Genomic DNA, 47,347 nt, shown 5'->3' with positions numbered 1-47,347 from the left:
ATCTTCAAATCTAAATTGAATTTTGACAAAAAAACTGCACCTCCAATTGCTAGATGGTGTCTAACAATTGGGGTGCAGTTCATAGTCGTCAGTCTGCTTTTTTGTAATGCTTACGAATGCAAGTCTTCTATAGAGTTGATATTCATATAGGCTGGTACAACAAATCCCGTCTTCACACCGGTCATATTCGGTCCGAGATCATCGAGCTTATCCTTATACTTCGCCCAGTAATCCGCATGTGTTAATGGCAGCCATGCCGCAGCCGAGACGTCGACATCGCCATTCGCTACACCCGTGAACATGGGTCCAGCTTCGACTTGTAAGGCGTTAACCTTATATCCAAGCTTGGTCTCAAGCACATATTTGAGTAGATTCGTGCTGGCAATCTCTGAATCCCATGCGACATATCCGATTTTGATCGAATCGCCTTTGACCGGCTGAAGCCCTTCAATCCATGGTTTAATGCGTGCTGGATTGGCTTCGGCCCAAGTTTTTGCTGCGTCAGCAGGTGAGACCCCTTCTTGAATGGCAGTCATGATCTGACCCATCTCTTCCGGTGTCCATTCGAATCGATCCAGGAAGGTATACGCGACAGGATGATCCTTCTTTAAGCCTTTACGGGCAATGGTATGGATTTCTTCGGCTTCTCCAAAAGATTTTTTTGGATCCTCCAAATATTTGAGCTCATATTTCGAGAACATCCAATGCGGTGTCCATCCCGTAATAATGATGGGGCTTTGCTGCTTAATGGCTTTATCAAGCGTAGCAGTCATGGCTGCACCTGATCCTTCCACGAGACTCCAATCCGTCAATTGATAATCCTGAAGGGCTTTATGCGCCGCCTTCATAATCCCTGCACCGGGATCAATCCCGATAATCTGATAGTTCGTCTGTGCCCCTACAGACTCATCGGAAGTTATTGATTTATTGCTCTTCGGTATCGTCTCACCTAATGTTCGGCGGTCTGGATTGAGGCAACCCGAGAGCAGTGAGATCATCAGGAGACTAACCAGAATGACTTTGATCGTTTTCAATTTGCGCATGTCTGTTCACTCCTTTCGCGAATAGGAAGAGCGTACTTATCTCTTCTTCGTCTTGAATATATTCTGACTCAGACGGTCGAGCACAATCGCTAGAATAACAACGACAAGACCTGCCTCGAAGCCTTTACCGATCTGGAGCTGCGTAACGGCGCGATAGACTTCTGCTCCGATCCCTTGTGCTCCGATCATGGATGCGATGACGACCATAGATAGCGAGAGCATGATGGTCTGGTTCACACCTGCCATGAGCGTTGGCATCGCCAAAGGCAATTGAACCTTGAATAACTTCTGGAATGCAGTCGATCCAAAGGCGTTCGATGCCTCGACCAGTTCCTCCGGTACCTGCTTGATCCCAAGCTGCGTTAAACGAATGGTAGGGGGGATGGAGAAGATAACCGATGCAATAACCCCAGGCACGACGCCAAGGCTGAAAAAGGTAACCGCAGGCAATAAGTATACAAAGGCCGGCATCGTCTGCATGAAATCCAGAATCGGAATGATAGTGCGAGATGCTGTACGATTGTAGGCTGTCAGAATGCCGATCGGTACCCCAAGTAAAATGGAGACGAGCCCGGACGTAATGACAAGGGCAAGACTATCCATCGTTTGAGTCCAATAGTCCAGGTTATAGATCAATAGGAATCCGATCATGGAGAACAGTGCGAGCGGAATCCGGCCAGCCCAGTACGCAATGACCCCTAGAATGAGAATGAAAATAATCGGATGTGGGAGCAAGAACAGCCACGCAATAAAATCGACGACGGTTGCAATGATGAGCGAGATGGCATCGAATAGAACGGAGAGATGATCGCTCATCCATTCCACAAGACTCTGTACCCACTCCGCTATAGGAATTTTAGGCATGATCGGTCACCTCCTTGAAGTCGATATCGCCGGCTAATGCACCGAGAAGCGCCCCACGGACAATGACGCCGAGCAATCGGTTATCACTGTCTACAACGGCCAGCGGTACTTTCGCAGAGCTGGTAATTTCGAATAACTCGCCAATCAAGCGTTCAGGCGTGACCTTCGGGCCGTCGGTGATCAGAATATCTTGGAGAGTATGATTATGCTTATAAGCGTTCGACGCATCTTCGGCCGTAATAACGCCGAGCAAATGCTTGGAGCGGTCAATGACGAAGAGGTTGGAGATACCGCGTTCACGCATGAGCTGTAGTGCCGTTCTTGGACCCCGATCGAGCGTGATTGTCTCGGGACGTCGCATGACATGGGAGGCGGTTAAGACTTTGGACAAGTCTACGTCTTCCACGAAACGTTCTACGAACCGGTTCGCCGGCTGCATCAGAATTTCCTCGGGCGTACCCACTTGGACGACCGAACCTTCGCGCATAAGCGCAATCCGATCACCGATACGCAAGGCCTCATCGAGGTCATGCGTGATGAAGATAATCGTCTTCTTCATTCGAAGCTGCAGCTCCAACAGCTCATCCTGCATATCCCGGCGGATGAGGGGATCAAGCGCGCTGAAGGCTTCATCCATGAGCAGCACTTCGGGATCGTTGGCGAGCGCCCGTGCGAGACCGACACGCTGCTGCATCCCGCCGCTGAGCTCATCTGGCTTCTTGTCTCCCCAACCTTTAAGACCGACGAGTTCTAGCGACTGTAATGCTTTTTCTCGGCGTGTCTTTTTATCGACCTTCTGGATTTCTAGTCCGTATTCCACATTCTCTATGACGGAGCGATGCGGAAAAAGTGCGAATTTCTGGAACACCATGCTGATCGTCTTGCGGCGAACATGGCGGAGTTGTTCTTTGTTCATCTTCATCAGGTCTTTGCCATGCACGAGGATTTGACCGGATGTCGGCTCGATAAGACGGTTGAACATCCGTACGAGCGTCGATTTACCACTGCCGGAGAGACCCATAATAACGAAGATCTCACCTTGTTGAATATCGAGATTGACGCGATTGACCCCGACCGTAATCTGTTTTTCTTTGGCTAGCTGTTGTTTGGTATAGCCTTGCTTCAGGAGAGCAACGCCTTGCTCTTGGTTAGGTCCGAACAGTTTAATCACATCTTTGATTTCTAATATAGCCATACGATTCACCCCTTTGAGTTGATAGGTAGCTTCGGTGCATGTATAATGTGCTACCCATTGTAACAGAGATAGTCACAATTGATCAACCGTAAATTCTGTATATTTGGTATGTACAGAAAAAACTGTACAAAGTATACTTTCGTGATATTCCCTGATTTTTCTTGATCTAATGCACACTTGCGGTCCTTTACATTTAATTTCCCTTTCCTTAAAATAGACAATGATCTGCCGCTTGGCATAAATCACAAACGGTACGGTATAACTATAATTACCAATATCATTCATAATAATGTAGCGAGATCATTGCAGGACGGCGTGTGGAACCTGTTTTATGATGGATTGAGAATAGGAGGTTACAAGCAATGAGCTTGGACCAGTTAAGTCAAGAGGAACAAAGCGCTGTGCTTCGTGTACGCAAACGTGTCATTGAGGCGATCGGGCGCAATATGGATTTATACGGCGTTACGTTATCTACCGGGCATTTGTACGGCCTTCTTTTTTTCGCGGACAAGCCGATGACCCTCGATGAGATGGGTCGGGAAATGAGTATGAGTAAAACAAGCATGAGTACCAGTATGCGTACGCTGCTTGATTTGAATATGGTGAATAAAGTATGGGAAAAAGGCTCCCGCAAGGACCTCTATGAGGTGGAATATGATTGGTACCAGACGTTTACGGATTATTTTGCCATCGAGTGGCGCAAAGCGGTGGAGACGAACATCCAGATCATTCGGCGTTCGATCGATGAGATTAGCCGGATGATGCAGGAAATTCCCGAGGATTCGGCGATTCGCGGTGTGCTCGAAGTGGACAAGCGGAAGATGGAAGGTGCGGTTCGGTACTATACCTGGTTGAATCGATTGATTGACTGCTTAGAGAATGGGGACATTTATCAGTTGGTGCCGAAGGAGTAGCGGGTGATATGACGGAACGCGGCGCGTATGCGGAAGGACATCGCATAGCGGATAAGGCGAAGAGCGTCTCTGCTGATCAGCAGAGACGTTTTTGTATGTTTCGGGCACGGCTATGTTGGCGCTAACCTGTGGCTGCTGTGCGTAATGCCGAAATAACTGCTAAAAAGCAGTTATTTGGTTCACCGTGCCGCGTCTGGAGCGAAATAACTGTCAAAAAGCAGTTAAATGGCCCGCTATGCTGCGTCAAGGCAGAAATAACTGCTTAAAAACAGTTATTTGGTTCGCTATGCCAAGTCTAGGCCGAAATAACTGCTAAAAAGCAGTTATTTCGCCCACCGCCCGCAGGATTCCAAACCTTGCACTCTGCGTCTTGATATCACACACTGGAGCGGGTATGATGAGAGAAATGGAATATTTCACATGACGAAGAACGTCTCTGCTTATCGTTAGATAAGAACAGGGGCGTTTTTTTGTTGTGTATTGAATGGAGATGATGATAGTTGGAATATGAGAAAGCGCATGAGGTTTGGATCAATTCCCATATGAAAAGGAGATCGGGCGAGCGAAAAGGTCGTTTGGAACGCGGACATCAGCACGGGGAGGAGCTTTTTGTGCGCTATGTATGGTGGCCTGTGGTAGGCAGCTTTGCGCAGCTTCATCCGGAATATGAGGTGGCGGACTGGCGGGGACGGTCATATTTTGCGGACTTTGCATGGATAACGGGAGACCTCAGATTGATCATAGAGATCAAAGGTTATGGCCCCCATGTTCGGGATATGGATCGCAAACGTTATTGTCATGAGCTGAATCGGGAGACATTTCTGCAATCGATGGGATATCGGATCATCTCATTTGCTTACGATGATGTGGCTGATCGCCCGGAGTTATGTATAACACTGCTGAGGATGGTTATGAGTCGATACAACAGCATTGGAGAGTCTTACGGACTTGCTTCGCGCGATGAGCGGGAGGTTATGCGATTGGCTTATCAAATGGCACAGCCTCTCCGCCCAAAGGATATTGAGACGCATTTGTGCCTGGGTCACCGCCCGGCAGTTCGTTTATTGCAAGAGTTGTGCAAAAAAGGTTACCTTACACCGATTCATAGTGGGAATGGTGTCCGAGTAACAAAGTATGTCTTAGGAGGGAAGCCGATAGGCGAGATGATATGGTGATTGAGGAAAAACTGCCTTTTAGCAGTTAATCAGACCGCTGTGCAGCTACCAGACGAAATAACTTCCAAAAAGCAATTAAATCGCCAGCCCTGTGGCGTCCCAGCCGAAATAACCGCTAATAAGCAGTTATTAGGCCCGAGCGGCAGAGGAACGAGCGAAATAACTGCGCAAATGCAGTTAAATAGCCCGACCAGCGACGGAATGAGTGAAATAACTGCATAAACTCAGTTAAATGGCCCTCCATGCTGCGTCCCGTCCGAAATAACTGCTAAAAAGCAGTTATTTCCCTCGTCGCCGCCTCCCCCCCCCTCCCCCTCCCCCGGACAAGCTCAACAAAGAGGTTGTCACGCTTGTCATGCTAGTCTGCATAATTGGCCAAGGTCTCTCATAGACATGTATCAATGAATTAACAATTGTGCAGAGGGGATGATTTCATGCGTCGGATCACATGGATAACGGCCATAGTGATGTGTGTAACATTTTTGCTATCAGGGTGTGGGACAAAAGATGCAGCAGCGATTGTCAAGGATTTGGATCATGTGGTCAGCAAACTATCGAGTTATCAAGGATCAGGTACGATGACACTGCATACGGGACAGCAGCCGCAGGAGTATCAGGTTGAAGTGTGGTATCAGAATCCATCGTACTACCGCATTGCGCTCAAAAATGCCAAGAAAGATATTACTCAAATCGTCTTGCGCAACGATGAAGGCGTGTTCGTCTTGACGCCTAGCTTGAACAAGAGCTTCCGCTTCCAGAGCGATTGGCCGGAGAAACAAGGTCAGGTCTACCTCTACCAAACCTTGGTACACAGCATCCTTCAAGACAATACGCGCCAGTTCGCTTCGGAGAAGGAGTCTTACGTGTTCGATGTGCTAGCGAATTACCAGACGAGTGCGCTGGTTCGCCAGAAGATTTGGTTAAATAAAGAGACGTATGCGCCTAAACAAGTCCAAGTGACCGATGCGAATTCGAATGTCGTCGTCGAGGTGAAATTCGACCAATTCGATTTCAATGCGAAATTCGAGAAGGACTCCTTCGAGATGCAGCGCAACATGACAACAGGCATGAACATCGAGGTCTTGCCTACGACGGGTGAAGTAACCGAGAAGGGTGATCCTGCAGCTTCCACGAAGGAAGGAGAACCATCCACGGAGCCGAGCAAGGAGACAACAGCTGAACCAACACAAGATTTGGGTCCATTCGGTATGATTGAGCCAGGTTATATTCCAGCAAACGTGACGCTGCAGGATGCCAAAGAAATTTCGGATGCGCCAGATTATGCCGTACTTCTCAGATATTCGGGGGATTATAACTTCACCCTTCGCGAATCTAGACCTCAAGATCGTAAAGTGGCGATTATGAACGGCGAGAGCGTTGACCTTGGTTTTACAATCGGTCATCTGACAGGCACAGAACAGCGCACATTAACTTGGATGACGGATGAAGGTATCGAATACCGTCTCTCCAGTGCAGACCTGCCGCAGTCCGAGATGGTCAGCATTGCAACTTCCCTGATCGATCAATCGGGTAAATAAGAACCTAATAGGATGAAGCTGTGCGAAGGGTAGAACAATGCCCGAAAGCGCAGCTTTTTCTTTTTGAACCCATTTAGTTGGAAAAATATATATTATATTCCATGATTAAGTGCATTGCATTGACAGTTCCAGGCCGTTAGGATTAAATAATGTGTATTAGAATCGGACATTGTGACGCTTGAAGAGAAGGTGGAGTTATTGAATTCATATTATCGCCCGACACGGGCTGAGATTTCATTAAACGCATTGCAGCATAACATCGAGGCATTCCGCAGCTTGATTCCAGCAGACACGAAGCTTCTCGCTTGTGTCAAAGCGAATGCGTACGGACATGGAGCGGTTGGCGTTTCACGCGAAGCGGAGCGGCTCGGTATCGATTATTTGAGCGTAGCGTTTTTGGATGAAGCCCTTCAACTGCGTGATGCAGGAATACAGACGCCAATACTCGTCCTAGGATATACTGGCCCTGAAGGGGTGGCTGTTGCAAGACAACATGGTGTTACACTAACCGTGTTCAGTGAAGAGGTTGCAGCGGCGATTGCAGCCTTACCTGAAGACCCGCAGCAGCTTAAGGTTCACATCAAAGTGGACTCAGGAATGGGCAGACTCGGCCTTTTATATGGTAAGGAAGCAGCAGATTTTGTGGAACAGATGCTTGCTTTGCCGCAGGTGGAAGTCGAAGGCATGTACACGCATTTCTCCTGTGCAGACGAGGCAGATAAGGAATATACAATGGGACAGCATCGGCGTTTTCAAGCAACGGTTGATATGTTGCAAGCGCGCGGCATCACGCTTCCCATCATTCATACAGGGAATAGTGCAACAGGGATTGATCTGCCTGAATTGACAGGTAATATGCTGCGTCTAGGAATTAGCTTATACGGACTTTATCCTTCCGAAGAAGTGCTCAAGGAGCGGGTAGAGCTCAAACCGATATTGACGGTGCGGACGAGACTCACACGCGTGAAACGGCTGCCGAAAGATATCGGGATTAGTTATGGCAAACGATATATCACCGAGCAGGAAGATGAGTGCATCGGAACGTTGCCTGTCGGTTATGCCGACGGATTTTCACGCATGATGAGCGGTAAAGTGGAAGTATTGATCCGAGGTCAACGTGTACCTGTCGTAGGTACGATTTGTATGGATCAATGCATGGTGCAGTTAAGCAATCTGGGAGCTGATGTAGAGGAGATTCAGGCTGGGGAAGATGTTGTCCTGATCGGCTCACAAGGCGAAGAACAGATTCGTGTTGAAGAAATTGCAGTACATACAGGTACTATTAATTATGAGATCATCTGTATGCTGGCCAATCGTGTACCGCGTATCTATATGCGTGACGGTATGCCAGTTGAAATTGACAATCGATTGATATAAAAGTGAACTGCAGCAATATTTACCAATAATTTCATTGTCGTATTTAAAGGGTTTTCGCATCCTATTCTCGAATAAGTACATGAGTATAGCAGCCGATAACACCCGATTCGCGGGCATATGCTAATCCAGTGATCATACTTGGTATATATCAAGCATATATATTCTTTTGTATAAATTTCCTCGGTTATCGACATACTGGTATTAATTGTTGTTGAAAGTTTGTGGGGGTGCGAGTAAAAGTGTCCAATGTTCAGAACACGAAAAGGATCATGATCAGTCTGCCGGACAATCTGCTGCAAGAAGTGGATGGGATCGTGGCAAAGGAAAATTCCAACCGAAGTGAATTTATTCGGCAAGCAATGAAGTTGTATTTAATGGATCGGAAGAAACGGTATATCCGGGAATCGATGCAACGTGGCTATATGGAGATGGCCAAAATTAATTTGACCATGGCATCGGAAGCATTTTACGCGGAGGAAGATGCGGAGGGCACTCTTGGTCGTCTAGTGAGCGGGGTGTAACCATTGATAGTGAAGCGTGGCGACGTATTTTTTGCGGATCTCTCGCCTGTCGTCGGTTCGGAGCAAGGTGGGGTAAGACCTGTATTGATTATCCAGAATGACATCGGCAATCGCTTCAGCCCAACCGTCATCGTCGCGGCTATTACAGCGCAAATTCAGAAGGCAAAGCTGCCGACGCATGTGGAAATTGATGCAGAGACCCACGGATTTGACAGGGACTCTGTTATTTTGCTCGAACAGATTCGAACCATCGATAAGCAGCGGCTTACCGATAAGATCACTCATCTGGATGAGGAAACGATGCGTAAGGTAGACGACGGTCTCCAGATCAGCATTGGATTAATCGAATTTTGAAGTACTAGACTTGCGAGGGTTCTTCGAGAGCCCTTGTTTTTTTTTGTCATTTTGAGACAATAGAAGAAGTATGTTAACAAAGTGAGGGATTGTGAATGACGGAACAGAAAGCGGTGGCTGGAACAACAGAAGAAGCAATGAAAGCCGCAGAACTCGAACGTATTATGAAGCAGATGGCGAAGGAGATTGGGCTCGCGCTGAAGCAGGTGCGGACGACTGTCCAATTGCTCGATGAAGGGAATACAATCCCGTTCATAGCACGTTACCGAAAAGAAATGACGGGAGAGCTGGATGAGAATCAGCTTCGCTCCATTGAAGAACGATTGCATTATTTGCGTAACTTAGAAGAGCGGAAGCGTGAAGTGATCCGTATCATTGATGAACAAGGGAAGTTGACGGAAGAGCTGCAGAAGGCGATTGTAAGCGCAGAGAAGCTGCAAGAGGTTGAAGATTTATATCGTCCATACCGTCAAAAGCGGAAGACGAGAGCAAGTGTGGCTAAGGAGAAAGGGCTAGAGCCTTTGTCTGCATGGATTTGGGCACAGCCGAAGCAAGGGGATGCCCTGCAAGAGGCTGCTGCATACGTAGACATCGAAAAAGGGGTAGCAAGCGCAGAGGAAGCATTACAAGGTGCGATGGATATCCTGGCAGAAATCATTGCGGATGATGCAAAAATTCGAGCGTGGGTGCGTCAATACACAGTAGATCAAGGACTTCTTCGTACGGAAGCGAAGGATGCGGAGCAGGAATCGGTCTATGAAATGTATTATGCCTATCAGGAACCGATCAAGAAGCTGCCGCCGCACCGTACACTTGCGATTAACCGTGGAGAGCGGGAGGATATCCTCAAAGTATCGATTGATGTACAGACAGATCGTATACATCAATACATTGGCAAGCAGGTTCTTCGGGGCGCCTCTGTCGTTCAGGATATTTTGACGGCGGTCATCGAGGATGCATACAAACGACTCATTGCACCTTCGATTGAGCGTGAGGTACGTAATGAATTAACGGTGAAGGCGGAGGAGCAAGCGATTCAGATCTTTGCAGGCAACCTTCGGAATTTGCTGTTGCAGCCACCGGTCAAAGGGAAATGCGTTCTTGGCGTCGACCCAGCTTTTCGTACAGGCTGTAAGCTGGCTGTTGTCGATGAGACAGGTAAGCTGCTCGAGGTAGCGGTGACATACCCGACACCGCCGAACAATAAAGTAGCTGAAGCCGAGGCCATCTTCAACCGATTGATTAGCAAATATGACATTGAGCTTATTGTCATCGGGAACGGTACGGCATCGCGGGAGACGGAGCAGTTCGTCGTGGATGTGATGAGCAAGAACAAAGGACGCGGATTGCAATATCTGATCGTTAGTGAAGCGGGGGCCAGCGTGTATTCCGCATCGAAGATTGCCCAGGAAGAGTTCCCGGATCTGGATGTCGCTGAGCGCAGCGCCGTATCGATTGCGCGCCGGATGCAAGATCCGCTCGCGGAATTGGTGAAGATTGATCCGAAGGCCATTGGGGTCGGACAATATCAGCATGATGTAACGCAGAAACGATTAGAAGAAAGCTTAGGCGCAGTCGTCGAGTCGGCCGTGAACCATGTCGGCGTCGATGTGAATACGGCGTCACCTTCCCTCCTGTCGTACGTCGCAGGCGTGAACAGCACGATTGCGAAGAATATCGTGAAGTACCGCGAAGAGAATGGCAAATTCACCTCACGGAAGCAATTGCAGAAGGTACCACGTCTCGGGGCGAAAACGTACGAGCAGTGTATTGGCTTCATGCGAATTAGTGATGGAGACAATCCACTCGATCGGACGCCGATTCACCCGGAATCCTACAATGTCGTGGATCAATTGTTCAAGGAGCTGCGTTATGAACTTGATCAAGTGGGTTCGAAGGAGCTTGCAGCGGCTCTCTCGATCGTTGATCCCTCGGGTGTAGCGGATCAACTTGGGGTTGGTGTTCCGACGCTCCGTGATATTCTAGACAGCTTGCAACGTCCAGGCCGAGATCCGCGTGAGGAGCTGCCGCCGCCGATTTTCCGTACGGATGTGCTCAAGCTCGAGGATCTAACGCCAGGGATGGAGCTGCACGGAACGGTTCGCAATGTAATCGACTTCGGAGCCTTCGTGGATATCGGAATTAAGAATGATGGGCTTGTCCATATTTCACAGCTCAGCGACAAGTTCGTGAAGCATCCGATGGACGTGGTCTCGGTTGGAGATAATGTGACAGTATGGGTACTTAATGTGGATGAGAAGAAGGGGCGTGTTGGGTTAACGATGCGTAAACCATCTTAACCATTACTTATAGCATAAAACAGGGTAGCGGCCCGTGGGACTTCAGTAGATGATGTCCTGGGCGCTACCCTGTTACATTTTCGATGTCTCTTCGTGAGTGGACATAGATCTTCGTGAATAGAAGAACCAACAATCATTTAATAACTTGATTTGCCGACGGTCTTTCTTGTGGAAGGCTTTCATGAGTTGATTGCACAGCCATTGCGGCATTGCCCTTCCTCCTCCCAAACCTGGTGTAATATTACCATATGGGCGGAAAGGCAATCCTGTGCACGTCCAGTTGCAGATGACAAGGAATAAAACTTATATGCCTTTGGGGTCCCCGCAAAGCAACTGAATTGACTTCACAGCCAAGGCCTCACTTTGTGAGTTGTTTTATATGTTCCCGGGGTCCCCGCAAAGTACCTGATTCCGCTTCGAAGCCATTACTCCAATTTGTGGGGTTCTTTCACGCTTCCTCTTCGTACCATTGTTCTAATTGCGCTTGCAAGGCGCGGATTTCCGTAAGCAGCGAGATGAGCGGGTAGCTCTTCTCTTGAATGGATGCGAAGGATTGCTCCAGACGATTCAAATAATCAAGGCCGCCCTCGATTGTTGAAGTCTCTTGCAGCAGCTCCAGCGAATCGCATTCTGCAATCGCTAATGGAAGAACGGGAACCTCTTCGGCGGTAAGTTTGCTTACTTCTTTGTTCAGGCGTAGATTCAATGCACTAAGTTGATAAGCATAATCGCTAGGCATCTCGATAAATTCAAGGCTGCTCTCATGCTGTAGAATGATGTAACGCATCTTCGACATTTGTAGTAAATCTCCCCTCAATTTACGATCCTAATTGACAGTGTAGCCTAAGTAGGTGTTACAATTCAAGCATTAGAGGGAGGGCGTGCGGAAGGGAAAAGGAAGGTAGAATGACTCGGAAATACAGGCATTTGGATTGACGGCGCTGATCGGTATATCCGCCATTCTTAGGTGCTAATTGATCCGGCGTGTGCTGCCCTCACGAATGGGATATATCCAGAGAATTCAAAGCAATCACTACTTGACAGCGCAGCCTAAGTTGGCGTTACAATTTAAGAGTTGGCGGACGAGCATTGGAAGGGGAGATGGACAGTGGATGACGCGGAATTACAAGCTTGGATTGAACGCATTTCATTAGAGTTTTTCGGGATCCCATTCCGGCATCGCGCCAGATTCAACCCCAGGCTGCGTTCGACGGGCGGGCGTTATTTTCTGAAGAGCCACGATATTGAGATCAATCCCCATCAACTGGAAGCCCATGGAGCGGATGAGGTTGAGAAGATTATTAAGCATGAATTATGCCACTATCATCTGCATATTCAGAAGCGTGGTTATCAGCATCGAGATGCAGAGTTTAAGGCTTTACTCGAGCAGGTTGGCGGGAGTCGATTCTGCAGTCATCTGCCGACGACAATGAAACCAAAGCGACGTGTTGAGCCCTATCGATATGAGCTGCGATGTGGACGATGCGGGATGTCGTATAAACGCAAACGGCGTATGGATCCGCGAAAATATGCTTGTGGAAAGTGTAGAGGGAGGCTTGAACTTTTTATACTTGAAGTGACTTGACTTCGCTTACATTTCGTGATAAATTAAATCATGTCACTTTTGAATATTCCCTGATAGCTCAGTTGGTAGAGCACTCGACTGTTAATCGAGTTGTCACAGGTTCGAGTCCTGTTCGGGGAGCCATTCTTATCTGGAGAGATACCCAAGTGGCTATAAGGGGACCCTCTGCTAAGGGGTTAGACTGCGTAAGCGGTGCGAGGGTTCGAATCCCTCTCTCTCCGCCATACATAACAATTAGAAAGAGCCTGTGAAGGCTCTTTTTTTCATTAGAATTGATAAAGTTTCGTGCTTCCCCGCAAAGTCCTGAATCACCTCTAAGCCAATCCATCACTTTGTGGGGTTATTTTGCATACGCTCATTATTGTTCGTCTTGCAGCTCATCAGCCAGTCCACGGATCGCGGCTTTGCGCTTCTCATTTTTATGCTCTAACTGACGGGTTTCCTTGCCAGAAATCTCGTCGGCATGCTCGTCGAGATATTGATTCGTCTCAGCCATGTTTTGTTTCGTGTTCTGAATTGCGTTTTGAATTTTCTCTGCGTTATCAGAACGATCATCTGGTTTAGCCATGTGGTGTGCCTCCTCGTTGTTTATTGAATCCATCCTATAAGATTCCTTCGACGGAGGATTCTCATGCATTGGATAATTATTCTGTACATTTGAAAGGCGGTTCGTGATGAATGGAAAGATTGATCTACGAAATGGAGCCTCGTGCGCCCTATGATTTTGGTAAAATGATTCGTCGTCTGCAAGGTGTGAATCACGAAATGTTCCGTTTCCAAGGTGATCGACTATTGCGAACGATTCGGTTCGATGATCAGGTCTTTGTGCTTGCGGTCGATTCGATTGGAAGTATCGAGAACCCAAAGCTGCAAATTGCGTTGTATGGGGATGGTCTTAGACATATCAACGATGTGGGGGGGTTCAAGCAATACATTCGTGTTATGTTATCGGCGGATTTAGATATCCAGTCTTTTTACGATCAGATGGCAGCGGATGCGCTATATCAACCTTTAGTGGAACGCTTCTACGGCTTACGATTCATTCTTGAAGCAGATTTGTTCGAATGCATGACGAAGACGATTATTGGACAGCAGTTGAATTTGGCGTTCGCATCGACGCTTAATCGGCGACTGATGGAGCTGACAGCGAAACCCGTCATGTGGGAGGGGCTAGAGCTGCCTGTGTTTCCTTCGGCACAAGATGTGGCCCGACTTGATTACGGTCAGCTTTGCGAATTGCAGTATAGCCAGCGTAAAGCAGAGTACGTTATTGATTTTGCACGATTGGTGGCTGAGGGACAGATTGATTTGAATGGACTCTTCACGAAGACAAATGATGAGATTGTTACGGAGCTTAGTCGTCTGCGCGGGATTGGACGTTGGACCGTTGAATGCTTCCTGATGTTCGGAATGGGGCGGACGGATCTGCTGCCTGCAGCCGACATCGGTCTTCGCAATGGGGTGAAGAAGCTCTACGGGATGGAGGACAAACCGACCGAAGCGGAAGTGCGTCGGATCGGAGCCGCTTGGGCTCCGTGGTCCAGTTATGTCACGTTCTATCTGTGGGAGACGCTCAATGATAAGTTGAAGGAACGGGCCGGCAGTTAGAGCCACTTCTTTCTTTTGAAATAAATATAGAGGCTTCCGGCAATGATCGCCATGATGATGAGAATAATCGGGTAGCTGAGCTTGAACTTCAATTCGGGCATATATTCGAAATTCATGCCGTATAAGCTAGACATGAACATGAGGGGCAGGAATATGGCGCTGAAAATCGTCAACGTCTTCATGATCTCATTCATCCGGTCAGATTTCATACTCATCTGCATTTCCACTAGGCTGTTAAGCGATTCACGGTAGATATCAATCGAATCAATTGCCCGGGAGATATGATCGTATATGTCCATATAGTAGGCGTTCGATTCTTCCTTCGTATAAGGGAACTGACGGTGGCTGATCGTGCTGATCAAGGTCTTCTGATCAGCGAGCACTTGGCGAATATGATGGAGCGCGCGTTTTTGTTTGAAGACCTGCTGCGATATACGGACATAGGGGTCCTTGTACACGGCTTCTTCGTAACTCTCCAACTTATTTTCAATGACAGAGATACTATCTACGAATTGGTCTACGCATCGATCGAGAATGAAGTACAGAATCCGACCGGTATGGTCGATTCGTCCTTCAATTTGTTGAAGCTTCTCATACAGCTCGTGCAGCAAGGGCAGTGGTGTCTGACAGATGGTAATAATGTAATTCGCACCGATGACAATATCGAGTTCAATCAGCTTGAGTGGGTGCACTAGCGTATAGAATGTGATGAGTACATTATCGCGATATTGATCGAGCTTGGGACGTTGGTTCTGTTTGATACAGTCTTCGATCAATAGCGGGTGGCAATTGAACATATTTTGGAGCACATGGTGAATCTCTTCACTCGAAGGTTGAATCATATTAATCCATACGATTTCGTGGTCCTCCGGCATGCGGAGGGGGGCTTTTGAGACTTGGTGTGTTGCTTGATTGTAAATTAGCATGATGCTTGTACACCTCCTGGAATTGGAATAATTATACCATATCGATTGTTCATGAAAAAAAGTTAAAAAAACACTTGCCATGTCCAAGAATATCTGATAATATAAATTCTGTTGTCACGGAAGATCGTGATCGAAATTAATAAGCAAGGCCCGTTGGTCAAGGGGTTAAGACACCTCCCTTTCACGGAGGTAACAGGGGTTCGAATCCCCTACGGGTCACCATTTCTTATACTGGGCTCATCATGTTCAGTCAGTAAGAGCCATTAGCTCAGTTGGTAGAGCACCTGACTTTTAATCAGGGTGTCGAAGGTTCGAGTCCTTCATGGCTCACCAGTTTTATATCCCTCGTAACATGCGGTCGTGGTGGAACGGCAGACACACCATCTTGAGGGGGTGGCGCCCATAGGGTGTGCGGGTTCAAATCCCGCCGACCGCATTACATGAAGCAGCCTGGAATTCCTAGAGGATTCCAGGCTTTTTCGTATTAATAGAACGGTTTGATTCGGATTTGAAAGGAAGATGAAGCTTGAGTATAGAGACACGTGTGGTCCATACAAGTACGCAGGTATTAGAAGTCGAATCGGTGTTGTCGGCATTAGAGCAATCCTTGGCTATGATCGAATTTAATGTGCAAGGCGAGGTTCTCTGGGCGAATCAACATTTTGCTCAGGCGATGGGATATCAAGTTTCGGAGTTACAGGGCATTCATCATCGTCAATTTTGTACACCAAGCTTCGCGAAGAGCGCAGAGTACAATATGCTGTGGGAAAATTTACGGCGAGGTAAGAAATTTCAAGAGAAGATCATTCGCGTGACGAAAGACGGGAGGACTCTTTGTCTCGAAGCTACGTATATGCCGATACATAATGAGAATTCAGAGGTCGTGGCGGTTCTTAAGGTTGCTACAGATATTACAGAACGAGAAGCTGCTGCTGCCAGGGTAACGAGTGAGCTGCATCAAATGGCGGAAGAACTATTGGAACGGACGGAAGAAGGAATTCAACGTAGTAGACAAGTGGCATCGGCCATTTCACGCGTCGTTCGTGAGAATGAGAGCAATTTGGATTTTCTACGAGACTTGGAACAGCGGACAGAAGCTGTTGGGGGCATTGTACGAATGATACATGATTTTGCCTCCCGTACGAACCTCCTTGCTCTGAATGCAGCCATCGAAGCTGCGCATGCTGGTGAATATGGACGTGGCTTCAATGTTGTAGCGACAGAAGTACGGAAGCTTGCGCACCAGGTTCAAGAAGCCGCGAAAGAGATACAGGACACGGTTGAAGGCATTTCCAAGCAAGTCGAGCTGATTGACGTCAGTACGAAAAGCTCCCAAGCGGCCATTCAAGATAGCCGGGAACAAATTCAGTACGCTGTGGATGTCTTTGCAGGGATTGGTGAAGCGACAGGTAAGCTTGAAGTGCAGGCAAAAGCGCTCAGCCAATTGGTATAGTTCTGTTGAAAATAGTTTGGTTGTAGAAAACAGTGAAAGCAGTGATTAGGATCGCTGCTTTTTCTTGTTATATAGACAAGTGAAAAAGGTTAAACCGGGTTATTCTTGTTTGTTGTTGGTTATCACGTGGGGATCTACAATGGGGGCATGCACAACATTTCAATTCAACTTAAAGCGAATTTATGGGAGGGTATCAAATGGATGCATTAGAAACAGATCAAAACGTTGTGAACGAATCGGAGGTTGAAGAAGGAGTTCATAACTATAGTGCTGAATCGGAATGGGTGAAGCCGACTGACCCGGTTCTGCTGGAGCGATTGGAATGGTTCAAAGATCAGAAAATTGGCCTGATGATGCACTGGGGTCCTTATTCACAGCTCGGATTAGTCGAATCGTGGGCTTTAAGTGATGCAGATGGTGACTGGTCCCGTGGCGGCGTGGACTGGACTGAAGATATGGAGAACTTCAAAAGAGAATATGTTGATTTGAATAAGACTTTCAATCCGATTCGCGTGCAACCGGAGTTATGGGCCGATCTCGCGGCGGAGGGCGGATTCAAATATTTGACCTTCACGACCAAGCATCATGACGGCTTCTGCATGTGGGATACACGGACAACGGATTATCGTATTACGGGGCCAGAGACGCCATTTCACATGCACCGTTATGCAGATCTATGTAAGCACATCTTTGATGCATTCCGCAGCAGAGGTCTCGCGATATCGGCTTATTTCTCCAAAGCCGACTGGAACACACCATATTATTGGGCGCCGGGGATGGAACGCGGGCAGCATATGTGGCGGGGGCCATCCTATGATCCGACTGAGTATCCGTGGCTATGGGAGAAATTCGTGAAGTTCACGCACGACCAAATTGAAGAATTGCTGACGCGTTACGGCCGCATTGATATGTTGTGGCTCGATGCGGGATGGGTTCGCGGTGGAGAGCGGAAGCAGGACATTCGGTTGGATGAAATTGTGGATCGAATGCGCGAGCATCAGCCATGGTTGTTAGCTGTGGATCGCACTGTCGGCGGGCCGTATGAGAACGTGGTTACGCCAGAACAGACGATTCCAAAGCAGGCGATGCATATCCCATGGGAGAGCTGTATTACGTTGGGCACGTCATTTTCATTCAAATATGAGGATACCTACAAATCCGGTCGTGAGATCGTACATCTACTGCTCGAAATTGTGTCGAAGGGTGGGAATCTAGCATTAAACGTCGGTCCGCAGCCGGATGGCAGACTGCCTGAGGGCGCAATACGGGGAATGAAGGAATTGGGCGCATGGCTGGCACAATACGGTGAAGCCGTATACGGCACGCGGATTGCGGAGCCTTATTTCCGAGATGGATATGCGTTCACACGGAAGGGCAGCGAGGTCTTCTGCTTCAAGCTGTACAAGACAGCAGATGCTGCAATGGAACAAGAAATACATATTCCATATGACGGAGCGGTCTTGGATGTACAATGGTTCGATAATAGCGAGGCGTTAGATTACACACGTACAGATACAGGGTTAAAAGTTGTGCTGCCAGAACAAGCCGTCCAGGGCTCCTGTCCGATTGCCCATGTGATTCGAATTGTGACTGAATAGACGTAATGAATGAATAGATCAAGCCGATGCGCCTTAGGAAGAGGGTGAAATCGGCTTTTTCTTATTGGATAAAAGGTTTAAAATGGAAAATGATACTCCAAATCGTTACTTCATTTCATTGCGGTATAAGGAGGAAATGTAATCATGCAAACAGTACAACCTGCATCGTGGCGACTAGGCACGTATTGGTCGGGCCGAGAGTCCCATTCGCTGACAGCACTCAAAGAAGCGGGATTCGATTGCATTGAACTGAATTTGGATAATTATCAATCGTTATCGGAAACGCTGAAGCAAGAAAATTATGATCGTTACAATCAAGCGGTATTGGCGGCGAAGGAAGTAGGCCTTGAAATTTGGTCGGTCCATTTGCCGTTCGGCGATCTATGGGATATCTCACTCACCAATGAGGTTGCCCGCGCGGCGGTCGTCGAAGCGAATGTGCAAGTTATGGATTGGGCACAGGGCTGGGGAGCGAACTGTGTTGTCATTCATCCCAGCTTTGAGCCGATTGGGGATGAAGAGCGTACAGGCCGTCTAGAGGCTGCCCGTGACTCCATTCGCATCTTGAGTGCGAAGGCGGCAGAACGGGGGTTACGTCTTGCAGTGGAGGATCTTCCGCGCTCCTGCTTAGGGAAGAATGCAGAGGAGATTCTAGCTTTGATCGCAGATGCGTCAGAAGCCGTCGTATGTTGCGACACGAATCATCTACTAAGCGAAACTCCAGAATATTTTATTCGAACGGTCGGGTCTCGTATTCAGACGTTGCATGTATCAGACTATGATGGCATCGATGAGAAGCACTGGATTCCAGGTCGAGGTATTGTCAATTGGGCGGAAGTGCTGCAAGCACTTGTGGATATCGGGTATGAAGGCCCCTTTATGTTCGAAGCCGAATACCAAGATCCGAAGGATGTCGTTGCTAGCTTCCATGCGATTGTAGCGGCCTATGAAGCACGTGTGAAATCATTTTGATGACAGATTATCCCCTTAAGCCCATTTCGATGGGTTTTTTTTCATGTACTCCAATTCGTGGTGTGCTACGACATCATATGTCGTAGGAGCTATTTTATAATGGGGAAAAATAGAAAAGGGGCCTAATAGCCATGTCAAAACCAAAAAGAGGACGCTCCTTGTGGAGACTCCCATCCCGCAGTCGAGGTACTTGTCCGGTCTGCAGCAGCACAAGAATCAAATTGCTCTATCCACGTACGAAGTCGGATGGTACAGCCGTGACCGTCTGTAAGAAATGCTCCAAAGCAGAACAGAGCAGAGTGGATTCCGCCGTGTTAATCTAATGCGTGCAGATAAGTGAGGCCCGTCCCGAAGGGGACGGGCTTTTCGATTGATTCGGGCTTGCCAAGCTAGATATGCGAGTGATGTAATAGAGTTATCGTTGTTTTTGACAACAAAAGGAAGGAAGGGGAAATCTTGAGCCATATGCATCGCATTCACTGGTTCGATCAACGGATTCGTGAGGGGAAGTATCCGAACAGCGGTCATATCGCTGAACAATTCGAGATCTCTCGGCGACAGGCCCAGCGTGATATTGAATATATGGCAGCGTCCCTGCGAGCTCCACTTCTCTATATCGCACGGCATCGAGGTTACAGCTATGAGGATAAGACGTATGTGCTGCCGCACCTCTATATGACGGAAGAAGAGCAGAAGGTGCTGAAATACCTCGCTTACCGCTATCGGCAATATGATTATGATAATGGGGAGACGGTGCAGCGCATTGCCCATGTGCTCGATCGGTTTACGGATAACGAAGCATACGACATGAATAACCGATTGCCGCAGTTTGAGTTGAATCCCAGGATCATTCAGCATTTTGAAAAGTTGTCGCAGGCGATCAAAGATGCTGTGAAGGTGGATGTGACTTATTTAGACGATGCGGGCAGTTCGCAACATGCTCGTATGTACCCGCTGAAATTTATCTCTCGCTTTAACGCGGATTATGTTGTTGTCTATTGTGAAACGGCGCGTTCACAGCGCACAATTCGGCTCGATCAATTGCTGCAAATCCAGGTGCTGAAGGAGCGATTCGAACTTAGCTCGACTTTGGATATGGATGGCGTTGGAGGACATCAAGCTCTGCGTCGCAAACCCTTTGTCGCCCGCGTCATTCTTTCTCGCCCACATCTAGGTGATTCTTGGCACGGTTACCGCATTGTCGCCCAAGATGAGGCAGCGATGGATGTGGAATTCCATGATATTGACGCATTCCTGCAGCATTTATTGACAACACCATGGGAGTCGCTGCGATCTCCGAAATGGCTGCGACAGAAACTGTTAGCCCGATGTCATGATACAGTCGATCGATTAAGACGTGATGAGTGAACCGTGTGCGATGATTTCATGAATAAACGGAAAGGAGATTAACCGGTGTGTCTAACGTCTTTTTACACAATATCTGTCTACAACGTGAATCGAAATCCTATATCGACAGTCTATATGCGATCTTAACTGCGGCGGGGCTGTTTCAGGGTCCCAAATATATGCTCTCTGGACTAACCGGAATGGCTTTCAAAATGTCAGTCCATGAGCATCTTCTTCCTCTCTCGGTATCGGCCTATGGGCAGTGGGGTAATGAGCATAAACCGGCGGTTACAAATCTTGGTCTCTTGTCGGAGATCGATGGAGGAAGGACAAGGCATCCTACCTTTAGATGGTATCAAGAGCAAGCTGTGATCGCCGTCAAACAAAGTCTAGATCGTGGGGTAGGCGCCATCTATTGGATTCCCGAGTTCGGGGTGATTCAGGGGTATGATGATGCGGATCAGGTGTTTTATGTCCAGGATGGATGGAATGCGGAGAGTCAGGTCGTATTGTATGATAATTTTGGGCTGAACTTCACCCCGTTCTGGTACTATGAAACTTTCGGGGATCGTGTAGCGATTGCGCTTCAGGATATGGTTCTTGAATCACTGCGGCTTGCGATCCAGGATTGGCATACGCCTTATAAAACATTGCCGAACACCGACATCGCTTCAGGCAAGCTAGCGCACACCTTCCTTCGGGAAGGGCTGCATGGCGGAGCGTATGATACAGGCGGTGCGGTCTATATTTTGGATGCTTATGCGGTCTCAAGAACGGAAATTCGAGATTATCTGAGAGATGTCCAAGGGATGTGGCCCCAGCTGCTGGGAGCGCTGAACTGTTACGAGGAGATTGTGAAGATGCTTCCGAACATGATGTGTTGTATGCAAGAGAATCAAGGCGTACGTCAGATTGATTCGGATCGAATCGCGGAGCTCGTCGCTGAATTGGGGGTGGCGGAGGTGCTGGAAGATCAGGCGATTCGCCTTTTCCAAGTGATTAGTAAACGGTATCCGGATCGTAAACGAACCACGCTGCCCAGATGGGGAGCCCATTCACCACGTTGAACAGAGAGGGAGGGATGGCGTTGCAGAAGGTGTTACTGGAAAATTTGACGTTGACGCAGCATGCGAACAGCTATATCGATGCGTTGCATGCGATTCTTATGCATCAAGGGTGGATCACCTGTTCGAAATCGATGCTCGCCGGGATGACTGCAACGGCTTTTCGATTTACCGTAGATCGTAGACTCACAGCTGAATCCACATCGGCCTATAACTGGATAGCGGAGAATTTTCTAGCTGCGGACTTCATCGGGGTTACCGCCTCGTCAGCTGCCGGATTCCATTTCGAACCGACGTTTCCGTTATATCAGAAGCAGGCACTGAGCGATATTCGGAAATCTCTAGACCGCGGGATCGGCTGCACCATCTGGCAGGATCGGTTCGTAGTCGTAGCGGGTTATGATGAAGACCAGCAAGTACTCTACATCTCGGACGGGCAGGCCGAAGGTTATCGAGCGCTCCCTTATGCGCAGTTCGGCAAGGGTGATAGTCCTTATTGGTACTGTCAATTTCTTGAAGGTCATATCGCACTGGATGAGATTGCAGTTTATCAAGAATCATTGGTCCAAGCGATTTTCAAATGGGAGACGCATGAACTGATGCTGCCTGAAGCCGAGTATGCCTGTGGCGAAGCGGCTTATGATGCGATGATCGAAGCATTCCGAACGGGGAACTATGATCCGTCAGGTGCGGAAGAAGTACTTCAATATTATGCGATCGCGAAAAAAGACATTGCCACCTATGTCGCTGCCTTAGAACGTTATTGGCCGGAGCTGCGTGACGCATCAGTGAAGTATCGCGACGTGGCGCAAATTTTCGAAGAAGCCGCACGGTTGCTCGTTTCCGTGGAGCGAAGCGATGATCTTGCCCCCATCAACACGATCATTGATCTCTTCGGAGATGCAAAAGCCTTAGAGAAGAAAGCGGTCCAATCGCTCAAGCGCCTGATGCGAGAGACGATTCACAATCGGTTCGATGATATCGGTTTGCGGTAGGGGGAGGACTTCGGTCTTATTTTGGCTATCAGAAGTCGGGGCCATTACTATTTCGAATTAATCGATCTCAGCTTAGCACGTGGGGATTATGGAGAAATGGAAACCTATATTTTCCGGAGAGCAAGAGGTCATCCAACAATTATTTCGATTCCTAGACGGCAAATCGGCGGTCATCGTGACGCATCACGTTGAATTGGCAAGACGAGCTCATCGAATTCTTGTGTTAGATCAGGGTAGGCTGGTTGAAGCGGGTACGCATGAGGAGCTCATGAAGAAGCAGGGACATTATGTTCGACTATTTACGAATAGAGGATGATGACGATGACGACCTATATTGGATTCCTACGCGGCATTAACGTTGGCGGCAAAAACAAGATTAAGATGGCGGAGCTCAAAAAGATGTTAGTGACGATGGGGTTTGTTGGTGCGGAGACGTATTTACAGACGGGGAATATTTTGTTCCATTCGGATGACACGGCGGAGGTGCTGCGCAAGCGGATCGAGCTTAAGATAAGCGAGCAATTCGGCGTCTCGCCGACGGTTGTACTCCGCACGGCAGAGCAAATGGAGAAGATCATAGCAGACTGCCCTTATGCAGCAGAAAGCCTAACCGAAGGGCAGACGATACAAGTCTCGGTATTAACGGAAAAGCCGGATCAGCAGATCGCGGAAATATTATCGCATGGAAAGAGTGAAATCGATGAATTTCAGCTGCAAGGCTACGAGATCTACTTCTTATTCCGCCAGAGTGTTCTGGATTCGAAGCTCGCGACGAATCTACAGAAGCTCGGTGACCGCGTAACGACGCGTAATTGGAACACCATGACGAAGCTGTCGGAGATGGCGAAGGCGATGCCATAGGGATAAAATGAAGGAGGGGGCATGGCGCCCCCTTTTTTTCTTTCATCCACCACCCTAAGCTACATTGGATATTTGCAGTAACTTCAGCTTATAATGCGGCGATTGGACTGCTATAGTGGATTTTTGCAGTAACTTTGGCCGGTTTGGGTGATTGAGAGATGATTTGCGTGTCCTACCCTGCAGGTATCCAGTATAGGTGCGACTCACCACGCAATATGCTGCGCTATGATGGATGGAATCCACGATAGGAGTCAAAAGTGGCGCGATTGGCACGATTGGAGGTCATTTCGTACGGAATAACCCTTAGATTGTTGGCTCAACATGCGGATTGCAGCCTTAGAATTTTGTGCTATACCACACGCTCCAGTAGGGAAGCCTTGTGTAAATCGAGCCAATAGCTCTTCACGAGCGTGTCGCCGTTACGGGTATCCGCTTCATATGCACGCTCAAACCCAAGACGTTCATACAGCTGCACGGCGGAAGCCATCATGTCCGATGTATGCAAATGGAGCGTGGAATAACCCAGCATTACCGATCGGCGTGCGGCTTCTTGAATCAGAAGCGTGGCAATGCCGCGTCCGCGATAGTCAGGCGATACGGCTAGCAATCGTATAATGGGCGAATGAATGCCCAGTTCTGGCTTGCCATAGGCGGCTTCCGAGGAGAGGAACATCTGGACGCTGCCGATGATCACCCCATCGAGTTCAGCGACAATTCGGGCATAAGTTGCATTACCGTAGACGGAGTTCCGAATGGAATCCCGGTATTCCTCCCAACGAGGCTGCGGCAGATCATGTGCATATTGCTGATAGGCTTCAATCATGACTTGCGTGATCGCCTCTTGTTCGAATTCCTCTGCATCACGGATACGAATGTCTTGTGGTGCTGTCATCTCGGTCACTCCCTCTCATCGATTTCATCAAATTTGTAATCCAGTATAACTTTATATTCCGATTAAACATATAGGAAATAACAAATGTCGATAACGTTATTGAAAAATTCAATGATAAAGTGCTGAGCTCACCGTAAATTTGGATTGACAATAAAAATTCAACTCCATAAGATAAAAATAATTTATGTCCCTTACGACTGTCCTAAAACCGTCTATTTTTATCTAAATAATATGAATAATATGGAGGTGGATTCATTGAATATTGAGAATATCGAAGCCTTTGTCTACATCAATCATTACGGGAGCTTCAATAAGGTGGCGGATGTGCTGTTCTTGTCCCAGCCGACAGTTACTGCCCGCATTCAGTCACTGGAGCGAGAGCTGGACTGCCGGTTGTTTGACCGCTTCGGCAAGCAAATTCATTTGACGGACAAAGGCAAGCAATTCCTCCCTTTTGCGCAGCAAATTGTTCAGACGTATCAGAAAGGCAAACATCATCTACACGCCAAAAGTGCAACGCCTAACGAGCTGCGGATCGGATGCACCGTGTCGGTGTCGAATTATTTGATGCCCCATCTGCTGATGCGGCTCCAAGAACGGTTCACGGATATGCGATTTAAAATTACGACCGCGACAACGGATGAGCTGGCTGCTAAGCTGTCTTCCAAAGAGCTGGATCTGGCCATCGTGCGCAAATTGGTGAACCCTGCTTTCCAGTCCTATTCTTTTTTTGAAGATCCGATCCGCTTGTATGTCTATCAGGACCATCCGCTGGCTGCTGCAGGAAGAGCGGATATTCGTGAGATTCGTCATGAGAAGCTGATCTTCTTCGAATGCGGATCGCTCGATTGGCTGCGGATTCACCGGGTTTTCGAGAGCCTGGAGCAGCCCCCTAACATCGTGTTTCAGGTCGATAATTCGGAGACCGCGAAGAAGCTTGTTTTGCGCCAGGCGGGTATTTGCTTCCTCCCCGGGCTATGCGTGCAAGAGGAAGTCGAGGCGGGTCTGCTCGTCCCTGTGAATATTACAGAGACAACGGGCATTGCGCTTCAGACCAACCTGATTACATTACATGATGTCCATACGGAATTCGCGGAGTCACTGCTGAAATGGGGCGCGGATGTGCTCCATTAAGGAATTGCATATACGAATAGAAAAACTCTATTAGACGCGAAGGGCAAATCGCGGTAAAGTTAGTTTCAACAAATTCATACTAAACAGATAGGAATTATCTAATTTAGTGAAAAGGGGATGAGATCATGCGTAAATCATGGCTATTCGTTGCAACGTTACTGCTCACGGGGGTGATTGCTGGTTGCGACACTGGCGAGAAGACAGCGAATCAAGACAAAGAAGGAACCGTTAATGCGTCTGCAGGGGTTAAAAAAATTATGGTCGGCACAGGCACGAACTTTCCTAAGATTTGCTTCATCGATGAAAACGGCAAATTAACGGGCTTTGATGTGGAATTGGTCAGAGAGATCGATAAACGACTTCCGCAATATGAATTCGAGCTGCAAACCCAGGAATTCGCAAATCTCCTTCTGAGCTTGGAAACGAAGAAAATCGATTTCGTGGCGCATGAGATGGAGAAGAATTCGGAACGCGAGCAAAAGTACTTGTTCAATAAAGAGCCTTATGCGCACTGGAGAAATAAGATCATCGTCGCGAAGGACAACAATTCCATTCACTCACTAGACGATTTGAAAGGCAAGAAGGTGCTGACTGGTGCGACAAGCGCCGAGGCTCAGATCTTGGAGAACTATAACAAAGCGAATAACAATGCGATCAACATCGTCTATCAGAGCGGCGCGGCGAAGGATGCGGTGAATCAGATTACAAACGGGCGCGTGGAAGCCACGGTTGGCGCAGACTTCTCGCTGCCGCTTATCGATCCGCAAGGCAAGCTGAAGACAACGGGCGACGACCTCTCGGAAGCCGATATCCTCTTCGTGTTCCGTAAGGATGATCCGGCATCGCAGAAGCTGGCGGATGACATTGACGGCGCGATTAAGGAGCTGAAATCGGATGGTACGCTGGGCGAGCTCAGCAAGCAGTGGCTCGGCTCAGATTTTACCGCGGATAAGAAATAAGGCATTACAGGACCTAGAAGGGGAGGAGGAAGCTCATGGGAGCCCCGTTTGATATTACGTATGTGTTTGGCTACTTACCAAAGCTGCTATCGACACTGGGCATGACTTTGCTGATCGTGGGAGGTTCGCTTCTGGTGGGGATTGTCGTGGGATTTCTCATCGCCCTTCCCCGTCTATACCGGATTCCGGTGCTGAACACGCTAGCTAGAATATACGTCTCTTTTTTCCGCGGGACGCCGATCTTGATCCAGCTGTTCCTGTTCTATTACGGGTTGCCTGAAATCTTAAAGTTGGCGCATCTCGATATTTCAAAAGCCCCGGTGCTGGTGTTCGTCATCATCACATACGGTCTTCATACCGGCGCATTTATGTCGGAGACGATACGGGCATCGGTGACGGCGGTGGATCGCGGACAAGTGGAAGCGGCCTATGCTGTAGGCATGACGAGCTATCAGGCTTTTACCCGAATTGTGCTGCCGCAGGCGATGGCGATCGCAGTGCCGGTGTTCTCGAATCTGGTCATCGCGCTGCTGAAGGATACGTCGCTAGCCTTCTCACTTGGCGTGATGGAGATGACGGGCAAGGCGCAGACGCTTGGATCGCTCACACAGCATTTTATCGAAGCTTATATCTCGCTTGCTTTGATTTACCTCGTCGTTAGCATGACACTCGAGAAACTGCTTCTCATTGCGGAACGACGCTTGTTAAGACATGAAGAAACGGATTCCACGGGACATCGAAGATTCCGGTTTGAGCGGAAAAGTTCGTATCGCCGCATGGTTGCCAGCGTGGATGCCGGAAAAGGAGGAGCAGAAGTATGAAACTGGATCCATCCTTTATCTGGACGGCGCTGATCCAGCTGCTGTCAGCAATTCCTACGACATTGGTGATTACGGCCGTATCGGTCACCATAGGCTTTATTATTGGGTTAATTACCGCGCTGCTGCGAATTTATAAAATCCCAGTGCTGAGCCAGATTGCGGCGGGTTATGTGACTTTCATTCGCGGAACGCCGATGCTAACGCATTTACTGCTGATTTATTTCGGGCTTCCGATGCTGGTGGATGCTTTGTCTACACAGTTCGGATGGAGCTTCAAATCTTTGTCGATTCCGATGATTGGCTTTGCTTTTATCTCGTTCTCGATCACGGCGGGAGCCTATATGGCAGAGGTCATTCGCTCCGGACTGCTCGCGGTCAATCGGGGTCAGCTGGAAGCGGCCTATTCGGTGGGGATGACAACGTCGCAGGCGTTGCGCCGAATTGTCTTCCCTCAAGCCTTGGCAGTCAGCCTGCCGAACCTGTCCAATTCCGTCATTGGGATGCTGCACGGTTCTACGCTTGTTTTTACCGTATCGGTCGTAGATATTAATGCGAAGGCGCAGATCGTGGCGTCGACCAACTGGAAGTTTTTCGAGGCATATCTGGCGGCAGCCTTCATTTTCTGGGGATTGACGCTCCTGATCGAACGGATTACCGCTGTCATCGAGAAACGAATCAATTTGTACAATCGGGGTGGAGTTGCATGATCCAACTAACGAATATTACGAAATCGTTCGGACGCCACCAGGTACTGAATAAGATCGATTTGACCGTACAGAAGGGAGAAGTCGTCGTTATTCTAGGTCCTAGTGGTTCCGGCAAAACGACGCTACTGCGCTGCGTGAACTATTTGGAGAAGCCGAACGATGGCGAGATCGTCATTGGCGATTACCGATTAAACTGCAAGCATGCGAGTAAGAAAGACATTTACCAGCTCCGGCAGAAATCAGCGATGGTGTTCCAGCAATATAATCTGTTCAAACATAAAACAGCGCTTGAGAATGTCATGGAAGGACTTGTGGTCGTGAAGAAGCTGCCGAAGGAGGAGGCGAAGACGCGGAGTATTGCGCTGCTCGAGAAGGTGGGGCTTGGCAGCAAATTGGATGCTTACCCGAGTCAGCTCTCCGGCGGGCAGCAGCAGCGTGTGGGCATTGCCCGGGCGCTCGCGTTAGAACCGGAAGTGATTCTATTCGATGAGCCGACATCGGCGCTCGATCCGGAGCTGGTCGGCGAAGTGTTAGGGGTCATTCGGAAGATCGCGAAGGAAGGCATCACGATGATCGTGGTCACCCATGAGATGGGGTTCGCAAGAGATGTCGCGAATCATGTGGTATTCATGGACGGGGGCGTCATTGTCGAGGAGGGGACTCCTGTGGAGCTGTTCAACAATCCGCAGGAAGAACGGACGAAGCAGTTTTTGAAGCGGATTACCCCGGAACTTAACTATAGCATTTAGGAGGCATAAGGTATGACCATTACAATCAGCGTTCTTGATCAAAGTCCAATCTATCCGGGGGAGTCGGCCTCAGAGGCGCTGGCGCATACGGTTCAGCTGGCGCAAAAGTCAGAGCAGCTTGGATTTCGGCGCTTCTGGGTATCCGAACATCACGATTCGGAGCTGCTGGCAGGATCATCGCCGGAGGTGCTGATCTCCTACCTGCTGGCTAGAACGGAGAAGATCCGTATCGGCTCTGGCGGAGTTATGCTTCAGCATTACAGTCCCTATAAGGTGGCTGAGAACTTTAACGTGCTGGCATCCTTGGCGCCGGGACGCGTCGATCTAGGCATCGGACGCGCTCCGGGTGGGCTGCCCCGCAGCACACAAGCGCTGCAGCGCGGGGGTTCTGATTCGGCATCACTGACGGATAAAATCGTGGAGCTAGATCAGTACGTACATCATCGTCTTCCAGCTGATCATCCGTTGATCGGATTGAAGGCATCGCCTTCGCCGGAGGCTCCACCTGAACTATACGTATTGGGCGCCAGCGTTGGAAGTGCAGAAATAGCGGCTGATTTAGGGCTACCATACGTCTTCTCCTTATTTATCAACGGAGATGAGGCGGTGGCATTGGAAGCCATCCGCAGTTATCGCAATCGCTTCAATGGAGCGCACGGCACACAGCCGCAGGCGATTATCGCGCTAGCGGTGGCCGTCGCCGATACCGAGGAAGAGGCAGCAAGCCTTGTCGGATCTCAAAAGCTGGTGAAGATTCACTTGGCTAGCGGGAAGACGCTCACGCTCGGAACCCGAGAGCAGGCGGAGGAGTTCGGCCGGCAGGCAAATGAAGAGTATACGATCGAAGAGCTGGAACCATTTATCACCAAGGGAACGAAAGCGACGATTCGTGAGAAGTTCGAGGCACTGCACAAAGCATCCGGCGTAGAGGAATTTATTGTGACGAGCAACATTGCTCCGTTCGATAAACGTCTCCGCTCGTTCGAGCTGCTAAGTGAGGCACTTAGCGGCACAGTAGCTGAGGTGTAGGCATTAGCGGTTATCCAATATGCGAAGGAGGGTGATGGGTTGTCTGGTCATCAACTAGAGTCTATATATGGCATTGACGAAGCGAAATTCATTCAAATTCGCCGCCATCTGCATCAATATCCAGAGCTGTCGAACGAGGAATTCGAGACGACGAGATCGATCCGCGGATGGCTTGAGGAAGCGGATATCCGAGTTCTCGACTATCCCTTGGCAACCGGCATCATTGCCGAAGTCGGAGGACTCCGTCCGGGACCTGTGATTGCATTGCGTGCGGATATCGATGCGCTGCCGATTCAGGAAGAGACGGACCTTGATTTTGTTTCGAAGATTCCTGGCAAAATGCATGCCTGTGGGCATGATTTCCATACCGCATCCTTGATCGGGACGGCTTATGCTTTGAAAGCGAGGGAAGGCGAGCTTGAAGGAACGGTTCGGCTCATCTTCCAGCCTGCTGAGGAGCGAGCCAAAGGAGCAAAGCAAGTCATTGACAGCGGTGCGCTTGAAGGCGTGCAGGCGATCTTCGGGATGCATAACAAACCGGATCTTGCTGTCGGAACGGTAGGTATTAAGAGCGGTCCGCTCATGGCGGCGGCAGACGGCTTCCACGTAGAGATCGAGGGCAAAGGCTCGCATGCTGCGGTACCGGAAGCGGGACTAGACCCGATCGTCACCGCGGCCCATGTCATTACGGCGCTGCAGTCGATCGTGAGCCGGAACGTGAGCGCCCTGCAAAGTGCTGTCATCAGTGTAACCCTGCTCCACAGCGGCACGGCATGGAACGTCATTCCCGATAAAGCTGTGCTGGAAGGAACGGTTCGGACCTTTGACAAGCAGGTACGTCAGCAGGTGCTGGAACGGTTTAGCCAAGTGGTGGAAGGCGTCATGACGGCTTTTGGCAACAGCGGTGGTGTGCGTTGGATTGAAGGCCCGCCTCCGGTGAATAATGACGAGTCACTTGCGCAGCTCGGCAATGAAGCGGCGGCTGCCGCTGGACTCAAGGCGGTGGTGCCTGTGCCTTCGCCTGCGGGTGAGGATTTCGCCGTCTATCAACGGGACATTCCGGGATTATTCGTCTTTATGGGCACGGCAGGGACGCAGGAATGGCATCACCCCGCTTTTACGCTGGATGAAGCTGCGATTCCCATCAGCATCCGATTCTTCACGGAGCTTGCGGAGCGTGCCTTGAAGCAGCTTGGGGCTGGCGGAGGTGAACAGCCATAACATCTGCGAAGAGCTACGACGTCATTATTGTCGGGGCGGGCTCCATGGGCATGAGCGCTGGATATCACCTTGCCAAGCGAGGCGTACGCACGCTGCTCATTGACTCCTTTGATCCACCGCATCGGGAAGGCAGCCATCACGGGGAGCCGCGATTAATCCGGCATGCATACGGCGGTCATGCTGTCTACACAGACATGGCGGTACGCGCCCATCAGCTGTGGAACGAACTGGAATTACAGACGGAAAGGCAGTTGCTAATTCAGTCCGGCGTCCTGAACATAACGGACCCGGCGCTCTATTCTTTGAATGAACGTACACCAAAAGCTGCGAAGCGAGGTTTTCTTACGGAATGGCTGAATGCGGACGAAATACAGAAGCGCTGGAAGGGGATTCAGCTTCCCGACCATTTCGAAGCGATGTATGAGCCTGCTGCCGGATACTTACGCAGCGAAGCCTGCATCGAAGCATATAAAGCGTTAGCGTTAAGACACGGTGCAGAACTGTTGACGTATTCCACGGTTAGCAGGATTACGGCCCAGCAAGACAGCGTCGTGGTTCATACACGAGATGCCGATTACTACGGGGCGAAGTTAATTCTGACGGCGGGAGCATGGTTCGGCACGTTGGCGCCGTTCATCACGCTTCCCATCCGAGCCGTCCGCAAAGTCGTCGGATGGTTCGAGACAAGCGGCTCCGATTTTCAGCCCGGACGATTCCCTGGATTTACGTTGCATACGAAGGAGGGCATCTATTACGGCTTTCCGGATATCAGCGGTGCCGGACTCAAGATCGGCCGCCATGATACCGGGACCGAATGGAAGCCGGGCGATCCGGTCTCTCCATTCGGCAGCTTGGCGGAGGATGAAGAGGATCTGCGCAGCGCACTTCTGAGGTATATGCCCGGTGCAGCGGGTAGGTTGGTCCAAGGCGCGGTGTGCAAATACGAGCTGACGCCCGACGAAGACTTCATCATTGACCGGCACCCGCAATATTCACATATCCTTGTGGCCGGAGGGTTCTCGGGCCATGGATTTAAATTTTCGAGCGTTGTAGGGAAAATATGCTCGCAGTTTGCATTGGATGAAGCGCCGCAACTGGATGTTCGCCCATTCGCGCTCTCGCGTTTTACACAGCAGGCCGTGTCTGCACCAAACTTGTCATGAGGAGGAGAAGGAAATGAGCGAGATCAATTTAGAAGCCTTATTAAATACCCATGGTCAGCTGGTGAATGCCGTCCAAGGACTGAGCGAGGAACAGCTGAAATGGAAGCCATCGCCGGAGGCATGGAGCGTGCAGGAGGTGGTATCCCATCTTGTGGATCACAGCTTCGTGATCTCGTTTCGGATTCGGGATATTCTCGCCGGCACATCGGCGCAGCTTCCGGCTTTTGGGCAGGAGGCTTGGGTTAGCGGTCAGCATTCGAACCGGGGTCAATTGTCGGATATTTTGGATGCTTTTCACGCGATCTTGGAATACAACAGCCTGCTCATTGAACGGTTAAGCGATGAGGAGCTGGAGAAGACGGGTGTTAATTTCAAAGGTGAGACGGTTAGTATTAAGACGATCATTCAAGGCTTTATCCGGCATGTCCAAGGTCATCTCGGACAAATTGAACGGACGAAACAGGCTGCCGTCGCAGTATAGATCACAATTGATGTTAATCCGGAGCATTTCAGATAAGGAGGATGGAATCATGGCAAAGAAAAAACAGTTAAAGCTCGGGGCACTTCTACATGGCGTCGGTGGAGGGACCTCCCTATGGAGGCACCCGGATGTGGATCCAGGGGCAAGCGTTAATTTCGAGCTCTACAAGAGCTGGGTTCATAAAGCGGAACAGGGCAAGCTGGACCTCATCTTTATCGCAGACGGATTGTATATTAACGAGAAGTCCATTCCCCACTTTCTGAACCGGTTCGAACCGCTCACGCTATTAAGTGCGCTGGCTTCCGTCAGCAAGCATATCGGTCTGGTCGGCACCTTGTCGACTTCGTACAGCGAGCCGTTTACGGTCGCCCGTCAGTTCGGTTCTTTGGATGTTCTCAGCGGCGGACGTGCCGGCTGGAACGTGGTAACTTCCCCGCTTGAAGGCTCTGCGCTGAATTACGGGAAGAAGGAGCATCCGGAGCATGATAAGCGCTACCGAATCGCAACGGAATATCTTGAAGTGACGCGGGGTCTGTGGGATTCCTGGGAGGATGATGCTTTTATCCGCGACAAGGAGAAGGGGATTTTCTTTGACCCGGAGAAAGTGCATACGCTGAGTCATGAAGGCGAGTTCTTCTCGGTGAAAGGTCCGCTGAATATTGCCCGTTCGAAGCAAGGCGGTCCAGTTATTTTCCAAGCAGGAGCCTCAGAAGTCGGTAAAAATTATGCTGCGAAGGAAGCCGATGCCATCTTCACTGGCGCCGAAAATCTGGAGGAAGCCATTCGGTTCGCGCAGGATGTGAAGGCCCGTGCTGCCAGCTTCGGTCGTAATCCAGACGATGTGTTGATCTTCCCTGGAATCGGACCGATTATCGGCAGCACGGAGGAAGAGGCGGAACGCAAATACCAAGAGGTGGCGAGCCTCGTCACGATCGAGAATGCGCTCAATTATTTGGGACGTTTCTTCGAGCATCATGACTTCTCGCAGTATCCGCTGGATGAACCGTTCCCGGAACTCGGGGATCTGGGCAAGAACAGCTTCCAGAGTGGTACCGACAAGATTAAGAAGGACGCGAAGGAGAAAGGGTTGACGCTAAGACAAGTAGCCCTGCAATCGGCAACGCCGCGCACCAGCTTCATTGGAACGGCTGAGCAGGTCGCGGATCGCGTGCAGGAATGGTTCGAAGCGGGCGCAGCCGACGGGTTCATGTTAGCCGCTGCCGTGCCGCGCGGGCTGGAGGATTTCGTGGAGCAAGTGGTGCCGATCCTGCAGGATCGGGGGATTTTCAGAACGGAATACGAGAGCGACACGCTTCGGGGGAACCTTGGCTTATCGGTACCAAAGAACCGGTATACGAAGGCCAGAGCAGAAGCGGAAGAAGTTCGCTCCTAGCATAGTTATGCAACCCTAAGGAGGATGAAGATGAGCAAAATCGTTTTGATTGCAGGAAGTCCTACGAACGGATCGAGATTATTCGGATTGACGCAATACGCCACGGATCATCTCTCGTTGTCTGGCTTTGACGTCGATGTGATCTCAGCTGCCGAGCTTCCGGCAGAAGATCTGCTCCGCGCGAATTTTAACAGTCTTGTCATCCAGAAGGCGCTTGCGGCAGTGGAGCAGGCGGACGCTGTCATTATCGCCAGCCCTGTCTACAAAGCTTCGTATTCGGGCGCGCTGAAGACCATCCTTGACCTTGTCCCGCAGAAAGGGTTCCAAGGGAAAGTGGTGCTGCCGCTCTTTGTAGGCGGGACGATTGCTCATTTGCTTGCTATTGATTATGCCCTGAAGCCGGTTGTTGCCGCGTTAGGAGGAACGAATATTCTTGGCGGAGTGTATGCTGTCGACCAATGGATTAGCCGCACGGAGCATGGGGGATTTGAACTTACCGAAGAGCTGAAGGAGCGCATTGACGCCTCCATCAGCGAACTGACCCTAGAGCTGGAACGCGAAGTCGTGTTTCAGAATCAAGATAGACAGGAACCGGAAAGCTGATTGATCAGTTTCGTTCGAAAGGGGGCTCAGGATCATGAAGGTTGCATTGTTTAGCTTGATGATGAATCTCCCGAATGCCGTGACAGGAGAATCTTGGACAGCGCAGAAAAAATTCAGGAACGTCATCCGTCAAGCCGTTCTTGCGGAAAAGTTAGGGTTCGATGCTTATGGGGTAGGCGAGAGGCACGGGGCACCATTCCTGTCCTCGTCGCCGCCGGTCGTATTGACCGCGATTGCAGCCCAGACCTCGCGTATTCGTCTGTTAACCACGGTGACGGTGCTGAGCGTGCTCGATCCGGTACGGGTTGCAGAGGATTATGCGACGCTGGATCACCTCTCGGGAGGCCGGCTGGAAATGATCATCTTGAAAGGCAATGATCCGCGGCACTATCCGCTCTTCGGCATTCCGAGGAGGAACAGTGGGAATCCATGGCTGAACGCTATCGGCTGCTGAAAAGGTTGTGGACGGAAGAAGGCGTCACTTGGGAAGGCCGTTACCGTCCGCCGATTGAGCATGTGACGACCTATCCTCGACCTTACCAGAAATCAATCCCCGTATGGCACGGCAGCGCCTCCAGCACGCTCTCGACGGAGCTGGCGGCCCAGTTCGGAGAGCCGATGTTCTCCTCAAATTCGTTCCATCCGCAGGCCAAATACAAAGCATTGATTGATCATTACCGCGAGCGGCTAGCCTTTTATGGGCATGATCCGTCTCAAGCCGTCGTCGGCGCGGGCTCAGGCAGTCTATATCTCGGTACCACTGGTGAGGAAGCCATCCGACGTTATCGACCCTACTACAATGCATTCGGCGTAACGGAATCGTCGAAGCATAATCAATCGCCTTTCATAAATCTGGAAGATATCATCGCGAATGGTCCGGCGCTGATCGGCAGCCCGGAGCAGGTCATTGAGAAAATTATGCATTATCACGAGGCCTTTGGCCATCAGGTGCTGAGCATCAGCGTCGATGGATTGACAGAATCGGAGCAAGAGGAACAGCTGCATCGTTTTGCCGAGGAAGTGCTTCCTGTGCTGAGGCGGGAAATCCCAAGTACCGTGTGGAATAAGTCCTCCGTTATAACCGAAGACAAAACGGCCGTTTCATCATCGTCCTCCATGAACTAACGCTGAACAAGCAAGAAGCCAATCGTCATGAAGATGATTGGCTTCTTCGCATATGCATTATTCTGCGACAACCGCTGTTGTGAAAATACCCTCAGGCACTTTACCGCTCCAAGTCGGACAAGGCTCGATGCCAAGTGCATACGCAACGACATGCGCTGTATCTTTGATCGATACGGCATCTGTAATTTCAACACCTGAAGCTACCGCCTTGCCATAACAGCCCCAGAATATCGTCATGTCCATCGGATGATCACTGCCGTGACTGCGTGGATGATCACCGCCGCCGCCATGATCGCTTGTAATAATAATGAGACTTTCTTCGAGAATGCCGGCGTCACGAATCGCATCAAGCAACACACCGACATACTCATCCACTTCAGTAATTTTCGCCAAATACTCCGGTACGTGATTGCCATAGCCGAACTCATGCCCAGCACTATCGGGGTTATCGATCTGTACATACAGGCACTTCACATCGGGGTTATTACGGATATAATCAGCAGCTGTCGTGATTAATTCTGGGCATCTAATCGAGAGATCCTCGAACTGGCAAGATTGCTCGACGATCCCGTGGTTAATTGGGGACCATTCTGAGAATGCCGCTAATTTCGCATCCGGATATTGCTGCCGAATGAGCTTCATGAAGGAAGAGTAGGCGCTGTCTTCCGGAAATCTCGTATCCGAAGCGATGTCGTTGCTTAGTTGGTGTTGATCGGGCTCTACGCCATGGAACATCGATCCCCAGCATTGCGCACTAATCGAAGGGAATACGGTTTGTGCTTGATAAGTCATAGCCCCTTGCTGCAAAAGTCCATGAATATTTGGCGTTGGTGTATCTTTAATGAAATTTCCTGCGCCATCCAATCCGATGACAAATACATGATTACAAATTGCTCCCATGCGAATCGCCCTCTTTTCCAAGAAAATGAGTAGGTAATGCAAGATATTTTCGTGTGTTTGATTGTGTTAGTGTGTATTTTGTTGTGAAGATTATAAATCGCCTATCTCGAAGTGTCAACATATAATTGAAGCCTTTGAGCCAACAGGTAAAGACGCTTATCTTTGCATCAATCCATTGATCAAATCCAAGCACCAGTGTTAAATTAATCTACAAGTCGAATTCGAATTTCAAGGGAAAGCAGGCTGAGTTAGTCATGAGAATTCAAGCAGCAGGCACGACAAGGTGGTTTGTCTACCAGAAAATTGTAATCGTTTTCATAACCTTCATCATTCCTTTGGTTGCGATGAACATGTGGGTGAATTACAAAGGCATGTCCTTTACGAAGAAAGCAATCTCGGACTCTGCCGTTGCCGGTGCCTCATTTTATGCCAAGCAATTGGACAAGGAATTGTATTTCGTCCGAAACCAGCAGCTGCAATTTTTTAATGATAAGGATCTTCAGAAACTTAGCTTTCAAGGGAGTAGATTGGAAGGGTATGCGCTAATTGAATTGATTAATCAGACGAAAGATCGGTTGTCCGCGATTCAATATTCCAGTGAATTCGTTGTGAATGCGGGCGTCTATATCAAAGAAATCGGCAAGACCATCTCGAGTATGAATGGCGTAACAGACTCGCCGAATTATGAATCTGATTTTATTACCTCGTTAGCGGAGCTCACACCGAAGCCGTCTTTCTATCAGAAAGAGGGGCGCCTCTTTTTCATTGAGAGTGAGAATAATTCAGGCATCATTTCTTATATTGAAATTTCGGTGGTCCGTCTGCAAGAAGCGCTGCATCAGATTACGACACTCTATCAGGAATCGGAAGTATTCCTAGGGAATAAGGAGCTGGGGAGTGTCCTATCGACGGTGAAAGACCAACGTGTCATTGTCCCTTTGCTTGAGCAGATGGATACAGGGAATAACGTGCATTCGAACAAATCCCAGGTTCTTCGTATTGATGGGACAAGCTACTTCATCACGACGAATCAAGTGAGTTCCTTGAACTTATCGTTGATCATGTACGTGAATCACAATGAAATTACTCGCCCGCTGAGCCAATTCAGCTTCTGGTTCTACGCGTTATTCGTGATCGCGATCGTTGTGCTGCTGCTCTATGCCTACTCCGTGAACTTCATGATTCATAGACCGCTATCGAAGCTTACCAAAGCATTCCAGATGATCGAGACGAACAATCTCAACCTCGTCATCGATTCGAAGACAAGAGACGAGTTCCATTATCTATTCCATAGCTTTAATCGTATGGCGCTTCGATTGAAACATTCGATCGAGGAGAATTATGAGCAGAAAATTGCGATTCAGCAATCGGAACTCAAGCAGTTGCAATCGCAGATCAATCCCCATTTCTTGTACAACAGCTTTTTTAACATTTATATGATGTGTAAAGTGGGCGATTCCGACAGTGCTGCTGAACTCTCTCAGAAGCTAGGAAGCTACTATCAGTACATTACGCGGAGCGGTTCGGACGAGGTGCCATTGTATAAGGAATATCAACATGCTCTCGACTATTGCGAAATTCAGTGCATTCGCTTCTCGAACCGAATTCGTTATGAATATGAAGACATTCCGGATCATGCGAAGACGATAACTGTACCGCGCTTAATCATTCAACCGCTTGTTGAGAATATTTTCGAGCATGCATTTGAAGACGGTATGGCCAACGGTGTTCTCTATATCGCTGCCAATGTTGAGGATGAGATCGTGCGCATTTCGGTCGATGATAACGGGCAACTCGTAACCGATGAGGCGATTGAGCAATTAGAGGGGCAGTTAAGGGATGGTACAAGGCAATTGGAGAAGACAGGTCTTATCAATGTGAACAATCGGCTTCAGCTGAAATATGGTGCTGGCAGCGGGTTGTTCGTCTCTCGCAGCCCGTACGGGGGATTACGCGCAGAACTAAGGATCAATATCGAATGCTAGAGAGGGGATTTAACGATGTATAGACTCTTAATTGTAGATGACGAGCCGGTCATTGTGAACGGATTGGTGCAGTTGTTCCAGGATCGCGTGGATGTTGAGCTTGATATTTGCAAGGCCTATTCGGCGAGTGAAGCGATAGACATTGCAAAGCGGACGAAACTGGACATTCTCGTCAGCGATATTCGCATGCCGCGTAAAAATGGATTGCAGCTGGTGGATGATATCGTCTATTACTGGCCATCCTGCCGCATTATTTTCTTAACGGGATACAGTGAATTCAATTATGTCTATGAAGCCATCCGTAAGAATGTCGATAATTATATCTTGAAAACAGAGGGAATCGAACCGATCTTTGAAGCGGTAAAGGGCGCCATTGCGAAACTTGAGGAAGAGAATCGCATTCGGATACAGCAGGAAAAAGCGCAGATGCATATTCAGATGGCCGAGTCCTTGCTGAAGAAAGAGCTGCTTGAGCGGGTCCTACAAGGGGAGTCGCTGCTTTCGCTATTAACGCATGAGCGTTATGCAGAAGTTGACTTTCGAATGGATACGAACCGCCCCGCATACCTCCTCGTCGGGCAAGTGGACCTAGCCGAAGGCCCGAAGCTCAAGCTGCTAGAGTCGGCCGCACGTATTGTAGATCGCCATTTGCCGACCTCATTGATGCGTGAATATGTGATACAAGAAGGCAATTTATTGGTGTGGCTGCTGCAGCCGGATGAACAGTTGACGGACCATATGAAGATTCGTGAATCTGATCATAGTATACAGGGGAATCACATCGTCGCGTACATTCGGGGCAATCTAGAGCGTGTTCAGAACGAATATGAGCAGCTGTTCGATCTATCTATTTCTTTCGGAATATCTGGGAATTTGCTAGAGCGGTGGGATCATCTGCATTCCCAGGTGGAAGAGGTGAGCGCCTTAATTCGCAGAAGGATTCAATTAGGGCAGAAGATGATCATTGTTGATTATGAACAGTCATTGGCGCTTGTACATGCCTACGACAAAGGAACGGGCATGAAGCAGGATGAATTCAAGCAATTATTAATCGATCAAATTCATCAATACATTCATGATTATCTGCATGGCGACTTATCTTTGACGGCGATTGCCGAGCAGGTGCATTTGAATCCTTCGTATCTATCGCGTTATTACAAGCAGCTTACGGGCCGCAATCTACTGGAATACATTCAAGAGACCAAGCTTGCGGCTGCCATCCGTATGATGGAGAATCCGCATATGAAGCTGCATGAGATTGCCGTGAAGGTCGGTTTCGATTCGCAGTCGTATTTTACGACATTTTTCCGGAAGATGACAGGTACTTCTCCCCAAGAATATCGGAAGTCATTGTAAGGGCGTCTGTACCGCCAGTAGATTTATAGGTAGTAAAAAAAGTGAAACGAAAGTAAAAGATTTGAAATTGTAGCTTTTTCTCTTTGATTCTACTATTAGAAGCAAGGAGTCAATCGGACTCACGGGCCTCATCAAACAAAGGGGGAAAGCGTTATCATGAAAGCTTCTAAAGCATTAAAAATGTTGTTATTGCTCTCCATGGTCATTACGGCATTCACCGCATGTTCAGGTAAGGGGAGCGATCAGACGGATTCAGGCGCTGCGAAATCAGGCGAGTCCAAGACAGAGACAGCTGCTCCGGAAGGACCACTTAGCAAATATGCGGAGCCGGTTGAAGTCACTGAGGTGATGGGATTTAGACCTGCGGAAGACCCGCGAACACCTAAGGGACTTACACCCGACAAGAATGCGTATTTGCAGCAGTTAAAAGATATGCTGAATATCGATGTGAAGTACAAATGGACGGTTCCTTCGGATCAATATGAACAGAAATTCGCGTTAGCAATGGCTTCCGGTGATTTGCCGGATATTCTAGAGCTTGGTCAGAAGGATTATGAGAAGCTTCGTAAGCAAGATATGCTCGCTGATTTATCAGAGGTATATCAGAAGTATGCATCGCCCGAACTGAAGAAATATATGGAGTCGGATGGCGGATTCTCCATGAAAGTATTCAGTAAAGACGGTAAACAGTACGGGATCCCATCGTTCGAAGATCCGTTCCTCTCAACGCAGTTGCTATGGATTCGCAAAGACTGGCTCGATAATCTGAAGCTTGAGCCGCCGAAGACGATGGATGAGCTGGATAAAGTCGCTGAAGCCTTCGTGAAGAACGACCCGGATCAGAACGGCAAAGCGGATACGTACGGCGTTGCACTGCAGAAGACCTTGTTCTTCTGGGGGTTTGATGTCAGAGGTTTCTTCAATGGATACGGTGCTTATCCTTCCGTTGGTGATGCACAATCCGCTTGGATTAAAGGCAGTGACGGCAAGCTTGCGCCAGGCCTTATTCAACCGGAGATGAAGCAGGGGCTGAGCATGCTGCAGTCGTGGTATCAACGCGGCATTCTGAATAAAGAGTTCGCGCTCAAGGACGAGAATAAAGTCGTTGAAGATATTACGGCAGGCAAAGTTGGGATTTCCTACGGGGAGTGGTGGTATCCTGCTTGGCCGCTGAACTTGAACGTTGACAAAGATCCTAAAGCGAACTGGATTGCCATTCAGATTCCTTCATTAAGCGGACCAGGTAAATCGCTCGTACCGAAGCTGCGTAGCGGCCGTGTATATGCCGTGAACAAAAACATGAAGAATCCTGAAGCGGCAATCAAAATGATGAACTTCTATATCGAAATGGGTAAGAAAAAATATACAGACATGTTGAGACCCGAAAAAGGTTTTGTCTATAACTGGTTCAATCCGCGAATCTATAACCCTGCACAGATTGAGACAATCTACACGGAAGTGAACAAGGCGCTCGCAGCGAACCAGCAAGAAATTACGCTCGATGACGAGAACTACACGCTTGTGAAGGATGTCTATAACTACGTGAAAGATTATCAATCCGGCAGTACGAAGATTGCTTCCAAAGGGACGAACTGGGGCGGATACTTCAGCCGCGTCGCAGAGAATGGCGGTTGGGGGCTAACGCGTCAGATCAAGCAGAACCAAGCGTTTGTCAGTAATGAGTTCTATGGCATCCCAACATCAACACAGGTTGAGAAAGGCTCGCAGCTGGATAAATTGATGCAAGAGACGTTCACGAAGATTATTCTAGGTGCTCCAATGGATGAATTTGATAAGTTCGTAACGAGTTGGAAGACGCTTGGCGGCGATAAAATTACCGAAGAAGTCAACGCGTGGTATAACGAGCAAGCCGTGAAATAATACGCGTGCTCACTTATGGAAGGAGAGGGGATTATTCGTCGCCTCTCTCTTTTTTTCGACTCACATGAAGGAGGTTAATCATCGATGAAGTTATTGCGCAGGGAGTATCCGCTCCATCTCATGTTATTGCCGGGTGTCATTCTAACCTTGATTTATGCTTATGGCCCAATGGCGGGTCTTGTCATGGCCTTTCAACAGTTCGAGCCATTATCCGGATTCTTCAAATCGGAGTGGGTCGGGTTCGATAATTTTACGTATGTCTTCAATTTGCCGGATTTTAATCAAGTCCTATGGAACACAATCGTAATTTCGCTATTTAAAATGGTCTTGTTCTTGGTGGTTCCGCTCATCTTAGCGCTTCTCTTAAATGAAGTGACGCGCAGATGGTTCTCCCGGTTTATTCAATCTGCTATTTTCTTACCGTTCTTTCTCTCGTGGACGGTGCTCGGCGGCGTTGTTATTGAGTTGTTCTCCTTAGACGGTCCAGTGAATGGCCTTATCAAGTCGCTTGGTTCGGAGCCGATTATGTTCATGCTCAACAATGACTGGTTTCGGGGCATTATTATCGGTTCCGATGTGTGGAAAGGCATGGGATATAACATGATTGTAATGCTGGCAGCGATTACAGGTATTAATGCCACACTGTATGAGGCTGCTGAAGTGGATGGTGCAGGCAAATGGAAGCAGATGGTGCATATTACGCTGCCGGGTATTACCCCGATTATTATTTTGCTAAGCGTATTGAGTCTCGGGAATGTTCTTAATGCCGGATTCGAGCAAATCTTGATCATGTACAATCCAACCGTATATGAAGGGGCAGATATTATCGATACCTTCGTCTATCGTCTTGGGATGTTCAGTCAACAGTTCGGCCCTGCTGCAGCCATTGGACTATTCAAATCCGTTATTTCGTTAGGATTGGTGTCGATTACCTACTACGCGGCTTACAAATACAACAACTATCGAATATTCTAAGGAGGAGAAGTCCTGTGGTGCATAAGCCATCTCTTGGCAGAGTGTTGTTTATCGGATTCAATACAGCACTGCTCTCACTGATTACATTGCTCGGAATTATCCCGTTCGTTCATTTGCTCGCCGTCTCCCTTAGTTCGAATACAGCCGCGATGGCTGGAGAAGTGAAGCTGTGGCCTGTTGGCTTCTCTATGGATGCCTATATGTTCTTGGGAGAGAAGGTAGAGTTCTTCCGTTCCCTTGGCGTATCGATCGAGCGGGTTGTACTCGGAACGGCTGTGAATATGTTTCTCGTGTTTATTACTGCTTTTCCGCTTGCAAGACCTAATAGCCAATTTAAGTATCGCACGGTGTATGTATGGTTTTTTGCGATTACGATGTTTTTTGGCGGTGGATTGATTCCTACTTATATTGTCGTCAAAAATACAGGTATCATGGACTCGATCTGGGCGCTGATTTTGCCTGGTGCACTGAATGTATGGAATATGGTATTAATGTTGAATTTCTTCCGAACGATTCCAAGAGAATTGGATGAAGCAGCAACGATTGACGGTGCCGGGTACTGGCGAATTTTGTGGCAAGTGTATCTACCCGTCTCCTTGCCTTCGATTGCAACGATTGGATTATTTACCATTGTAGGCCACTGGAATGCTTGGTTCGATGGGATCTTATATATGAACTCTCCGGATAAATATCCGTTACAGACGTATCTATCCACGTTGATTACGGCGATCAATTCACAGATGTCCTCGATGTCACCAGAGCAACTGAGAGCGATGGAGAACTTGAGCGAGAAGACACTGCGTACGGCTCAGATCTTCATGGGGGCACTTCCGATTATGCTCGTCTATCCGTTCCTCCAGAAGTATTTTGTCAAAGGCATGACGGTAGGCAGCGTGAAAGAGTAGATCGAAACAAGGGAGAAGGATAACGGATGAAGAAGGTTACAGTTGCATTAATCGGAGCGGGTCTGCGGGGGATCAACTATTTGGAGTATGCGGTGCAGCATCCCGATGAGCTGCAAGTGGTTGCTGTAGCGGAGCCGAATGTGGAACGCAGAACGTATTTTCAAGCGAGACATGGTCTTTCGGACGATGCCTGCTTCGAGAATTGGGATGATTTCTTCGCGGCGCCGAAGCTGGCTGATGCGGTATTCATCTGCACCCAAGATAAGCAGCATTTCGAACCGACGATGAAGGCGCTTGAAGCGGGGTATCATGTGCTGTTAGAAAAGCCGATGTCACCCGATCCGAAGGAATGTGTCGTGATGGGGGAGATGGCTTCGCAATTCGATCGCGTATTCTCCATATGCCATGTGCTTCGTTATACGAATTTTTTCGGTACGATCAAAAGCTTGCTAGAGAAAGGTGCGATCGGCGACCTGATATCCATTACGCATAACGAGAATGTTGGCTACTGGCATCAAGCGCATAGCTTCGTTCGAGGCAATTGGCGTCGTAAGGATGAGTCGAGCCCGATGATTCTGGCCAAATCCAGTCATGATCTCGATATTCTGTTGTGGCTGGCCGGTTCTGAGTGCGCGAGTGTCTCATCTTTCGGCTCATTATCCCATTTCACATCGTCTCAGGCTCCAGTTGGGGCGCCGCTTCGATGCACGGATGGATGCCCTGTTGAACAAGATTGTCTGTATTTTGCGCCGAAGCAGTATTTGACGGAGAATACGGATTGGCCGACATCGGCGATTAGCGATGACCTCTCTTACGAGGGAAGGTTGAAGGCGCTGCAGGAAGGGCCTTACGGCAGATGCGTCTATCATTGCGATAATGATGTCGTCGATCATCAAGTGGTGAATCTTGAATTCGAGAACGGCGTTACGGCAGCATTTACGATGAGCGCCTTTACGAAGGATGTGAGCCGCACGATTAAGCTGATGGGGACGAAGGGCGAGATTCGCGGCGCGATGGAGAAGAACGAGATTGAGATTCTGCATTTTGGCAGCGGTGAGGTAGAGCAAATTTCATTCGTGGTTGCCGGCGGACATGTTGGTCATGGGGGAGGCGATTATGGTCTCGTCCGCGATTTCTTGAAACTGGTAAGTGAAGGTGGGAAGAGCCAGGGGCTCACCTCGGCGAATCATTCGGTGCAGAGCCATCTGATGGCGTTTGCGGCAGAACAGTCAAGAGTGACGCATCAAGTGGTTCACTTACAAGAGTTTGTTCGAAATATATAATATGGATGAAATCCCTTGCGGTCATGCAAGGGATTTTTATGTTAGGAGCCTGCCGTTCATTTCCAAATAAAACTTACAGAACGCAAGGTCAGTCGTTCAGATTTTCGACTATAATAACTCTATGAATCTTGCAACTTCTTTCGACAAATTTCGTATATATGTTCGATTGTTCAATGACTCTTGTGAGAGGGGATGGGCAGATGATAATTTCTAGCAATCATAAACTCGTTGTCTACATAGGTTTATTCCTATTATGTATTGGATTGTTGCTTGGGCCGGCGCCTGCTGCACACGCGGGGTTCTGGGATTGGGTAAATGGAGTGAAGGAAATTCCCTCCGATGTGGATGAGCTGAAGTCGAAATATACGCAAATGGAAGAGAGCTTCCAGAAGAGCCGGGAACAGTATGAGACGGTCTCGAATCAATTGATGCAGGAGAACGAGCAGCTTCGTGTACAGAATGAGACACTGACATCACGTTTGAAGCTGCTGGAAGAACAGGATTTACGTCAGAAAGAACGGATGAAGTGGATCATAAGAGGAATCATGATCGCCGCTAGCATCATAGCGCTTTTTTTTATCATGACACGAGTCACACGAGTCTTGTTCTGGCGACGCCATCGATAATGAGACAAGGATAGGGGAGACGATTAGGATATGAATGTCATATGTGAAGAGGGAGTAACCCTATCGCAAGCGGTCACACTTCAATTGGATGCTGGGGAGAAGGTATCCGTGCTCCATCCAAGTCAAATTATCGCCTTTCAAGGAAATTCGAATCAACGTGAAGATCGGCTTATGGATATTGCAGGCATGTATCGCAAAAGAAAATTGATTCAATCGAATGTCAGCGGGCCTGCGCAATTCATGATTGGGCTGCCGGCGGGGTATTCGGTACAGACGATCCCACTCTCCGAAGGTGCCGATCTTCTCTTTGAGTGGAAGCATGTCTTGTTCTATACCGATGGCATGCGTGTTGAGCGTAAAGTTCAGACGTTGAAGAATGCATTAATCACGCGTGAGATTATTAAGATGAAATTTTCCGGGGATGAAGGTATATTGGGGGTCTTGACACATGGACAGCTGCATCGGATGAAGTTGGACCCGGTTCAGCCGACTTATATCGACGTAGGTTGTCTTGTTGCTTATCCGGAGAATGCAACACTGACTCCACGCGTTTATGGGAATGCACTTGCGAGCCAGCATATGAATTACCATTTTGAAATTACAGGTCATGGCTATGCATTGATTCAGACTGGAAAATCAGATCATCAGCTGGAACAAGAAATTGAGGGAGATGGGTTTATTCGGCGCGTTTTGCGCGAGGTGATTCCTTTTGGTGGCATTCTTATCAAATGACCGATTCTGAGCTGGGTATTCTGAAAAGTTTGCTCGAGAAGCCATGAGGCGTTAGGATAGATGTTAACGATAGGGTTTTGCAGGGTATTGTTAATCGACCAAATGGATGATACGCAGAAAGAGGGAACTTATGTTAGATAATCATGAGCAGGCACAGGTGGAGGAGCTGAACCAGCGGATTCAGGAGCTTGAAGAGGAGAATGCAAGACTCAAGCAGTTGGTAATTAAATTAAAGAATCAACGTTCAAGAGGGGAAGGCCGCATGTCAACACCTCTTAGAGAAGCGCTTCGCGAGTAGGAAGGAGCTGCACGACAGCAGCCCCTCTTCACCGAATGAATATGCAATTGTCAAAAATTACATTTGTATTATGTCGAACTTCGTGGTAAATTAAGATTCTGTTCACGAGATACACGATATTCCCTGATAGCTCAGTTGGTAGAGCACTCGACTGTTAATCGAGTTGTCACAGGTTCGAGTCCTGTTCGGGGAGCCACTTATGGAGGCTTAGCTCAGCTGGGAGAGCATCTGCCTTACAAGCAGAGGGTCAGCGGTTCGATCCCGTTAGCCTCCACCATTATGATCACCAAAGGGTATTTCGATTATTTTCCGAGGCCCTGGGGAAATGTAAGAAGTATAACTGACGCGGGGTGGAGCAGCCCGGTAGCTCGTCGGGCTCATAACCCGAAGGCCGCAGGTTCAAATCCTGCCCCCGCAACCAAATGATTTTAAACGATAT

General features: G+C 48.8%; 46 protein-coding genes, 8 tRNA genes and 2 pseudogenes. 47 read left to right on the top strand and 9 right to left on the bottom strand.

Features of this window, described 5'->3' with window-relative positions; genetic code table 11:
• Positions 1–110 precede the first annotated feature (110 nt).
• The 3 genes and pseudogenes from ACFQZR_RS09130 to ACFQZR_RS09120 all read right to left on the bottom strand — a co-directional run bounded on the left by ACFQZR_RS09130 (position 111) and on the right by ACFQZR_RS09120 (position 3,102).
• Positions 111–1,043: a glycine betaine ABC transporter substrate-binding protein gene (locus ACFQZR_RS09130; RefSeq protein ID WP_379345050.1), complete on the bottom strand. Its 933-nt coding sequence runs from the start codon at positions 1,041–1,043 to the stop codon at positions 111–113.
• A 41-nt stretch (positions 1,044–1,084) separates the two neighbouring features.
• Positions 1,085–1,910, bottom strand: a pseudogene (locus ACFQZR_RS09125) (ABC transporter permease); the annotation flags it as partial.
• Positions 1,900–3,102, bottom strand: coding sequence for a quaternary amine ABC transporter ATP-binding protein (locus ACFQZR_RS09120; protein WP_379345048.1), 1,203 nt, complete (start codon positions 3,100–3,102; stop codon positions 1,900–1,902). The pseudogene ACFQZR_RS09125 and the gene ACFQZR_RS09120, both read right to left, overlap by 11 nt.
• Before the next feature lie 362 nt (positions 3,103–3,464).
• On the opposite strand from ACFQZR_RS09120, the gene ACFQZR_RS09115 reads away from it, so the two are divergent.
• The 7 genes from ACFQZR_RS09115 (at position 3,465) to ACFQZR_RS09085 (ending at position 11,281) form a co-directional block, all read left to right on the top strand.
• Positions 3,465–4,016, top strand: coding sequence for a GbsR/MarR family transcriptional regulator (locus tag ACFQZR_RS09115; RefSeq protein ID WP_379345046.1), 552 nt, complete (start codon positions 3,465–3,467; stop codon positions 4,014–4,016).
• 500 nt (positions 4,017–4,516) lie between these two features.
• The gene (locus tag ACFQZR_RS09110) at positions 4,517–5,191 is read left to right on the top strand and encodes a DUF559 domain-containing protein (RefSeq protein WP_379345044.1); all 675 of its coding nucleotides are present in this window, start codon (positions 4,517–4,519) and stop codon (positions 5,189–5,191) included.
• Between the two features lie 434 nt (positions 5,192–5,625).
• Entirely contained in the window at positions 5,626–6,729 is a 1,104-nt protein-coding gene (locus ACFQZR_RS09105; RefSeq protein WP_379345042.1) for a LolA family protein, read from the top strand.
• A gap of 198 nt (positions 6,730–6,927) precedes the next feature.
• Complete coding sequence (gene alr, locus ACFQZR_RS09100; protein WP_379345040.1) at positions 6,928–8,106, top strand: alanine racemase; 1,179 nt, start codon at positions 6,928–6,930, stop codon at positions 8,104–8,106.
• 239 nt (positions 8,107–8,345) lie between these two features.
• Entirely contained in the window at positions 8,346–8,627 is a 282-nt protein-coding gene (locus ACFQZR_RS09095) for a CopG family ribbon-helix-helix protein (RefSeq protein WP_018757642.1), read from the top strand.
• A gap of 3 nt (positions 8,628–8,630) precedes the next feature.
• Positions 8,631–8,981: a type II toxin-antitoxin system PemK/MazF family toxin gene (locus ACFQZR_RS09090; protein WP_026263981.1), complete on the top strand. Its 351-nt coding sequence runs from the start codon at positions 8,631–8,633 to the stop codon at positions 8,979–8,981.
• Between the two features lie 95 nt (positions 8,982–9,076).
• Positions 9,077–11,281, top strand: a complete 2,205-nt coding sequence (locus tag ACFQZR_RS09085) for a Tex family protein (protein ID WP_379345037.1) — start codon at positions 9,077–9,079, stop codon at positions 11,279–11,281.
• Positions 11,282–11,353: 72 nt separating this feature from the next.
• Here ACFQZR_RS09085 and cmpA read toward each other — a convergent pair whose 3' ends face one another.
• Both cmpA and ACFQZR_RS09075 read right to left on the bottom strand, forming a co-directional pair.
• Positions 11,354–11,491 (bottom strand): cortex morphogenetic protein CmpA, encoded by a 138-nt coding sequence (gene cmpA, locus ACFQZR_RS09080; protein WP_379345035.1) that lies wholly within the window; start codon positions 11,489–11,491, stop codon positions 11,354–11,356.
• Positions 11,492–11,729: 238 nt separating this feature from the next.
• On the bottom strand, positions 11,730–12,077 hold the full coding sequence (locus ACFQZR_RS09075) for a hypothetical protein (RefSeq protein ID WP_018757647.1): 348 nt from the start codon (positions 12,075–12,077) through the stop codon (positions 11,730–11,732).
• 312 nt (positions 12,078–12,389) lie between these two features.
• Here ACFQZR_RS09075 and ACFQZR_RS09070 point away from each other — a divergent pair, with 312 nt between their 5' ends.
• The 3 genes from ACFQZR_RS09070 (at position 12,390) to ACFQZR_RS09060 (ending at position 13,090) form a co-directional block, all read left to right on the top strand.
• Positions 12,390–12,866: a SprT family protein gene (locus ACFQZR_RS09070; RefSeq protein ID WP_379345032.1), complete on the top strand. Its 477-nt coding sequence runs from the start codon at positions 12,390–12,392 to the stop codon at positions 12,864–12,866.
• A gap of 47 nt (positions 12,867–12,913) precedes the next feature.
• A tRNA-Asn gene (locus ACFQZR_RS09065) sits at positions 12,914–12,989 on the top strand.
• Positions 12,990–12,998: 9 nt separating this feature from the next.
• Positions 12,999–13,090, top strand: a tRNA-Ser gene (locus tag ACFQZR_RS09060).
• A 134-nt stretch (positions 13,091–13,224) separates the two neighbouring features.
• Here ACFQZR_RS09060 and tlp read toward each other — a convergent pair.
• Positions 13,225–13,434 carry a small acid-soluble spore protein Tlp gene (tlp, locus tag ACFQZR_RS09055; protein WP_379345030.1) on the bottom strand — a complete coding sequence of 70 codons (210 nt, stop codon included), beginning with the start codon at positions 13,432–13,434 and terminating at the stop codon, positions 13,225–13,227.
• Between the two features lie 110 nt (positions 13,435–13,544).
• Between tlp and ACFQZR_RS09050 the strand changes: the two genes are divergently transcribed.
• A complete protein-coding gene (locus tag ACFQZR_RS09050) occupies positions 13,545–14,474 on the top strand; it encodes a DNA-3-methyladenine glycosylase 2 (protein ID WP_379345028.1) in 930 nt (309 codons plus the stop codon).
• Here the strand turns inward: ACFQZR_RS09050 and corA are convergent.
• The gene (gene corA, locus ACFQZR_RS09045) at positions 14,471–15,400 is read right to left on the bottom strand and encodes a magnesium/cobalt transporter CorA (RefSeq protein WP_379345026.1); all 930 of its coding nucleotides are present in this window, start codon (positions 15,398–15,400) and stop codon (positions 14,471–14,473) included. The genes ACFQZR_RS09050 and corA overlap by 4 nt on opposite strands.
• Positions 15,401–15,547: 147 nt before the next feature.
• Here corA and ACFQZR_RS09040 point away from each other — a divergent pair.
• The 12 genes from ACFQZR_RS09040 to ACFQZR_RS08985 all read left to right on the top strand — a co-directional run bounded on the left by ACFQZR_RS09040 (position 15,548) and on the right by ACFQZR_RS08985 (position 23,690).
• Positions 15,548–15,622: transfer RNA gene (locus tag ACFQZR_RS09040), tRNA-Glu, on the top strand.
• A gap of 35 nt (positions 15,623–15,657) precedes the next feature.
• Positions 15,658–15,733: transfer RNA gene (locus ACFQZR_RS09035), tRNA-Lys, on the top strand.
• Between the two features lie 21 nt (positions 15,734–15,754).
• Positions 15,755–15,836, top strand: a tRNA-Leu gene (locus ACFQZR_RS09030).
• A gap of 90 nt (positions 15,837–15,926) precedes the next feature.
• A complete protein-coding gene (locus tag ACFQZR_RS09025; RefSeq protein WP_379345024.1) occupies positions 15,927–16,853 on the top strand; it encodes a methyl-accepting chemotaxis protein in 927 nt (308 codons plus the stop codon).
• A 197-nt stretch (positions 16,854–17,050) separates the two neighbouring features.
• Positions 17,051–18,451, top strand: coding sequence for an alpha-L-fucosidase (locus tag ACFQZR_RS09020; RefSeq protein WP_379345022.1), 1,401 nt, complete (start codon positions 17,051–17,053; stop codon positions 18,449–18,451).
• 144 nt (positions 18,452–18,595) lie between these two features.
• Positions 18,596–19,423: a sugar phosphate isomerase/epimerase family protein gene (locus ACFQZR_RS09015; protein WP_379345020.1), complete on the top strand. Its 828-nt coding sequence runs from the start codon at positions 18,596–18,598 to the stop codon at positions 19,421–19,423.
• 131 nt (positions 19,424–19,554) lie between these two features.
• Positions 19,555–19,746: a hypothetical protein gene (locus ACFQZR_RS09010; RefSeq protein ID WP_379345018.1), complete on the top strand. Its 192-nt coding sequence runs from the start codon at positions 19,555–19,557 to the stop codon at positions 19,744–19,746.
• A gap of 142 nt (positions 19,747–19,888) precedes the next feature.
• Positions 19,889–20,791, top strand: a complete 903-nt coding sequence (locus ACFQZR_RS09005; RefSeq protein WP_379345054.1) for a helix-turn-helix transcriptional regulator — start codon at positions 19,889–19,891, stop codon at positions 20,789–20,791.
• Positions 20,792–20,838: 47 nt separating this feature from the next.
• Positions 20,839–21,837: a hypothetical protein gene (locus ACFQZR_RS09000; RefSeq protein WP_379345016.1), complete on the top strand. Its 999-nt coding sequence runs from the start codon at positions 20,839–20,841 to the stop codon at positions 21,835–21,837.
• 20 nt (positions 21,838–21,857) lie between these two features.
• Complete coding sequence (locus ACFQZR_RS08995; protein ID WP_379345014.1) at positions 21,858–22,829, top strand: hypothetical protein; 972 nt, start codon at positions 21,858–21,860, stop codon at positions 22,827–22,829.
• 88 nt (positions 22,830–22,917) lie between these two features.
• Positions 22,918–23,145 (top strand): hypothetical protein, encoded by a 228-nt coding sequence (locus ACFQZR_RS08990; RefSeq protein WP_379345012.1) that lies wholly within the window; start codon positions 22,918–22,920, stop codon positions 23,143–23,145.
• A 5-nt stretch (positions 23,146–23,150) separates the two neighbouring features.
• Positions 23,151–23,690, top strand: a complete 540-nt coding sequence (locus ACFQZR_RS08985; RefSeq protein ID WP_379345010.1) for a DUF1697 domain-containing protein — start codon at positions 23,151–23,153, stop codon at positions 23,688–23,690.
• A gap of 349 nt (positions 23,691–24,039) precedes the next feature.
• Here the strand turns inward: ACFQZR_RS08985 and ACFQZR_RS08980 are convergent, their stop codons facing one another.
• Positions 24,040–24,582: a GNAT family N-acetyltransferase gene (locus tag ACFQZR_RS08980; protein ID WP_379345008.1), complete on the bottom strand. Its 543-nt coding sequence runs from the start codon at positions 24,580–24,582 to the stop codon at positions 24,040–24,042.
• Between the two features lie 255 nt (positions 24,583–24,837).
• On the opposite strand from ACFQZR_RS08980, the gene ACFQZR_RS08975 reads away from it, so the two are divergent.
• From ACFQZR_RS08975 to ACFQZR_RS08920, 12 genes and pseudogenes are all read left to right on the top strand, one after another.
• On the top strand, positions 24,838–25,716 hold the full coding sequence (locus tag ACFQZR_RS08975; RefSeq protein ID WP_379345006.1) for a LysR family transcriptional regulator: 879 nt from the start codon (positions 24,838–24,840) through the stop codon (positions 25,714–25,716).
• Between the two features lie 125 nt (positions 25,717–25,841).
• Positions 25,842–26,675: a transporter substrate-binding domain-containing protein gene (locus ACFQZR_RS08970; RefSeq protein ID WP_379345004.1), complete on the top strand. Its 834-nt coding sequence runs from the start codon at positions 25,842–25,844 to the stop codon at positions 26,673–26,675.
• A gap of 35 nt (positions 26,676–26,710) precedes the next feature.
• A complete protein-coding gene (locus ACFQZR_RS08965; protein WP_379345002.1) occupies positions 26,711–27,496 on the top strand; it encodes an amino acid ABC transporter permease in 786 nt (261 codons plus the stop codon).
• Positions 27,493–28,203: an amino acid ABC transporter permease gene (locus ACFQZR_RS08960; RefSeq protein WP_379345000.1), complete on the top strand. Its 711-nt coding sequence runs from the start codon at positions 27,493–27,495 to the stop codon at positions 28,201–28,203. The genes ACFQZR_RS08965 and ACFQZR_RS08960 overlap by 4 nt, the downstream gene beginning before the upstream one ends.
• On the top strand, positions 28,200–28,952 hold the full coding sequence (locus tag ACFQZR_RS08955; RefSeq protein WP_379344998.1) for an amino acid ABC transporter ATP-binding protein: 753 nt from the start codon (positions 28,200–28,202) through the stop codon (positions 28,950–28,952). Before ACFQZR_RS08960 ends, ACFQZR_RS08955 begins: the two co-directional genes overlap by 4 nt.
• A gap of 12 nt (positions 28,953–28,964) precedes the next feature.
• A complete protein-coding gene (locus ACFQZR_RS08950) occupies positions 28,965–29,981 on the top strand; it encodes an LLM class flavin-dependent oxidoreductase (RefSeq protein WP_379344996.1) in 1,017 nt (338 codons plus the stop codon).
• Positions 29,982–30,020: 39 nt separating this feature from the next.
• Complete coding sequence (locus tag ACFQZR_RS08945) at positions 30,021–31,202, top strand: amidohydrolase (protein ID WP_379344994.1); 1,182 nt, start codon at positions 30,021–30,023, stop codon at positions 31,200–31,202.
• On the top strand, positions 31,199–32,365 hold the full coding sequence (gene solA / locus ACFQZR_RS08940; RefSeq protein WP_379345052.1) for an N-methyl-L-tryptophan oxidase: 1,167 nt from the start codon (positions 31,199–31,201) through the stop codon (positions 32,363–32,365). Before ACFQZR_RS08945 ends, solA begins: the two co-directional genes overlap by 4 nt.
• A 13-nt stretch (positions 32,366–32,378) precedes the next feature.
• Positions 32,379–32,846 (top strand): DinB family protein, encoded by a 468-nt coding sequence (locus ACFQZR_RS08935; protein ID WP_379344992.1) that lies wholly within the window; start codon positions 32,379–32,381, stop codon positions 32,844–32,846.
• A gap of 49 nt (positions 32,847–32,895) precedes the next feature.
• Positions 32,896–34,239 (top strand): LLM class flavin-dependent oxidoreductase, encoded by a 1,344-nt coding sequence (locus tag ACFQZR_RS08930; protein ID WP_379344990.1) that lies wholly within the window; start codon positions 32,896–32,898, stop codon positions 34,237–34,239.
• A gap of 30 nt (positions 34,240–34,269) precedes the next feature.
• On the top strand, positions 34,270–34,842 hold the full coding sequence (gene ssuE / locus ACFQZR_RS08925; RefSeq protein ID WP_379344988.1) for an NADPH-dependent FMN reductase: 573 nt from the start codon (positions 34,270–34,272) through the stop codon (positions 34,840–34,842).
• Between the two features lie 34 nt (positions 34,843–34,876).
• A pseudogene (locus ACFQZR_RS08920) lies at positions 34,877–35,967 on the top strand (LLM class flavin-dependent oxidoreductase).
• Positions 35,968–36,024: 57 nt separating this feature from the next.
• Here the strand turns inward: ACFQZR_RS08920 and ACFQZR_RS08915 are convergent.
• A complete protein-coding gene (locus ACFQZR_RS08915; protein ID WP_379344986.1) occupies positions 36,025–36,867 on the bottom strand; it encodes an alkaline phosphatase family protein in 843 nt (280 codons plus the stop codon).
• A 254-nt stretch (positions 36,868–37,121) separates the two neighbouring features.
• On the opposite strand from ACFQZR_RS08915, the gene ACFQZR_RS08910 reads away from it, so the two are divergent.
• From ACFQZR_RS08910 to ACFQZR_RS08855, 12 genes are all read left to right on the top strand, one after another.
• Positions 37,122–38,852, top strand: a complete 1,731-nt coding sequence (locus tag ACFQZR_RS08910; protein ID WP_379344984.1) for a sensor histidine kinase — start codon at positions 37,122–37,124, stop codon at positions 38,850–38,852.
• A 15-nt stretch (positions 38,853–38,867) separates the two neighbouring features.
• Positions 38,868–40,208, top strand: coding sequence for a helix-turn-helix domain-containing protein (locus ACFQZR_RS08905; protein ID WP_379344982.1), 1,341 nt, complete (start codon positions 38,868–38,870; stop codon positions 40,206–40,208).
• Between the two features lie 156 nt (positions 40,209–40,364).
• Positions 40,365–42,089 (top strand): extracellular solute-binding protein, encoded by a 1,725-nt coding sequence (locus tag ACFQZR_RS08900; RefSeq protein ID WP_379344980.1) that lies wholly within the window; start codon positions 40,365–40,367, stop codon positions 42,087–42,089.
• A gap of 84 nt (positions 42,090–42,173) precedes the next feature.
• Positions 42,174–43,064, top strand: a complete 891-nt coding sequence (locus ACFQZR_RS08895; RefSeq protein ID WP_379344978.1) for an ABC transporter permease — start codon at positions 42,174–42,176, stop codon at positions 43,062–43,064.
• Between the two features lie 14 nt (positions 43,065–43,078).
• A complete protein-coding gene (locus tag ACFQZR_RS08890; protein WP_379344976.1) occupies positions 43,079–43,969 on the top strand; it encodes a carbohydrate ABC transporter permease in 891 nt (296 codons plus the stop codon).
• Positions 43,970–43,995: 26 nt separating this feature from the next.
• Positions 43,996–45,252 carry a Gfo/Idh/MocA family protein gene (locus tag ACFQZR_RS08885; RefSeq protein WP_379344974.1) on the top strand — a complete coding sequence of 419 codons (1,257 nt, stop codon included), beginning with the start codon at positions 43,996–43,998 and terminating at the stop codon, positions 45,250–45,252.
• 200 nt (positions 45,253–45,452) lie between these two features.
• Complete coding sequence (locus ACFQZR_RS08880; RefSeq protein WP_379344972.1) at positions 45,453–45,878, top strand: tropomyosin; 426 nt, start codon at positions 45,453–45,455, stop codon at positions 45,876–45,878.
• A 30-nt stretch (positions 45,879–45,908) separates the two neighbouring features.
• A complete protein-coding gene (locus ACFQZR_RS08875) occupies positions 45,909–46,610 on the top strand; it encodes an AIM24 family protein (RefSeq protein WP_379344970.1) in 702 nt (233 codons plus the stop codon).
• 130 nt (positions 46,611–46,740) lie between these two features.
• A complete protein-coding gene (locus tag ACFQZR_RS08870; RefSeq protein WP_018757702.1) occupies positions 46,741–46,908 on the top strand; it encodes a hypothetical protein in 168 nt (55 codons plus the stop codon).
• A 120-nt stretch (positions 46,909–47,028) separates the two neighbouring features.
• Positions 47,029–47,104 (top strand) — tRNA-Asn (locus ACFQZR_RS08865).
• 5 nt (positions 47,105–47,109) lie between these two features.
• A tRNA-Val gene (locus ACFQZR_RS08860) sits at positions 47,110–47,185 on the top strand.
• Between the two features lie 67 nt (positions 47,186–47,252).
• Positions 47,253–47,329: transfer RNA gene (locus tag ACFQZR_RS08855), tRNA-Met, on the top strand.
• The last annotated feature ends 18 nt before the right edge of the window (positions 47,330–47,347 follow it).

The sequence above is a fragment of the Paenibacillus sp. GCM10027629 genome (genome assembly GCF_042676425.1).
Taxonomy (GTDB): Bacteria; Bacillota; Bacilli; order Paenibacillales; family Paenibacillaceae; genus Paenibacillus_K; species Paenibacillus_K terrigena.
This window is presented reverse-complemented; position numbering and strand designations above follow the sequence as displayed.

Excerpts from the sequence above, each read along its gene's own strand:
- ACFQZR_RS09130 (WP_379345050.1), bottom strand. The coding sequence starts at position 1,043 with ATGCGCAAATTGAAAACGATCAAAGTCATTCTGGTTAGTCTCCTGATG.
- ACFQZR_RS09120 (WP_379345048.1), bottom strand. The coding sequence starts at position 3,102 with ATGGCTATATTAGAAATCAAAGATGTGATTAAACTGTTCGGACCTAAC.
- ACFQZR_RS09115 (WP_379345046.1), top strand. The coding sequence starts at position 3,465 with ATGAGCTTGGACCAGTTAAGTCAAGAGGAACAAAGCGCTGTGCTTCGT.
- ACFQZR_RS09105 (WP_379345042.1), top strand. The coding sequence starts at position 5,626 with ATGCGTCGGATCACATGGATAACGGCCATAGTGATGTGTGTAACATTT.
- ACFQZR_RS09085 (WP_379345037.1), top strand. The coding sequence starts at position 9,077 with ATGACGGAACAGAAAGCGGTGGCTGGAACAACAGAAGAAGCAATGAAA.
- cmpA (WP_379345035.1), bottom strand. The coding sequence starts at position 11,491 with ATGCCGCAATGGCTGTGCAATCAACTCATGAAAGCCTTCCACAAGAAA.
- ACFQZR_RS09075 (WP_018757647.1), bottom strand. The coding sequence starts at position 12,077 with ATGTCGAAGATGCGTTACATCATTCTACAGCATGAGAGCAGCCTTGAA.
- tlp (WP_379345030.1), bottom strand. The coding sequence starts at position 13,434 with ATGGCTAAACCAGATGATCGTTCTGATAACGCAGAGAAAATTCAAAAC.
- ACFQZR_RS09050 (WP_379345028.1), top strand. The coding sequence starts at position 13,545 with ATGGAAAGATTGATCTACGAAATGGAGCCTCGTGCGCCCTATGATTTT.
- corA (WP_379345026.1), bottom strand. The coding sequence starts at position 15,400 with ATGCTAATTTACAATCAAGCAACACACCAAGTCTCAAAAGCCCCCCTC.
- ACFQZR_RS09020 (WP_379345022.1), top strand. The coding sequence starts at position 17,051 with ATGGATGCATTAGAAACAGATCAAAACGTTGTGAACGAATCGGAGGTT.
- ACFQZR_RS09015 (WP_379345020.1), top strand. The coding sequence starts at position 18,596 with ATGCAAACAGTACAACCTGCATCGTGGCGACTAGGCACGTATTGGTCG.
- ACFQZR_RS09010 (WP_379345018.1), top strand. The coding sequence starts at position 19,555 with ATGTCAAAACCAAAAAGAGGACGCTCCTTGTGGAGACTCCCATCCCGC.
- ACFQZR_RS09005 (WP_379345054.1), top strand. The coding sequence starts at position 19,889 with ATGCATCGCATTCACTGGTTCGATCAACGGATTCGTGAGGGGAAGTAT.
- ACFQZR_RS08990 (WP_379345012.1), top strand. The coding sequence starts at position 22,918 with ATGGAGAAATGGAAACCTATATTTTCCGGAGAGCAAGAGGTCATCCAA.
- ACFQZR_RS08985 (WP_379345010.1), top strand. The coding sequence starts at position 23,151 with ATGACGACCTATATTGGATTCCTACGCGGCATTAACGTTGGCGGCAAA.
- ACFQZR_RS08980 (WP_379345008.1), bottom strand. The coding sequence starts at position 24,582 with ATGACAGCACCACAAGACATTCGTATCCGTGATGCAGAGGAATTCGAA.
- ACFQZR_RS08970 (WP_379345004.1), top strand. The coding sequence starts at position 25,842 with ATGCGTAAATCATGGCTATTCGTTGCAACGTTACTGCTCACGGGGGTG.
- ACFQZR_RS08965 (WP_379345002.1), top strand. The coding sequence starts at position 26,711 with ATGGGAGCCCCGTTTGATATTACGTATGTGTTTGGCTACTTACCAAAG.
- ACFQZR_RS08960 (WP_379345000.1), top strand. The coding sequence starts at position 27,493 with ATGAAACTGGATCCATCCTTTATCTGGACGGCGCTGATCCAGCTGCTG.
- ACFQZR_RS08955 (WP_379344998.1), top strand. The coding sequence starts at position 28,200 with ATGATCCAACTAACGAATATTACGAAATCGTTCGGACGCCACCAGGTA.
- ACFQZR_RS08950 (WP_379344996.1), top strand. The coding sequence starts at position 28,965 with ATGACCATTACAATCAGCGTTCTTGATCAAAGTCCAATCTATCCGGGG.
- ACFQZR_RS08935 (WP_379344992.1), top strand. The coding sequence starts at position 32,379 with ATGAGCGAGATCAATTTAGAAGCCTTATTAAATACCCATGGTCAGCTG.
- ACFQZR_RS08930 (WP_379344990.1), top strand. The coding sequence starts at position 32,896 with ATGGCAAAGAAAAAACAGTTAAAGCTCGGGGCACTTCTACATGGCGTC.
- ssuE (WP_379344988.1), top strand. The coding sequence starts at position 34,270 with ATGAGCAAAATCGTTTTGATTGCAGGAAGTCCTACGAACGGATCGAGA.
- ACFQZR_RS08915 (WP_379344986.1), bottom strand. The coding sequence starts at position 36,867 with ATGGGAGCAATTTGTAATCATGTATTTGTCATCGGATTGGATGGCGCA.
- ACFQZR_RS08910 (WP_379344984.1), top strand. The coding sequence starts at position 37,122 with ATGAGAATTCAAGCAGCAGGCACGACAAGGTGGTTTGTCTACCAGAAA.
- ACFQZR_RS08905 (WP_379344982.1), top strand. The coding sequence starts at position 38,868 with ATGTATAGACTCTTAATTGTAGATGACGAGCCGGTCATTGTGAACGGA.
- ACFQZR_RS08900 (WP_379344980.1), top strand. The coding sequence starts at position 40,365 with ATGAAAGCTTCTAAAGCATTAAAAATGTTGTTATTGCTCTCCATGGTC.
- ACFQZR_RS08895 (WP_379344978.1), top strand. The coding sequence starts at position 42,174 with ATGAAGTTATTGCGCAGGGAGTATCCGCTCCATCTCATGTTATTGCCG.
- ACFQZR_RS08885 (WP_379344974.1), top strand. The coding sequence starts at position 43,996 with ATGAAGAAGGTTACAGTTGCATTAATCGGAGCGGGTCTGCGGGGGATC.
- ACFQZR_RS08880 (WP_379344972.1), top strand. The coding sequence starts at position 45,453 with ATGATAATTTCTAGCAATCATAAACTCGTTGTCTACATAGGTTTATTC.
- ACFQZR_RS08875 (WP_379344970.1), top strand. The coding sequence starts at position 45,909 with ATGAATGTCATATGTGAAGAGGGAGTAACCCTATCGCAAGCGGTCACA.
- ACFQZR_RS08870 (WP_018757702.1), top strand. The coding sequence starts at position 46,741 with ATGTTAGATAATCATGAGCAGGCACAGGTGGAGGAGCTGAACCAGCGG.